This window comes from Mycolicibacter sinensis, from assembly GCF_001667375.1.
GTDB lineage: Bacteria > Actinomycetota > Actinomycetes > Mycobacteriales > Mycobacteriaceae > Mycobacterium > Mycobacterium sinense_A.
On sequence record NZ_LZIN01000038.1, the window covers coordinates 113,901 to 170,699 of the forward strand.

Genomic DNA, 56,799 nt, shown 5'->3' on the forward strand with positions numbered 1-56,799 from the left:
GAGAGGAAAGGCAGGTGGTAGGTCGGCGCAACGCCCTCCTGCTGGAGCGAGAAGAAGTCGTGCGGCAGTCCCGCGTCACCGATGGAGTTGCGAATAAGCATGGTTTCGGCACCGGTGGTGTCGATCCAGTTCCCGTCGTGCGGCGTCGGGCTGAAGGTGATCGTGTAGCTGCCGTCGGCATTCGGTGTTGCCCCGGACAGACTGAGCACCTGGCCGGTCGGCAGGTAGCCCTGCTGAGAGCCGATCGTGCCGGACAGCGTCGTGAACGACACGTCGAGGCTGCCAGGACCGGGATGGACCGTCATCGTGTACGTGCCGTCCGAGCTGATCGGGATGACGCCGTACTGATTGTCGGGGTTTACCAGGATGTAGAACTGTCCCGGGTCGGCTGAGTTGGCGTCCCACGGGAACCCGAGCAGCCACTGGATTCCGGTATTGGGGTTGAACATTTCGCCGTACTGCAACACCAGCTCGGTGGCTGCCAGGCCCTGGATGTACTGCGGCAGCGAGTCAAGATCCGACGGAATGATGAACGGATACTGGCTGTTCGTGTCGTACACCTGCTGCTGTGCATCGAGCAGTTGATCGATGATCGACTGCATGGCAGCCGTCGGCCCCGTCGCGGCGACCGCATGCGGGGTCGCCAACGTCATCGCCAGCGCCCCGGCCACCGCTCCCGGTGCCGTGGCGGCGACGACACGCAGCCGTTGCCGCAGCCGGCGCCGCTGGGCGGCTTTCTCGTTGGCGCGCTCGACGGCAGCGCGTTGGGTGGATCCGATGCGCGACATGTGGTCCTCCGGTGTGTGGTCAAGGTGCGCTGTGACGGCTGTCACCTGATAGCGACCTGATTGTTCGCTGCGCCGGATCTCAGAAGAAAGAGCGATTCGCACCGAGTTAACCTATCGATAGATGCACATTGCACCACCGCGCTACGCTCGGTCGATGGACTGGGAGCGCCCCTCCGAGCGGGTATGCGAGCTGATCCAGCAGACCGCCCAAGTCATGGTCAGCGCTCCCCCGGAGGCCCTCGACGAGCTTCACGAAGCCACCCTGTCGGCCGTGTACACACAGGCCATCGCCTCGGATCCGGTTCTCGCCGAAGGCATCCGCCGCAGCAATCGGTCCAACCTGATGCACTGGGCGGCCGCCAATCTCAGCCACCCCGGCGAGCCGGTAGCGGCCAACCTCTCGACGGAGGCACTGCTCATCGTCCGCGACGGGTTCCGCCGCGGCCTGGATGAATCGGCAGTTCTCGACGCCTACCGGGTGGGCACGAATGTGGCGTGGCGGTCCTGGATGCAGACCGCCTTCTCCCTCACCCGCGACGCCGACGAACTATGCGAACTGCTCGACGTGACCTCCCGGTCCCTCACGTCGTTCATCGATGCCACCATCGCCGGAATCGGCAAACAGATGCAGATGGAACGCGAGGCGCTCACCCGGGGCACCCACGCCGAGCGTCGGGAGACCGTCGCGCTGATCCTGGACGGTGCGGCGATCACCAGGCAGCGCGCCGAGAGCCGGCTGGGCTACCGGCTGGAGCAGAACCACACCGCCGCCGTGATCTGGGGGGACCAGTCCACCACCAACCTGGCCGACCTGGACGCGGCGGCCGAGGCGCTGACCAGCACCGAGGGCGGCCAGCGCGCCTTGTCGGTGCTGGCGAGCGCAGTCACACAATGGGTGTGGATACCCGGTCCCGCAGGCCCGGACCTCCCGGGTGTCGCTGCTGCAGTGGACAACCTTCCCGGGGTGCAGATCGCGGTCGGGACGACAGCTGCCGGCATAGACGGATTCCGGCGCAGCCATCTCGACGCCGTCACCACGCAACGCATGATGATGCGGCTGGGGTCCACCCAGCGCGTCGCGCGCTTCACCGATATCGAGTTGGTGGCCCTGATCAGCGCCGAACCCGAACAGGCGGACCGGTTCATCACGCATACGCTCGGCGACTTCGCGACGGCTGATGCCGAGTTACAGCAAACTGCCCTGACGTTCATCCATCAGCAGTGCAACGCCTCACGCGCAGCAGAACGGATGTTCCTGCACCGAAATACGTTGCTGCGCAGGATCGCTCGCGCCGACGAATTGTTACCGATGCCGTTGGCCGACAACAGCGTTCGGGTGGCGGTGGCATTGGAGGCGCTGCGCTGGCGGGGTGCCTAGCGCCGCAGGTCGCGTGACGACAGCTCAGGCGACCGGTTCACGCCGGGCGGCCTCGTGGATCGGCTGATCGGGGTCCATCGCGATGCCGAGGTTCTGGGCGGTGCCGTTGACGACGTTGATCATGATCGTCGTCAAGTACTCCACGAAGGTGTCGCGGGGCATGCGGCGCGGACTGTCCAGTTCGGGGCCCAGCCACCAGTCGGTGGCCGAGGTCGCCGCACCGAATGCCGCGAACGCCGCCAGCTCCAGCGCCCCGCGGTTGAGGTCCAGCTCCTGGAGTTCGTTGCCGAGCATCTCGGCCATCGCCAGCGTGATCGTCCGGCCCTCGTTGAGGGTGCGCATCGTCGACCGGGACTGCGCGCGCACCCGCCCCTGGAGGAAAAACCGCAGCACATTGGGGTGCTCGTCGACCAGCGTTACGTACTCTTCGACGCTGCGCTGAATGATGTCGCGCAGCGAGTTGGTGGCGACGTCGATGGAGGCGAAGATCGCTGCCCACAGGTCGTCGCGCAGCCGGGTCCCGACCGCCTCGAACAGATCGTCCTTGTCGGTGAAGTGACGGTAGATCTTGGGCTTGGCGGTACCGGCTTCCTCGGCGATCTGGCGCACACTCACATCGGGACCGAACCGGTCGATCGCGCCGAAGGCGGCCTCGACGATCTCGCCGCGGACCTTCTTGCGGTGTTCGCGCCAACGCTCACTGCGCGCATCGACCTTCTGCCCGCCGTTGTCGGCCGGCTTGGGCCTGCTCGTTCCGCGCACGTCAAGCACCTTACCGCCTTGCCGCGGCTGACCTGGGGCAACCGCGCGGTGAACTGGTCCGTTAGCATCGGTAGACAGTTCCCGCGGTGCAAAAACGCGCATATTTGAGACGAGATGTGGTGACCCAACGATTCGACCTGGCCATCGTCGGCGGCGGCCCGGCGGGGTCGGCGGCGGCCTGGCAGGCCCGCCAGGCCGGTGCGAACGTCGTCGTCCTGGACAAGGCCGACTTCCCACGCGACAAGCCGTGCGGTGACGGGCTTACCGCCCGTGCGGTCAGCTATCTGCAGAAGATGGGGCTGGCCGAAGAGGTCGACAAATTCCACCAGGTCAACCGGGTGAAGGTGTTCAGCCCCAGCGAGTGGGAGCTGTCGTTTCCGCGCCGCCCCGGGATGCCCGATCACGGCTACGTCGCGCGCCGGCCCGAGCTGGACACTCTGCTGCTCAAGCACGCCGAGTCGGCCGGGGCGCAGGTCCGCCAGTCTGCCGAGGCCGCCGGACCGGTGCTGGACGACACCGGCCGGGTGGTCGGGGTGTTGCTCAAGAGCGGGGAGAAGGTGCTGGCCGATGCGGTGATCGCCGCCGACGGCGCCTACTCGCCGATCAAGCGGGCGCTGAAACTGGATTCTGCCTACAACGGCTATTCGGCGATCGCGATCCGCGCCGAGATGCCGGCGGTGCGTCCCGACGTCGATTCCCTCGACATCTACCTGAAGCTGATGTTCCAGGGCGACCAGCTGCCCGGCTACGGCTGGGTGTTCCCGCTGGGCGGCGGCCGGGTCAACATCGGCTTGGGCTATGTCAACAGCTACAAGAACTGGCAGGCGATCAACGCCACCCAGTTCCTCGGCGAATTCCTGGAGACCCTGCCGCGGGACTGGGAGCTGCCGTCGATCACCGAGCTGAAAAAGTCCAAGACGGTGCGGGCCTGGCGGCTGCCGATGGGTTTCACCGCGTGGCCGCCGTGGCGGCCGGGCGTGCTGTTCACCGGCGACTCGTTGGGTGCGGGCCGGCCGACCTCGGGCGCCGGGATCTCCAAGGCGCTGGAATCGGGGTTGGCCGCCGGTGAGTGCGCGGTCGCGGCGTTGACCAACGGCGGCCCAGACGACTTCACCAACTACGCCCAGCGGATGCAGGCCGCCTGGGGCCGGGAGTACCGGCGTGGGCGGTTCTTCCACAAGCTGGCCGGTCGGCCGGCGGTGGCCAACGCGGGCCTCAAGCTGCTGGACAACGCGCGCTTCCGCGACGTGCTGTTGGCCCGGCTGTACCGGGGCCAGCAGGGGCCGTCGCACACCTACTGAGCCGCGCGGCGGGCTATCTCAGCGTCGACCGCGCTGGGCCCCACCTGGCTTGCGGGCGACTTTGCCGGCAGCAGCTCGGGCGGCCTGCTTGGCAAGGGTCTTCTCCCGCGCGCTGCGTTTGGGTGCCGGCTGGGACTGCCCCCGCGATGAACCGGGTTTGCGGCCGCGCACAATGCCGACGAACTCTTCAACGAGCACCATCTGCGGGCCTTCGGCGAAAGCGAGCGACACCGGACAGGTGGGCGCATCGCTGATCGGACGGTAGGCCAGGTCCTTGCGGTGATACAGCCGCGCCAACGACTGCGGAACGATCAGTGCGCCCAGCCCGGCTGCGACGAGTTCTATTGCGTCCTGGGTGGTTTCAGGGCGGTGGTCGATCGGCTTGCCGGGCGCGTCCGCCCAGGCAACGACGTCGTCGAGTGGCAGCAGCAGCGGCTCGTCAACGAGATCCGCCGAGGTGATCTCGTCGACGGCATTGAAGACGTGGTCCTTGGACACCACGGCCACCGTCGTCTCCTCGTAGAGCGGAATGACAGCCAGCCCGGCGGTGTCGGACAACGGCCGCAGCAGCGCCACATCGACAGTGCCGGCCCGCACCGCGGCGGCCGCGTCGGCGGCTTCAACGGTGTGCAGCAGCAACGGGACGTCCGGATGCCGCTGTCCCCAGACTCGTGCCCACTTTGCGGGCGTCCCGCCGGGGACGTAGCCGAGCGTGAGAGAAGGCGGATTCACCGCATCAGGCTACCGATAGGCTGGCGCCATGAGCAGGCCGAACGCACAGTCCATGAAACCCGCCACGGCGGCCAAGAAGCTGGACGTGTACCTGCCCGCCACACCCGCAGAGTTCCAGGAGAACCCGATCACCCGCACCGAGCTCGCGGCCCTGCAGGCCGAACCGCCCCAGTGGCTCAAGGACCTGCGCAAGAACGGGCCGCACCCGAAGAACCTGGTGGCAGCCAAGCTGGGCATCTCGATCTCCGGTCTCACTCGTAGCGGCATGGAGAATGCGTTGACCACCGAGCAGATCGTCGCGCTGCTCGAGGACAAGCCGGAGTGGCTGGTCGCCGAACGTGAGAACTACCAGGAAGTCCTGCGCGAGCAGCGGCGCAATAAGGCGTTGCGTGCCGACCAAACTCGCCAGGGCTGAATCAGCACTTCCGCGCAGTCAGCAGCAGATATTCCCGTCGAGTTACGAGACACGTTGCGGCGCCGTGGGTTCCGCGCAAAGGTGAGGAAACCAGTGGTTGGACATCACTGAGACCAGGCACACCGATCCCGCCGGTAGCATCATCGGCGTGAATTTGGCTGTCCTCGGGCCGATCCGCGTCCTGCGGGACGACGCGCCCGTTGACCTGGGGACGCCCCGGCAGCGCGCCGTGATCGCAGCGCTCGCCCTGGCACAGGGCGAGCGGGTCTCGGTCGAGACACTCGCCAATCGGGTGTGGGGCGAGTCACCGCCCGCCTCGGCGACAGCCACCCTGCACAGCTACATCGGCAAGTTGCGCCGCGTCCTGGAGCCTGGGCGCGGTCCTCGCCAGACGGCGACGGTACTTGTTCGGGAGCACGCTGGCTACGCGCTGCGCATCCCGGCGATTGAACGCGACGATGTCGCCCTGCAGCAGACGGTGACCGCGGCGCGCGCCACGTTGACCGAACTCGTCGACTTCGATCGTCCGTCCGCGGCTGGACACGCCGCCGAGCGGATCGCACGGGTTGCGATGGCGCTCGACGACCGACTGTCCTACTGGCGGTGCGAACCCTATCCGGAACTCGGCGACGACCCGGACGCGGTCGCAGAGCGGGTGCGGCTCGCCGACTTACGGGCCGCCGCCCGGGAACTGCGGATCGTCGCCGGCCTGGCGATCGGCGAACACGACGAGGTGGTGGGTGAGCTCGCTGCCCTGTGCGCCGAGAATCCGCTGCACGAACGTTGGTGGTCGCTGTGGGCGGTCGCCCTCTTCCGCTGCGGGCGACTGCCCGACTCGCTCGCCGCGCTGCAGACCCTGCGGGCCGAACTGGCCGACGAGCTGGGACTCGATCCCAGCGAGGCGGTCCGCGCCCTACAGAGCGCGATTCTGCGCCGTGACCCTTCGCTCGGGTGGCCGGCGCCGTCGCCTGGCTCGACGGCTCGCGGGCCGGCTTCCATCACCACAACGCCCAGCGCCGAGCAGACACCGCGCCCGGCCCCCTTCGCACGACCGCGTTGGCCGCTGGTGGGACGCGCACCGGAACGGCGCCGGCTCCGGGCCGAGGCGGAGGCCGCCGCGGCGGGGACGCCCGGCGTCACCGTCGTCGTGGGCGAGCCCGGCGCCGGGAAGACCCGGCTGCTGAACGCGTTCGCGGAGGACGCGGCCACGCTTGGCTTCCGGATCGGGGTGGGGCGCTGCCGGGACACCGACCAACCGGAACTGTGGCCGCTGGCGGAGGCGCTGGCCGGGATTTCGGGCCGCCCGACCACGGTCCTCTACGAGGAGCTGACCTCCGGTTCCGAGTTCACGCTGCGCGACCTGGCCGTGCGGATGACCACGGAATCCGCATCGACGGTGCCGACGGCCCTGGTCATCGAGGACTTGCACTGGGCCGGTCCGGTGGTGATCCGGGCGCTGACGGCGCTGATCGAGCGGCTCACCGATCAACGGCTCCTGGTGATCACAACCACCCGGCCGGACCCCGCAGAAGGCTCTGAACTGCAACGATTCCTGCGTGCGAGCGCCCGCGGGCAGGGCAGCCGGATCGAGTTGGGCCCGCTTCCGGTCGACGCGGTGGAACCGCTGGCGGAAGCGGTAGCCGGATCAGCCATCGGCGATGACCGTGCGCACGCGCTGTGGCACCGGACCGGTGGGAACACGCTGTATCTGGTGGAACTGCTGCAGAGTGCGGGCGCACCCAGCGGCACCCTCGCGGACGTGGTGCTGGAGCGAGTCGGGTCGCTCCCCGCCGAGACGGTCGAGGCGTTACGCGCGGCCAGTGTGCTCGGAACGACGTTTCAGACCGTGGATCTCGCCGGGATGACGGACACGAACCCCGGGCGAACGATCGAACTCCTGGAGCCCGCGCGCCGGGCCGGGATCGTGGCCGACACCGGTGTCGGATTCCGGTTCGGCCACGTGATCGTGCAAGAGGTGATCCATCGGTCGTTGGCCGGGGATGTGCGCGCGGACCTGCACCGGCGCGCCGCCGAGGTCGCCGCGAACGGCGACCTGAATCGGGCTGATGTGCGGGCATCGGTGCAGCACCACCTGCGCGGCGCCGCGCCGGCGGACTCCGGCACCGGTTGGCGCATGCTGGTCGAGACCGCGCAGTACGCGCGGGCCGGTGCCCACTACGACGAAGAGGCGGCGCATCTGGTCCTGGCGTTGGACCTGCAACGGAGCGACCGCACGGCGTCGGCCCGGGAACGCTACGAACTGCTCATGCTGGCCACCGACGCGTACCGGTGGTCAGGTGATTGGCAGGGAGTCTCGGACTGCGTGGATGCCGCGACGCTGCTGGTCGGCCGGCTCGGCGATCCGGACGACCGGAGCGCCACCGCGGAGCTGGCGGCACGAACCCTGTCCGCCAACCTCGATGGTGCGCTGTGGCAGGTCAGGTCCTACGGCGAGGTGCACGCCCCGGTGGTCGACGCGCTCACCGAGGTGCTGCCGCAGCTGCCGTCCCGCCGGACCGCGGTGCGCAGTCGGGCGCTGCTGACGCTGGCCATGGAGCTGTTCTATTCCGGAGACATGAATCGGATCGACGCCCTGGTCGCCGAGGCACTGGACGTGGCGCGCCCGATCGACGATCCGCGGGTCCGGGTGTCGGTGCAGCTGGGCGCGTACGTTGCGCGGTTCCGACCGGATGCGGCGGCGTCCCGGGCCGAGTACCTGCGGCTCGCCCGGGCGGACGTCGAGCTGCTGGGTGATCCGCGCTTGGAGATGATGGTCGCGACGCTGGCCACCGGCTTGGCCAACGAGTTCGGCGACGCCGACACGGTGTGGTCCGGTATCCGAGCGCTCACCAGCCGGCTGCGCTCGGCCGGGCTTGGCACCGCCGAAGTGGTACTGCACACCGTCGCCGCGCCCTGGCACGCGATGGCCGGCGACGACGATGCCGCGGTCGCGTCGGTGCTGCGGCTGCACGAGCTGGCGGTCGAAGTGCGGACCCCCAACGTCTTCGAGGCGGCCCAGGTGGCGGCCGCGCTGGCGTGCCTGCACGCGGACCGCGCAGCCGAGTCGTTGCCGATGCTGGACGGGTTCCTCCAGGACAGCCGGATTCCGGCCGCGTCGACGGTGGCGTTGATGCTGCTGCGCGCCGGCGAGCGGGAACGCGCGGCGGCCTTCGTCGAGACTCATTCGCTGCCCGCAGAACGCCACACCTTCCTCGGATCCGTGTTTGCCGCGATGAGTTGCGAGATCGCGTTGGAACTCGACCGCCCGGATCTCGCTGCGGACGCCTTCGGCTACCTGCGGGACTACTCGGGGCGGATGGCGAGCGCGGGGACCGCGGCGGCTCTCGGCCCGGTAGACCTGTTCCTGGCCTACGGGGCCGCGGTCACCGGGGATGCCACAGCGGCCGCCGCGTATGCGGACGCGGCGGCCGACCAGGCCAGCCGCTGGCGGTTGCCGCGCATCGAGGCACGGATCAGCGAAATGCGGCGCCGGCACCGCTTCTGATCGGTTGGTTCAGCGCACCAAGGTGGTGCCCACGGTCGTGCCCGACGGAACCGCGACGAACGCAGCGTCGTCGAGCCGCTGGAAACGGCGCCGCCCGATCCGCAGCATCGCCCGAAGGGGTAGCGGAGCCTCGGCGAGCAGCTCGGAGGCCACCGGGTCCGGGAGGTCCTTAAAAGCCCAGGGCAGCATCTGCGTGAGCTCGCGGGCGCTCATGCCGCCCCGCAGCTTCGTCCGCTCGAGGTGGTCCCACTCCTCGCCCCCAATCCGCGCCTGCAGCACCGCGTTCGCGTCGCGTTCCTCGTGCGAGAGGTGACCGGTGAGGCAGGCGTAGGCCTCGTCGACGCATGAGGTCAGCGTCTCCCGATCGGGCGTACCGGCGCCGATCGTCATCGCCTCGAGGCCGGCACGCACCCGGAGCAGCAGCGGGTCGATCTGATCGTGTTCGGTGCCCATGGCGTCCAGCACCGTGAGTGCGTGAGCGTCGCCGTCGGACTCGGCGCGTTCGCGCAGCAGCGGCCAGAGCACCACGTCCTCCTTGTGATGGTGATCGTGCAGCACGGTGGACAGTAGGTCCCACCGCGCCAACAGGGCGCGCCAGGTGCGCCCGTCGGAGAACGGTGTGCGGCGCACGGCGACGCAGAAGTGTGTGAGGTCACGCCGGAAACCGTGGTGCATCACGTACATCATCCGCAGGTCAGCGGGCCCTTCGGGGGCGGCGGCCTGGCCGGGCAACAACTCGGTCACAAAGACTCCTCTGCATCAGGGATGCCCATTCGGCGTCCTCGTCGCGAACGATGGCAGAGCGCACTGGTAATCCACTGGTGGATGACTTGCGCGAGGATGCGCTGCCCACCGAGCAGATCGGCCGCAGTCCCCAGGCCGGCCCGAATACCGCCTAGGGCAGGTTGAGCTGCCAGGACACCCCGAATCGGTCGTTGACCCACGCGAAGGCGGTGGAGAAGCCGTACTCGCCGAGCGGCATCAGCGTGGCGCCGCCCTCTCCCAGTTCGGCCACCAGCCGTTCCAGCACCACGCGGTCGGCGACGTCCACGAACAGCGAGGTCGACGGGGTGAAGTCGAAGGCGTCTTTGACGGCACTGTCGCTGACCAGCACGCGCAGCCCGGCCAGGTCGAGTTCGGCCAGCATGATGCCGGTGGCCGGCTCGGGGTGCGGGGTCAAGGACACCACCGAGGCGCCGGGGAACGCAGCAAGGTACTTGTCGATCGCCGCAGCGGCAGTACCGCCCTGGAACATGAGGAACGGTCTGATCCGGGTCACGCCGCCCACCCTATCGACGCCGCCTCCTCATCGAGCGCAAAACGTCCCCAGACAAGGAAGCAGGCCAGGGATCAATCTCCCTGGCCTGCAACTTGGTTTCAACCAGCCGTCACAACATGCAGCTGACGCAACCCTCCACCTCAGTGCCCTCCAGCGCCATCTGCCGCAGCCGGATGTAGTACAGCGTCTTGATTCCCTTGCGCCAGGCGTAGATCTGCGCCCGGTTCACATCGCGGGTGGACGCGGTGTCCTTGAAGAACAGCGTCAGGCTCAACCCCTGGTCCACGTGCTGGGTGGCCGCGGCGTAGGTGTCGATGATCTTTTCGTAGCCGATCTCGTAGGCGTCCTGGTAGTACTCCAGGTTGTCGTTGGTCATGTACGGCGCCGGGTAGTAGACCCGGCCGATCTTGCCTTCCTTGCGGATCTCGATTCGCGACACGATCGGGTGGATCGACGACGTCGAGTGGTTGATGTAGGAGATCGACCCGGTCGGCGGAACCGCCTGCAGGTTCTGGTTGTAGATGCCGTGCGCCTGAACCGATTCCTTGAGTCGCTGCCAATCGCTTTGCTCGGGGATCCGGATACCGGCGTCAGCGAAGAGCTGGCGCACCTTGACCGTCTTGGGTTCCCACACCTGGTTGAGGTATTTGTCGAAGAACTCGCCGGAGGCGTACTTGGACTTCTCGAACCCCACGAACGACTGACCCCGTTCCAGCGCAAGGCGATTCGACGCCCGCAGCGCGTGGTAGAGCACGGTGTAGAAGTAGATGTTGGTGAAGTCGATACCTTCTTCCGACCCGTAGTGGATGCTCTCCCGGGCCAGGTAGCCGTGCAGGTTCATCTGGCCCAGGCCGATGGCGTGCGACTGGTTGTTGCCCTGTTCGATCGACGGCACCGACCAGATGTGGGTCTGATCCGATACCGCGGTCAGCGCCCGGATGGCGACCTCGATGGTTTGGCCGAAGTCGGGCGAGTCCATCGCCTTGGCGATGTTGAGCGAACCCAGGTTGCAGGAGATGTCCTTGCCCACCTTGGCGTACGACAGGTCCTCGTTGAACACCGACGGCGTGGAGACCTGCAGGATCTCCGAGCACAGGTTCGAGTGGGTGATCTTGCCGGCGATCGGGTTAGCCCGGTTCACCGTGTCCTCGAACATGACGTAGGGGTAGCCGGACTCGAACTGCAGCTCGGCCAGGGTCTGGAAGAACTCCCGCGCCTTGATCTTGGTCTTGCGGATCGCCGAGTTATCAACCATCTCGTAGTACTTCTCGCTGACCGAGACGTCGGCGAACGGAACGCCGTAGACCCGCTCGACGTCATAGGGCGAGAACAGGTACATGTCGTCGTTCTTCTTGGCCAGCTCGAAGGTGATGTCGGGGATCACCACCCCCAGGCTCAGCGTCTTGATCCGGATCTTCTCGTCGGCGTTCTCCCGCTTGGTGTCCAGGAACCGGTAGATGTCCGGGTGGTGGGCGTGCAGGTACACCGCACCGGCACCCTGGCGGGCGCCGAGCTGGTTGGCGTAGGAGAACGAGTCCTCCAGCAGCTTCATGATCGGGATGACCCCGGACGACTGGTTCTCGATGTTCTTGATCGGCGCGCCGTGCTCGCGAATGTTGCTCAGCAGCAAGGCCACTCCCCCGCCACGCTTGGACAGCTGCAGCGCGGAGTTGATCGAGCGGCCGATCGACTCCATGTTGTCCTCGATGCGCAACAGGAAGCAGCTCACCGCCTCGCCGCGCTGCTTCTTGCCCGAGTTCAGGAACGTCGGGGTGGCCGGCTGGAAACGGCCGTCGATGATCTCGTCAACCAGTTGCTCGGCCAGCTTGGTGTCACCGGCGGCCAGCGTCAGCGCCACCATGCACACCCGGTCCTCGAACCGTTCCAGATACCGCTTGCCGTCAAAGGTTTTCAGCGTGTAGGAGGTGTAGTACTTGAAGGCGCCCAGAAACGTCGGGAACCGGAACTTCTTGGCGTAGGCCCGATCCAGCAGCGACTTGACGAAGTTGCGCGAGTACTGGTCGAGTACCTCGCGCTCGTAGTAGTCCTTCTGGATCAGGTAGTCGAGCTTCTCGTCCTGATTGTGGAAGAACACCGTGTTCTGGTTGACGTGCTCCAAGAAGTACTGACGGGCGGCCAGCACATCCTTGTCGAACTGGATCTTGCCGTCACTGTCGTACAGATTGAGCATCGCGTTGAGCGCGTGGAAATCCAGCTCGCCCACCGGTGCGCTGCGGGTGGTGGCGGTTACCTGCTCTGCAGTTGCAGCGGTAGGTGGCATGCCTCGTCCTTCCAGAAATCGGCCAAGCCCGCGCGGACGGCGTGTACGTCCTCGTCGGTTCCCATTAATTCGAATCGGTATAGGTACGGCACCCCGCACTTGCGGGCGACCACGTCGCCGGCGTAGCAGAACTCCGCACCGAAGTTGGTGTTGCCGGCGGCGATCACGCCGCGCAGCAGGCCTCGGTTGTGTTCGTTGTTCAAAAAGGCGATGACCTGCTTGGGCACATAGCCGCCCGCAGCGTCGTCAGCGATATTCGGTGTCCCACGGCCGCCGCCGTAGGTCGGCAACACCAGCACGTAGGGGTGGTCCACCTCGATGCGCCCGTGCAGCGGAATCCGGATGGCCGGCAGCTGCAGCTTCTGCACGAAGCGGTGGGTGTTCTCCGACACCGAGGAGAAATACACCAGGCTGCATTCAGAATCCGCAGACACGGCGACCCCCTTCAGCTCTCAGTCAGACTCCACCCGTACCCGACCCGCTGGCCGATTACGCGCTGAGCGCGGTCTGCGCCAGCGCCTTGATGCGGTCGGGCCGGAAGCCCGACCAGTGCTCGTCGCCGGCGACGACGACTGGAGCCTGCAGGTACCCCAGCGCCATCACGTAGTCCCGCGCCTCGGCGTCCAGCGAGATGTCGACGACCTCGTAGTCGACGCCTTGGTTGTCCAGCGCCTTGTAGGTGGCGTTGCACTGCACGCACGCGGGCTTGGTGTACACGGTGATGCTCATGGGCGCCAGACTCCTCAGCGAATCGTCGACAACGAACAGATGACAGATCAGGTACTACTTTCAACGGGCCGCCGACGCCCGGAATTTCCAGCTTCCACCGCAGCTCCGGGCACCGCATCGATGCCGTTCGCCGCAGTCCGGCCAGCCGGGCGATCCGGGGTCTGTCGGTGCTTGAAACACTACACCTAGTGGGTCGGCTTGAGAAGCCATACAAGATGTTCCGAACGACATTCATGAAATTCGCTGGTTGTAAGGCTGTCGCCGCAAGCGCCCCGGCGTGTCGCACGTCACAAAATCCATCCCGGGCCGTCATAGCGACAGGTCTACCACCACCCACCGACAACGACGCCCCGGCGCCCGACACCCGGCTGGGTTCCAGCAAAGACGCGATCGGAGCGGTTCGGCCCGCCTCAGCGGCCCGTTCCACAGACGCGCGCTACCGGTGCAGGGCCTTCTTGGACGGGAGCAGTGCGCGGCTGAACAGCCCGTTGACCTGTCGCATGGCCACGCTGTAGGGCAGCCAGGCCAGCCGCTTGAACGCGTAGAGCGCCCGGATGTCGCCGGAGGTGTAGACCAGGTAGCGGTTGCGGGCCACCCCCGCCAGAATCTTCTCCGCCGCCCGCTCCGGTGTCACCGCGTGGCCGGCGAACCGGCCCACCCAGCGCTCCACCTGCGGATCGTCGCGATCGACGCCGGCGATCTCCACGGTGTTGACCAGTGGGGTCTTCACCGCACCCGGTACCACCACCGACACCCCGATGCGGTGACGCGCCAGGTCAAACCGCAGCACCTCCGAGACGCCACGCAGGCCGTACTTGCTGGCGGAGTAGGCCGCATGCCAGGGCAGCGCGACGATGCCGGCCGCCGACGACACGTTGACCAGGTGCCCGCCGCGGCCGGCGGCGACCATCGGCGGCAGGAACGTCTCGATGACGTGGATCGGGCCCATCAGGTTGATGTCGACCATCTTTCGCCACTGCTGGTGGGTCAACCGGTCGACGGTCCCCCACGCCGACACCCCCGCGATGTTCATCACGACGTCCATCGCCTCATGCCGCGCGTGAATCTCGGCGCCGAACGCGGCGACGTCGTCGTAATCGGCGATGTCGATCACCCGGTGCTCGGGAACCAGCGCACCCAGGGCCCGCGCATCGGCGACGGTCTCGGCCAGCCCCTCGGCGTTGCGGTCGGTCAGATAGAGCTCGGCGCCGACCTCGGCCAGCCGCAACGCGGTTGCCCGACCGATCCCGCTCGCCGCCCCGGTGATGAAGCACCGCTTGCCCCGGTAGTACTCCGCTACACGTGTCATGGCTGCAGACGATACCGGCGGTACCGGACGCAGATGATCCAATCCCCCGCCGCGCTGGCGATCAGCGCGAGCCACCCCACAGCGCGGTGCGCCACAGCGCCTCGAGCACCCGCACGCCACGCGGCACGTCGCCGTCGGCGCCCAGGAAGGCACTGTCACCGGCGAGCATGTAGGCGGTGGTGGCCGCCAAAGTCCGCACCAGGGCGGGGATGTCATCGCTGATCGGGTTGGCGGTGCCGGCGGCGATCTCGTCGTTGACCACGCCGACGATCTGGTTGATCACCGCGTCGATCTGGGCGTCGAGCAGTTCGCGGATCTCGGCGTCGCTGTTGCGCGCCAAACTGCACGCCGTCATCACCGGATCGTTGTGGGCATACACCGCCGCCGCGCTGCCCACCATCCGTTCGGCGAAGGCCGCGGGCGATTCGTCGGCACCGCGCGGCGCGAAGTAGTGGGTGAGTTCTTCGAGCTCTTGAGTCGCCTCGGCGAGGATGTGGGCGAGCACGGCGTATTTGGAGTCGAAGTAGAAATAGAAGCCCGAGCGCGCCACCCCGGCCCGGTCGCTGATGGTGCTGACCGACAGCTCCGCGAACGGCTTCTCCTCCAACAATTCCCGCACGGCGTGCACAATCGCCTGCCGCTGCTTGTCGCCGCGGCGCTGGGGCGCATCGTCGGTGGCCGGGCTGCCCGCGTCGGGCCGGGTACTCATTCTTTGCACCTTGCACCACGCCGCGCCGGATTCAAACTTGACACGCGTCAATTTTAATCTGAGGATGTGGTTGCGTGACAGTCGCCACACCTCGTCGCGCGCCGTGACGCCATGACCGAGAGGTAGTCAGCCGATGACGACCATGTCCACCCCCCAGTATCTTCTCGACCAGGCTCGGCGCCGGTTCACCCCGACGCTGAACACCATCCCCGGCATGGGCGCCATCGAGAAGCGGCTGCTGACCGTGGACTGGAAGCAGAAGATGCTGGCCGAGCCCCCTGTCGGCAGCGGGCTCAAGCCCATCATGGGCGACTCCGGACTGCCCGTTCTCGGCCACATCATCGAGATGTTCCGTCAAGGTCCGGACTTCCCGCTGCACATCTACAAGAAGTACGGCCCGGTGTACTTCGCCGAGTCGCCGATCCTGCCGTCGATCGTCGCGCTGGGACCCGACGCCACCCAGGCCATCTTCACCAACAAGCAGAAGGACTTCTCGACCACGGGCTGGATCCCGGTGATCGGGCCGTTCTTCGACCGCGGCCTGATGCTGCTGGACTTCGACGAACATCTGCATCACAAGCGGATCATGCAGGGGGCGTTCACCCGTCCGCGGCTGGCCAGCTACGTCGAGGACATGGACCGGGTGATCACCCGGATCGTGGCCGACTGGCCGATCGACAATACGCGGTTCCTGTTTCACCCCGCGGCCAAGGAACTCACCCTCGATGTGGCGGCGGTGGTTTTCATGGGCCACGAACCCGGCGAAGACCACGAGCTGGTGACCGCGGTCAACCACGCGTTCGAGCAGACCACCCGGGCGGGCGGAGCGATCATCCGCACCTCGATACCGCCGTTCAAATGGTGGCAGGGCCTGCAGGGCCGCAAGGTGCTCGAGGACTACTTCGCCAAGCGGGTGACCGAACGCCGGCGCGTCGAGGGCGCCGACATGCTGTCGGTGCTGTGCCATACCGCCGACGACGACGGCAACACGTTCAGCGACCAGGACATCGTCAACCACATGATCTTCCTGATGATGGCCGCGCATGACACCACCACGTCGACGGTGACGACGATGGCCTATCACCTGGCCGCACACCCGGAGTGGCAGGAGCGTGCCCGCGACGAGTCCACCCGACTGGGCGACGGACCGCTGGACATCGAGTCGCTGGAGAAGCTGGAGACCCTCGACCTGGTGATGGACGAGTCGCTGCGGTTGGTCACTCCGCTGCCGTTCAACATGCGCCAGGCCGTGCGCGACACCGAGCTGCTCGGGCATTACGTTCCGGCCGGCACCAACATCGTCACCTGGCCCGGTATGAACCACTGGCTGCCCGAGCTTTACACCAACCCGCGTCAATTCGACCCGGAGCGGTTCCTGGAGCCGCGTGCCGAGCACAAGCAACACCGCTACGCCTGGGCACCGTTCGGCGGCGGCGCGCACAAGTGCATTGGGATGAACTACGGGCGGCTGGAGGTCAAGACCATCCTGCACCGGATGCTGCGCCGCTACCGGCTGGAGCTGACCCGGCCCGGTTACCAGCCGCGCTGGGACTACGGCGGCATGCCGATCCCGATGGACGGTATGCCGATCGTGTTGCGCCGGTTGTAGATCGGCAGCCCCCCACTCCCGCGAGCGTCACTGCACCGTCAACAACCGGTTGGCACAGCTGATGACCGCCTCCAGCGCGGCGTGCCCGGCATCGGGCGCAAAGCCCACCGCCCACGCCGCGGCGCGCCCGTTCGAGCCATGGATGAACGTGGCGGTCTCGGCGCCACACCGAAGCTGGTGAAAACCCAGGATTTCCAGGGTGATTCCGCGGTCATGAAGCATCGTGGTGAGCGCGGCCAGCGGCCCGTGCGCCGCGGCGGTGCAGGTACCGTTCACGCCGCGGACGGCGATGGTCGCTTGGTAGGTCCGCCCCTGCGGGCCCAGTCTGGCGGCCGGGCGCTCCGCGTCCAGGCAACACCATCGGCTCAGGCTCAGCGGGCCGGCGGCGCGGCCGTAGGCGGAGACGAAGCCGTCCCACGACAGCCGCGCGGCCTGGTCGCGCAGTTCACGTGGCAGCGGACCCCGGAATTGGTCGGCGAACGATGTTGTGGTCATATCTCGGTCTTTTCTGCTCGAGGAGAGTGACCGACGGGTAGTAGCCTCCGACCCACAGCGGAGGGTCGGCCTGAATCAGACCCCGCTGCGGGTGCTGGCTACTACAAGCAGATGACGCATGATCCGGCCAGGTTAGTCCCGCTGTAGTCGGCGTGCAACCCGATTCGAATCAATCCAGGATGCGCCGGGCCACGTTGGTGCTCACCAGATCGAGCAGTTCGTCGGCGCGACCGGCGAGAATGGTCCGGATCGCGTACAACGAGAAGCCCTTGGCCTGCTCGGCGGTGATCGCCGGCGGGATCGACAGTTCCTGGCGGGCCGTGACGACGTCGACCACGGCCGGTCCGTCATAGTCGAACGCCTCGGCCAGCGCGGCTTCCAAATCGCCGGGCTGCTCCACCCGCCGTCCGAACATGCCCAACGCGCGGGCAACGGCGCCGAAGTCCGGATTCTGCAACTCAGTGCCGAAGTTGACGATGCCGGCAGCCTTCATCTCCAGCTCGACGAAGTTCAGCGACGAGTTATTGAACACGATCACCTTGACCGGCAACCCATTCTGCGTCAGCGTCAGCAGCTCGCCGAACAACATCGCCAGCCCGCCATCGCCGGCCAACGCGACCACCTGCCGCTCGCGGTCGGCGGTCTGCGCGCCGATCGCATGCGGCAACGCGCACGCCATGGTCCCGTGGTTGAACGACCCGATCATCCGTCGGCGCCCGTTCATGGTGACATAGCGTGCCGCCCACACCACCGGGGATCCGACGTCGACGGTGAACACCGCGTCGTCGTCGGCCAACCGGTTCGCCACGGCGGCAACGTATTCGGGACGAATAGGAGTGCGGTCGCGGTCATTGGACGCCAGCGAGTCCAACCGCCGCCGGGTCTTGTCGTAGTGCCGCAACGACTTTTCCAGATGAGTGCGGCCGTCTTTGATCGCCAGCAACGGGCGCAGCGCGGCGAGCGTGTCGGTGACCGTACCCACCAGCCCGAGGTCGATCGGAGCGCGCCGGCCCAGGTTTCGGCCGCGGATGTCGACCTGGATGATCTGCGCACGCTCGGGATAGAACTGCTGATAGGGGAAGTCGGTGCCGAGCATCAGCAGCACATCGGCTTCCCTGATCGCCTTGTACCCGGAGGCGAAGCCCAGCAGCCCCGTCATGCCGACGTCGTAGGGGTTGTCGTACTCGATGTACTCCTTACCGCGTAAGGCATGCACGATCGGGGCCGCCAAGGTGTGCGCCAGTTCGATGACCTGGTCGTGGGCACCGGCCACCCCGGCACCGGCCAGGATGGTGACGCTGGTGGCGGCGTTGAGCATGCCCGCCGCCGCCGCCAACCCACGCTCGTCGGGATGGCATACCAACCGGGCGGGCAGCACCGGACGCGATCCCCAGGCAGTGTCGTCGTCGACGCGGTGGGAGAAGATCTCGCCCGGCACGACCACGACCGCGACCCCGTCCTCCTCGACCGCGGTGCGCATCGCCATCTCCAGGATGCGCGGCGCCTGCTCGGGGGCGCTGACCAGTTCGCAGTAGACGCTGCACTCGCGAAACAGGTTCTGCGGGTGGGTTTCCTGGAAGTAGTCCGAGCCGATCTCGGCAAGCGGGATGTGGGCAGCGATCGCCAGGACCGGCACCCGGCTGCGCTGCGCGTCGAACAGCCCGTTGATCAGGTGCAGGTTTCCGGGCCCGCAACTGCCGGCGCACACCGCCAACCCACCGCAGAGCGCGGCGTCGGCGGCAGCAGCGAACGCCGCGGTCTCCTCGTGCCGCACCTGTTCCCAGGTGAAGTCACCGGCCCGCCGGATCGCGTCGGTGAAGCCGTTGAGGCTGTCGCCCGGGATCCCGTAGACGCGGTGCACCCCGCTGCGTTTGAGGGCGGCGATGAGATGATCGGCGACGGTTGCCATTTCACGTCCCTCCGTTCCCCTGCGTGAGCGTGCGCAGAAACGGCCTTCACCTCGGCGTGTCGGCCGGGAACACGCTCCCCCGCAAGCGGGAGGTGCCCCCAGCTCGCGCCAGAAAAGTGTGCTCCGCGTAGGAGGAACGCTACTTGATCAGCGGGTCGCGGGGCATCCCCAGAATCCGCTCGGCGATCTGGTTGCGGGTGACCTCCGACGTGCCGCCGGCGATCGCTATGCCGCGCGCTCCCATCACCATCCGGCCTGCCATCGCGCCCGGACCGTCGTCGAGGGCGACGTCGGGCCCCAGCAGCGCCGCTCCGATCGCCGCACCGTCGCCCATGTGCTCGGCGAGCTTGAGTTTGGTGACGTTGCCCTCCGGACCGGGGCCGGCGCCGGCGATGCTGCGCGCCACGCGGCGCAGGTTCAGCAGCCGCAAGGCGTGCTCGTCGGCGACGAACCGGCCGACCCGCACGTCGGCGTCGGCCACCGCCTGCCGGTGCTGCTGGGCCAGCGCGATCAGCCGCTGGTCGACACCGGCGGTGTAGGACCCGCCCCCGCCGATGCTGACCCGCTCGTTGCCCAGGGTGGCCCGGGCCACCTTCCAGCCCTCGTTGACCTCGCCGACGACGTCCTCATCGGGCACGAACACGTCGTTGAAGAACACCTCGTTGAACTCCGAGCCACCGGTGATCTGCCGCAGCGGCCGCACCTGCACACCGGGGGCCTCCATGTCGATGATCACCATGGTGATGCCGGCGTGCTTGGGGACGTCGGGATCGGTCCGCACCGTCGCCAGCCCACGCCGGCACAGGTGTGCGCCCGAGGTCCACACCTTCTGACCGTTGATCTTCCAGCCGCCGTCGACCCGGGTGGCCTTGGTCTTGACCGCCGCGGCATCCGAGCCGGCGTCCGGCTCGGAGAACAGCTGGCACCAGATCTCGTCCTGGCGCAGCGCCTTCTCCACGAACCGCTCGATCTGCGAGGCGGTGCCCTGCTGGATCAGTGTCAGGATTACCCAGCCGGTGATCGAATAGTCCGGCCGCTGGATCCCGGCGGCACTGAACTCCTGCTCGATCACCAGCTGCTCGACCGCGTCGGCGCCCCGTCCCCACGGCTTGGGCCAGTGCGGCATCACGTAACCGGTTTCGATCAGCCGGTCCAGCTGGGCCTCGGCAGCCAATCCGGCGATCTCGGCGGCGTCGGCGTGGATCTGAGTGCGCAGTTCCTCGGCCTCCGGCGGCAGGTCCAGACTGTTAGCCCGGGTGATGCCGGCGGCGGCGCTTTCGAATACCGCCAAAGCCGGGGCGTCACCGCCGAATAGCGCCTGGACCGTCAGGGCTCGACGCAGCTGTAGGTGCGCGTCGTGCTCCCAGGTGTAGCCGATGCCGCCGTGCACCTGGATGTTCAGCTCGGCGTTGCGCACGTAGGCCGGGAAGGCCAGGGTGGCGGCGACCGCGGCGACCAGCCGGAAGGCGAACTCGTCTTCCCCGTCGGCGCGGGCGGCATCCCACACTGCTGCGGTGGCCGCCTCGGCGGCGACCAGCATGTTGGCGCAGTGGTGCTTGATCGCCTGGAACGTGGCGATGGTGCGGCCGAACTGTTCGCGCACCTTGGCGTAGGCCACCGCCGAGTCGGTGCAGTCGGCGGCGCCCCCGACCGCCTCGGCCGCCAGCAGCACCCGGGCGCCGGCCAGCGCCGACTCGCGCGCGCCGACCAGGGTGTCGTCGGCGCTCACCCCGACACCGGTCAGCGTGACTCGACCGGAGCGGCGGGTCGGGTCGAGATTGCCGGGCACATCGACGTTGACGCCGGCCCGGTCGCGCTCCAGCACCAGCACGTCGTCGCCGGCGGCCAGCAGCAGCACGTCGGCCAGTCCGGCTCCCAGCACGATCCCGGCGTCGCCGGAGGCCACCCCGCCGTCGAGAGCGACGTCGCCGGCCAGGCCCACCCCGGCGGTGACCGACCCGTCGATCAACCCGGGCAGCAACCGGGCCTGCTGGTCAGCGGTACCGTTGGCGGCGATCACCGCCGAGGCGATGACCGTCGGCACGAACGGGCCCGGTGCCACCGCCCGGCCCAACTCCTCGATCACCACCACCAGTTCGGGCAGCCCGAAGCCCGAGCCGCCGTGCGCCTCGTCGATATGCAGGCCCAGCCAGCCCAGGGCCGCCAGCTCCTCCCAGAACGGTGGCCGGCCTTCGTCGGAGGCGTCCAGCAGCGCACGCGCCGCTGCGCGAGCCTTCTGGGCGGTCAAGAATCCGCGGGCCACCTCGGCCAGTTCGCGATGGTCGTCGATTACTGCGATGCCCATTGAAGGTCTCCTGGTCTGTGGCTACTTGGGTGCGAACCGCTGCCCGGCGTCCAGGCGCAGGCACTGCCCGTTGAGCATCGGGTTGTCGACGACGGCGGCGACCAGCTTGGCGTACTCCTCCGGCCGGCCCAGCCGCTTGGGGAAGGCCGCGTCCTTGGTCAGTGCGCTGGCGAACTCGTCGGGGATGCCCTTGGTCAGCCCGGTGGCAAACAGACTGGGCGCAATCGCCAGCACCCGGATGCCCACCGAGCCGAGGTCCCGGGCCATGGTCAGGCACATGCCGGCGACGCCGGCTTTGGCGGCGGTGTAAGCGACCTGGCCGATCTGGCCCTCGAACGCCGCGATCGACGCGGTGTTGATGATGACGCCGCGCTCCTCGTCTTCGGGCTCATTGACGCTCATGTGCGCCGCGGCCAGCCGGCTGATGTTGAACGTGCCGACGAGGTTGAGGTCGACGACCGACTGGAACGACTCCAGATCGTGCGGCCCGGACTTGGACAGCGTGCGCTTGGCGATCCCGCCGCCGGCGGTGGTCACGATGACGTGCAGGCCGCCCAGGGCCTGCACAGCGGTGTTGAGCACCTCTTCGGTGCCGGCGAAATCGGTGACGTCGACCGGGTAGAACTCGCCGCCGAACCCGGCCGCGACCTCTTTGCCCTCCGAACCCTCGCGGTCCAGCACCGCGACGCTGGCGCCGCGGGCCGCCAACAGCTCGGCGGTGGCCCGGCCCATCCCCGAGGCACCACCGACGACGACGACCTTCTTGCCACTGATCTCCATGCGGACTCCTTTAAGCAAGTACTTGAGTTTCAAGAACAAGTTATCGTTCCGCTCGGAAACCGCTGCCACTCGGGCATCCAGCAGGCCTGAAAAGGAGGTATCCGTGGCCGCACCGACCGCCCCGGAGGTGATCGAGCGACGCGACGGCCCGGTGACTTACCTGCGGACCGACCCCGATCTGCCGCCGGTCGCCGTGGTCGATCACTCGCCGATCTCCGCGCGCCACAAACTGGCGTTCGGTGCGCTCGCCGTCGTCGGCGCGGTGGCGTGGGCGCTGATCGCCTTCGTGCGCGGCGAGTCGGTGAACGCGGTGTGGTTCGTCGTCGCCGCGGTGTGCACCTACATGATCGGATTCCGCTGCTACGCAAGGCTTATCGAACGCAAAATCGTGCAGCCCCGCGACGAGCACGCCACTCCCGCGGAAATCTTCGAAGATGGCACCGACTATCTGCCGACCGACCGGCGAGTGCTGTTCGGCCACCACTTCGCCGCGATCGCCGGTGCCGGTCCGCTGGTGGGCCCGGTGCTGGCCACCCAGATGGGCTATCTGCCTGGCACGATCTGGATCGTGATCGGCGCGGTGGTGGCCGGCTGCGTGCAGGACTACCTGGTGCTGTGGTGCTCGGTGCGCCGGCGGGGCCGCTCGCTGGGGCAGATGGCCCGCGAGGAGCTCGGCGCCGTCGGCGGTGCCGCCGCGATCATCGGGGTGCTGGTGATCATGGTGATCCTGATCGCGGTGCTGGCGCTGATCGTGGTGCGCGCGCTGGCGGTCAGCCCGTGGGGCGTGTTCTCCATCGCGATGACGATTCCGATCGCGCTGTTCATGGGGATCTACCTGCGGTTCCTGCGGCCCGGGCGGGTCTCCGAGGTGTCGCTGATCGGCATCGTCGCGTTGCTGGGCGCCGTGGCGTCCGGCCGCTGGGTTGCCCAGACGTCCTGGGGTGCCGCGTGGTTCACGTTGTCGCCGGTCACGCTGTCGTGGTGCATCATCGGCTACGGCTTCGCCGCCTCGGTGCTGCCGGTGTGGTTGCTGTTGGCCCCGCGCGATTACCTGTCGACGTTCATGAAGGTCGGCACCATCATGCTGCTGGCCGTCGGGATCCTGATCGCCCAGCCGATGATGGCCGCTCCGGCCGTCTCGACGTTCGCCTACACCGGCGACGGGCCGGTGTTCGCCGGATCGCTGTTCCCGTTCCTGTTCATCACGATCGCGTGCGGGGCGCTGTCGGGGTTCCATTCGCTGATCGCTTCGGGCACCACCCCCAAGCTGCTGGAAAAAGAGAGCCAGATGCGGCTGATCGGCTACGGCGGCATGCTCACCGAATCCTTCGTGGCGGTGATGGCCCTGATCACCGCGTCGATTCTGGACCAGCACCTGTTCTTCACCCTTAATGCTCCGGTCGCGGCGACCGGCGGGACCGCCGCCAGTGCCGCCGACTACGTCAACGGGCTCGGTCTCGGCGGGACCCCGGTGACCGCCGATCAGATCAGCGAGGCCGCTGCCGCCGTCGGCGAGTCCTCGATCGTGTCGCGCACCGGCGGGGCGCCGACCCTGGCGCTGGGCATGGCCGACGTGCTGGGGCGGGTCTTCGGCGGGCCGGGCCTGAAAGCGTTCTGGTATCACTTCGCGATCATGTTCGAGGCGCTGTTCATCCTCACCACCGTCGACGCCGGGACCCGAGTGGCCCGCTTCATGTTGGCCGACGCCCTAAGCAACCTGGGCGGACCGCTGCGCAAACTGGCCAACCCGGGGTGGCGGATAGGGGCCTGGGGGTGCAGCGTGGCGGTGGTCGCCGGCTGGGGTTCGATCCTGTTGATGGGGGTGACCGACCCGCTCGGCGGAATCAACACCCTCTACCCGCTGTTCGGTATCGCCAATCAATTGCTGGCCGCGATCGCGCTGACCGTGGTGACCGTGATCGTGGTCAAGCGGGGCCGAGGCACCTCGAACCTCAAATGGGCACTGGTGCCGGGCATTCCGCTGTTGTGGGATCTCTCGGTCACCATGACGGCGTCGTGGCAGAAGATCTTCTCGCCCGATCCGCGGGTGGGCTACTGGACGCAGCACTTCGCTTACCGGGACGCCGAGCGGGCCGGTAAGACCTCGTTCGGGTCGGCCGCCGACCCCGCGCAGCTGCATGACGTCGTGCGCAACACCTTCATCCAGGGCAGCCTGTCGATCGTATTCGCCGCCCTGGTCGCGGTGGTGTTCGTGACCGGAGTCCTGGTCTGCATCAAGGCGATTCGCGGCAGCGCGCGGACGACCGAAGCAGCGCCGGCGCTGTCGCGGCGGTTCGCCCCCGCCGGGCTGATTGCCTCGGCGGCCGAGCGAAAGGTACAGGCGCAGTGGGACGCTCACACCGGCTAGGGCGGGCGGCTCGCCAGGTCGGCTGGTACTGGGCGACCCTGCTGGGCGACAACCACTACCGCCGTTACCTGGAGTACCGCCGCCGGGCCCATCCCGGGGAACCGGTGCTCTCCGAGCGGGACTACTGGCGTCGGCGTTATGACGCCGATCCCGGCGGACGGTGCTGCTGACCGGGCTCCTCAGGCATGATCGAGAGGTGGCGCGAGTATCGGCCGCGCGACCCGGTCGGCTGTGGCCAAACCTTGCTGTGGCCAAACCTTAATGAAGACTTGACCGAGTCGTGGGCATGTGCGGCGGGGCCAGCGGTGCGAATCTCCTTACCATCAACGGCAATAACGTTTGGTCGGGAAGGTAAGCGGAGATGTGGAAATCGGTGCGCTCTGCCATTGTCGTTGTCGGGGTCGCCGTCACCACGGTGGTGGCCCCGCCAGGAAATAGTGCGGCTGCTGCCAGCCGTCCACCGGGCGGCGGTATCGCCTCGATCCAGCCGGCATCGGGTGCGGTTGTCGGCGTGGCGCATCCGGTGGTGGTGCGCTTCGCGACGCCGGTGACAGACCGCAGGGCCGCCGAGCGCACCGTCGCAGTGCGGTCGACGCCGGCCATGGCCGGCACCTTTGAGTGGGTCGACGACACCGAGGTCCAGTGGGTTCCGGACCGCTACTGGCCGGCGCACAGCACCGTGAAGCTGTCGGTGGGCAAGCTCTCCGCTGACTTCAGCACCGGCGCGAAGGTGGTGGGCGTTGCCAGTATCTCCTCGCACACCTTCACCGTGACCGTCGACGATGAGGAGGCCGGCCCGCTGCCGGCACCGCACCACCGCCCGTACTGGGGCGAGGAGGGGGTGATGCCCGCCACCATGGGCAAATCCGCGTTTCCCACGCCCACAGGCAACTACACCGTGCTGGCCAAGGACCGAAAGGTCCTGATGGACTCCAGCAGCGTCGGCATCCCGGTCGATGACCCCGAGGGTTACCGCTTCGACGTCGAGCAAGCGGTGCGCATCTCGCGGCGCGGCCTCTATGTCCACGCCGCACCGTGGGCGCTGGGGTCCCTGGGCCTGGAGAACGTCAGCCACGGCTGCGTCGGCCTGAGCCCCACCGACGCCGAATGGTACTTCGAGCGGGTCAATATCGGCGACCCGGTGATCATCAAGGAATAGCTTCGCCTTCTGAGGCGCTACTCCCGAAATCCACTTTCAGGGAATCGATCCCGTTGATCCAGGGCAGCACGGAGCGTTTCCCGTCGTCGAGTCGGCGAATGTCGGGGATGATGTCGGCCAGGGCGCCGAACACCAGGTTGATCTGGAGGCGGGCGAGGTTCGCGCCGATGCAGTAGTGCGCGCCCGGAGCCCCGAAACCCAGGTGCGGGTTGGGGCTTCGCAGGATGTCGAACCGGAACGGGTTGTCGAACACCTCCTCGTCATAGTTGGCCGAGCCGTAGAACATTCCGACCCGCTGGCCCTTGCGGATGTGCACCCCGCCGAGGTCGACATCGCGCAGCGCCGTGCGCTGGAAGGAGATCACCGGAGTCGCCCAGCGAACCACCTCGTCCACCATGGTCGGTGGGCGTTCGGCCACAAACAACCGCCATTGGTCGGGATAGGCGAAAAACGCCAGCATCCCCTGCGAGGTGGCGTTGCGGGTGGTCTCGTTGCCGGCGACCATCAGCATCATCACGTAGTAGCCGAATTCCAGTGGGGTCAGCGCCTCTCCGTCGATGGTGGCGGTGACCAGGGCCGTCGCGATGTCATCGCGGGGGCGGCTCTTGCGGTCTTCGGCCAATTGGTAGGCGTAGCCCAGCAGTTCAGCAGAGGCCTGCATCCCGTCGGCTGCGGCCTGCGGGTCGCCGTTGCCGCCGCCCACCAGTCGGTTACTCCAGTCGAAGACCTGCTGGCGCTCGTCGGCCGGAACACCGATCAGCTCACAGATGGTCGCCAACGGCAGCTGGGAGGCCACCTCGGCGACGAAATCACCGGTCTTGTGCTCGGCGGCGGTCGCGACGATCTCGCGGGCCTGGCGGTCGAGTGAATCCCGCATGCCGGCGACGACACGGGGGGTGAATCCGCGGGATACGATCCGGCGCAGCTTGGCGTGTTTGGGTCCGTCGAGAAACAGCATGATGTTGTCGCGGCTGGCGTCGTGGAGGTCTTGATTGCTGGTGGTGTTCGTCCGGATCAGCGAGGTGTTCTCGTGCGAGGAGAACACCTCGTCTTGCAGCGAAACCGCTCGGACATCGGCATGTTTCGTGACGACCCAGTAGCCCTCGTCGGGGTAGCCGGACGCGCCGAACGGCTGGTCGTTCCACCAGATCGGTTCGGTGTTGCGCAGCAGCGCGAACTCCTCGTGCGGGATGCGTTCGGCGATCAGCGCCGGGTCGGTGAAGTCGAACCCTTCGGGCAGCAGGCGAGGTGTCTGGGTCATCGTGTTGCCTCTCGATCGGCCAGCGGTTGCCATGCGTTTTCGGTGCCGTCGATGAACCCGCCCGACGGGGCGGCGAAATGCGATCCGAGCAGCAGCGCCCGCTCGTCGGCGATACGGCGCAGCAGCTGCCGCCGGCTGGCCCGGGCGGCGACGGGGTCCGCGTCGGGCAGGGCGGCGATGTCGGGGTCGGCGATCTGAATCGGGTGATGAACCACGTCGCCGCTGATGTACGCGACGGCGCCAGTCGACTCGATGCGCACCGAGACGTGACCGGGCGTGTGACCGGCGGTCGGTACCAGCTGGACATCGTCGCTCACCCGGTGATCGGGGCCGATGAGCCGCAGCTTGCCATGGTGTTCCAGCGGCGCAATGCATTCCGAGGGCGCGCGGTCCTCACCGGCGAACCCGCACCAGTGCTCGTGCTCGGCCGCGGTCACCAGGTAGTCGGCGTTGGGAAACGCCGGCACCCACCGCCCGTCGCACTCGGTGGTGTTGCGTCCGGCGTGATCGCGGTGCAGATGCGTGCAGATCACCGCCGTGATGTCAGCGGCGGTAAATCCCGTGGCGGCCAACGACTCCTCGAAGCGGTCCGGAATGCCCCGCTCCCGCAGAAAGCTCTCCGCAAAGCAGGTGTCGACGAGCACCCGCGCCGCTGCGGACTCGATCAGGTAGGACTGGATCGCCATCAAGATGTTGCCGGAGGCGTCGATATAGTTTGGCGACGAATTCTCCGGCAATCGGTCCGGCAGGTTCGCGAACAGCCGCCCCGGCGGGATCGGAATGACCGCCTGCAGGACCGCGTGGATCCGAACTTCGCCGACAGTCCAGTGCTGCACGCCCGTGATCCCCTTCTCGCACGGCGATCGTATGACACAAATCCCTTGCTTCCATATGCTTTGGTCATGATGGAGCCGGTGCGCCCCGGTGGCTCGGCGGTCTGGTCGCCCTCGGTGGTGCCACCGATCGGAGTCGAGTTGAGCGACTCGCAGGCGCTGGCCGTGGCGTTTCGCCACCTCGCCGACATCGGCTTCGCCGAGAACATGGCCGGTCACATCACCTGGCAACCCGAAGGCCAGAGCGAGATGCTGGTCAACCCGTGGGGGCTGTGGTGGGCCGAACTCACCGCCTCCGACATCTGCACCGTCGACGAGGAGGCCCGGGTGGTCGCCGGCCGCTGGGATGTCACCCCGGCCATTCATATCCATACCGAGTTGCACCGCGCCCGCCCCGACGCCCGGGTGGTCATCCACAACCATCCCTACTACGTCAGCCTGCTGGCATCCCTGCACGCCCCGCCCGAACTGGTCCACCAGACCGGCTCGTTGTTCCTCGACGACCTGTGCTTCGTCGAGCGCTACGACGGCGAAATCGACAGCGCCGCCCGCGCTCAGGAGCTTGTCGGGCGCATCGGCGGTGCGAACCTGGCGATCCTGGCATCGCACGGGGTGATCGTCACCGGACGCACGCTGGCCGAGGCGGTCTATCGGTCAGCGACCATCGAACGGGTCTGCAAGCTGGCCTACCACGTCATGCTGACGGGTCGGACCCCCGCGCCGATGAAGCGGTCCGACATGGCCGGCATGCAGACGTCGTTGATCGAACGCGCCGCCGACGTGTACTGGGCCGGCGCGGTGCGCATGACCATCAAGGCCGACCGCGACGTGCTGGATTGAACAGAATCGAGGCTTGTGGGTGAAATCGATCGATGAACTCAGCTCCGACCCGAGCTTCACCACCGCCAAAGTCGGCGCCGAGCGCACCGTGACCTTCCTGCCCGAACCGCCACGCGCGCACCGTCGCTACACCGTCATCTCGGTCGACGATCACATCGTCGAACCCCCCGACACCTTCGCCGGCCGCGTCGCGCGCAGCTTGGCCGACCGGGCGCCGCGGGTGGTCGAGACTGACAACGGCGGCCAGACCTGGATTTACGACGGCGCATCGCTGCCGAACGTCGGGTTCAACGCCGTCGTCGGCCGGCCGGTTTCGGAGTACGGTTTCGAACCCGCGCGGTTCGATGAGATGCGACGCGGCGCCTGGGACATCCACGAACGCATCAAAGACATGGACCTCAACGGTGTCTACGCCTCACTGAACTTCCCGTCGTTCCTGCCGGGCTTCGCCGGGCAGCGCCTCCAGTTGACGACGAAAGACCGCGACCTGGCGCTGGCGTCGGTTCGCGCCTGGAACGACTGGCACCACGAGGTGTGGGCCGGTTCCTACCCGCAGCGCATCATCGGTTGCCAACTGCCGTGGCTGTTGGATCCGAAGCTGGCCGCCACGATGATCTACCAGAACGCGGAGCGTGGTTTTCGCGCCGTCACGTTCAGCGAGAATCCGGCGATGCTGGGCCTGCCGACCATTCACTCCGGCCACTGGGATCCGTTCATCGCCGCCTGCGCCGAAACCGGCACCGTGGTCAACCTGCACATCGGCTCGTCCGGCTCGGCGCCGTCGACCACCGACGACGCGCCGCCGGACGTGCAAGGCGTGCTGTTCTTCGCCTACGCCATCTCCGCGGCGGTGGACTGGCTGTACTCCGGACTGCCCAGCCGGTTCCCCGAGCTCAAGATCTGCCTGTCCGAGGGCGGAATCGGCTGGGTCGCAGGGCTATTGGACCGGCTCGACCACATGCTCAGCTATCACGAGATGTACGGAACCTGGAGGGCGCTCGGCGAAACCCTGTCGCCGGCCGAAGTGCTGCAGCGCAACTTCTGGTTCTGCGCGGTCGAAGACCAGTCGTCGTTCTGCCAGCACGAGCGCATCGGCACCGACCACATCATGCTCGAGGCCGACTACCCGCACTGCGACTCGACCTGGCCGAACACCCAGCGTGTCATCCACGAGCAGATCGGCGGCCTGCCGCCGGAGGTGATCCGGAAGCTGACCTGGGAGAACGCCTCTCGGCTGTATCAGCATCCGGTGCCTGAGGCGGTTCAACGCGACCCGGACGCGTTCTGAGATGGACCCGTACTCCCCGTTGCGGGTCGCGGTGCTCGACGACTATCAGGGCATCGCCGAAACCGTGGACTGGTCACCCATCCCGCGGCCCGTCGACCTGCTGGCCCTGCGCGACCACATCGCACCCGGCGACGAACTCGTCGCCCGGCTGGCCGATCGCGAAGTCGTGGTGGCGATGCGGGAGCGCACCCCGATCGACGGCGACCTGCTGGGCCGGTTGCCGGCGCTCAAGCTGCTGGTCACCACCGGGCCGTTCAACGCCGCCATCGACACCGCGGCCGCCCGCCGGCTCGGGATCACCGTGTGCGGCACCGGCGGCATCATCACCCCGACGGTCGAACTCACCTGGGCGTTGATCCACGCCCTGCAGCGCCACCTGATCGTCGAGGACCGCGCGCTGCGCGCCGGCCGCTGGCAACAGACCGTCGGCACCGACCTGGCCGGGGCGACGCTGGGACTGGTCGGACTGGGGCGGATCGGTCGACGGGTCGCGACCGTGGGCCACGCCTTCGGCATGCGGGTCACGGCGTGGAGCCCAAACCTGACCGCCGAGCGTGCCGCCGAAGCCCAGGCGGAGCTGCTGGATCGCCGCACCCTGTTCGCGACCGCCGACGTCGTGTCGCTTCACCTGGTGCTTTCCGAGACGACCCGCGGCGTCGTCGGCCGCGACGAACTGGCCGCGATGAAACCCAGCGCGATTCTGATCAACACCGCCCGCGGCGGCCTGATCGACGAGGCGGCGCTGATCGAGGTGCTGCGCGCGAACCGGATCAAAGGTGCGGGGCTCGACGTCTACGAGACGGAGCCACTACCGGCCGGCCACCCCCTGACGCAGCTGCCCAATACGGTCCTCACTCCGCACCTGGGCTATGTCACCGAAGAATGCATGGGCCGCTTCTACCGGGATATCGTCGACGATATTGCCGGCTATTGCGCGGGCACACCGCGACGCATTGTGGCCGGGTGACCCATAGCAGCGTTTTCTTACGACTAAAGCGCATTACGGTGTCGGACGTATAACAATTCTGCAGAGAATACCGGGCGTCTATAGCCGACAATTCTGACGGCATAGAAAAGGGCCCGCAAGCAAATGCTTGCGGGCCCTTTACGGGGGGCTATTTGGTGCCGCCGGCCAGCCCGATCGGGGCGCCGATGGCGTCGGTCAACACACCGGCCACCGGGCTCGCCGCCGCGGCGCCCGCCGGTCCCGGCGCCACCAGAGGTATCGGCGGAGGCGCTCCGGGGATCGGTGGAATCGGGGCGATCGGCACCGGGGGCACCGGGCCGGGAGGAAGCCCGACCGGCACCACGGGACCGGCCAGGGTGGTCAGGTCGGCGACGGCCGGTCCGCAGGCCGCCGCCGCTCCAGCGGCGACCGCTCCAGCGGGGACCGCTCCTGCCGCCACACCCTCGCCGGCCGTCTGCGTCACCACGCCACCGCACACCGGCCCACCCGCCGGAAATGGCGCCACCGAAAATGGCACAGCCGCCGCACTGGCGCTGAAAATCAATGCACTCGCATATAAGCCAATACCGGCAAATATCGCGATACCGGGTCTCCCGAGGCTCTTCACTGCACACTCCGATTGTTAGTATCCAGCCCCCCGGACACGCAGTTTTTCGACTGCGAATGAACCGTATCACAGCGGTGTAAGTAACTCGGATTGCAATGCAATTCGTTACCGCACTGATGCGGATCAGCGACCACGCGCATGCATTCCAGAACTCAACAAAATGAGTGGAGCTAAGGGGACTCGAACCCCTGACCCCCACACTGCCAGTGTGGTGCGCTACCAGCTGCGCCATAGCCCCGCGGTGTCGTGCTCATCGAAGCTACACCACCGCCATACCCAGGCTCAAAACACCTGGTCACTCAGCCCGAGATTCAGGCCGGGTGCTGGGTCTGATGCATCCCGTAGGGCACCGCGTCGAGCAGGGTGACCGTCACGTTGGCGCCGCTGGGCACCTGATAGCTGCGCTGCTCGCCGGGACGGGCCCCGGTGATCGCCTTGCCCAGCGGTGACTGCGGCGAGTAGACCTCCAACCCGCTCTGGTCGTCGTCGCGCACCCCCAGCAGGAAGGTCTCGGTGTCCCCGTCGTCGTAGCGGACGGTGAGCACCATGCCGGGTTCGGCCACACCGTCATCCGGCGGGTCCTCCCCGACGACCGCCACCGACAGCAGGTCGTGGATCTGGTGGATCCGGGCCTGGCGGGCCTGCTGCTCGGTGATATCGGCGGTGCCCGAGCCGATGTGCGGCTCGGACAGCTCGGCCAGTTCGGCCAGTAGCCGGTCCTTGGTCTGCTGTGTCATCCAGACACTTTGCGAATCAGTCATCGACGATCTCCTTTACGAACAAAATTGCTTGGGTATCAACTAGATTCAGCGCAGTGGATCGAGTTCACGCAATACCGCGGACTGCTTGCCGGTAGTGATCTGCTCGGCCAGCAGCCGGCCGGTCACCGGGCCGTGCGTCAGGCCCCACATCCCGTGGCCGCCGGCGACGTAAACGGTACCCGGGCACACCTCGCCCACCAAGGGCCGCCCATCGGGGCTGACCGGGCGCGGGCCCACCCACACGTCGGTGCGCTCCTCCCAGCGGACCCCGTCGAGCAGCGGCCGGGTCGCCGCCACGATGGCTTCGACGCGGGCGGGAACGATCGGGGCGTCGGGGTCGCCGAACTCCATGGTGCCGGCGACCCGCAGTTTGGCGTTCAACGGTGTGCAGGCCACCCGGGCGTCAGGCAGGTAGATCGGGCCGGTGACCGGACCGTCGACCGGAACCGTGAAGGAATAGCCGCGTCCGGCCCGCACCGGCACCCGAGTCCAGCGGGCCGCCAGCTGCGACAGCCAGGCGCCGTTGGCGATCACCGCCGCTGCCGCCGTCAACGTCGTACCGTCACGGCCCGTCACCGCCACGCCGTCCCCGGACGGCGCCACGTCCACGACGTCCACGGTGTGCAGCGCGGCCCCGCGCTCGACTACCGCGCGTCCCAGCGCGGTCACGAACCGGCCCGGGTCGAGGAAACGTTGACCGTCGATCTGCACGGCGGCCGCGACCGCCGCCGACGCCAGCGGCACCCGTTCGCGCAGTGCCGCCCCGGTCAGTTCGGTGCAGAACACCGGCCGGCCGGCCTCGGAGAACCGCCGCAGCTCGTCGAGCAGACGCTCGGCGTCGGCCGAGGTGCGGAAGATCGCGGTGATCGGGGCGTCGGTGACCGGGGCATCCACCCCGTTGGACACCAGCACGTCGTAGGCCTCGATGCAGTCGGCGCTCAGCGGTGCGTTGGCCCGCACCGCACGGCGCCACGCCGACGGGCGGCTGTTCGCAGCGAAGCGCGCTAAAAAACTCCACAGCGCCGGGCCCGCGTTGAGCGGCACCTGCAGCGGCGCGCCCCGGCTCAGCAGCGACCGCAGCCCGAAGCGCAGGTTGGCGGGCTCGTTGAGTGGGATGGCCAGTGCCGGGGAGACCCAGCCGGCATTGCCCCACGACGAACCGGCCGCGACCCCGAGCCGGTCGACGACGGTGACCTCCACGCCGCGGTCTTGCAGGAACCAGGCGGTCGACAATCCGACGATGCCGGCACCCACCACGATCACCGACCGTGGCGCGCCGTCGATCCGATTGCCCGCACCCATTACTCCATGATGCGACGATCGCCCGAAACGGGTTTGACCTAATCACACAACGAGGATGTCAGGCTTTGTCGAAAACCGACATGTCACCGGCCGCCAGCTCGATCATCGCCGCGAACCGGGTGCGCGCGTCGTCGAGGCCCAGCGGCGTCACCTCCGCCATTTTGCGCAACCGGTAGCGCATCGTGTTCTCGTGCACGCCCAGTCGCTCGGCCGCCCGCGCCAGATCGCCGTGGGCATCGAGCCAAGCCCGCAGCGTCGCCACGTACGGCGTCCCGTGCACCGCATCGTGGCGGCGCAGCTCCGCAACCGGCCCGCGGGCCGGCACCCGCCCGGCGCGCGCGGCGGTGTACAACCGTCGCAGCACGATCTCGTCCCAGGCCTCGTCGTAGGCCGGCGGCACACCGTCGGGTGGACCGGCTTCGTGCAACGCCAGACACTCCTCTGCCTCGCGGCGCGCCGCGGCCAGCTCGGCCACCTCGGCGACCGCACTGATCCCGGCCAGCACGCTGGCTTGTGGCGGCAGCGCCGAACGCAGTGCGCTCACCCATTGCCGGGCCTGCGCCGCATCGTGAGCGGGCAGCACCGTATAAACGGTGTTGGCAGCCAGGGCGCTGCGGCCCGGACGTGACCAGCCGAACCCGGTGGTGACGGCCTCGAAGGTGAGCAACAGCCCGGCATGCGGTTGGGTGGCGATCCGGGTGTGCACGGCGATCACCCGCAGCGGCACCTGCGGCAGGCCCAACCTGGCGAGCAGGGCGGCGGCGTCGGCCCGGTCGGTTTGGCCGTCCAGCAGCCGGCGGACCCAATCGGATTCGACCTGACGTTCCAGGTCCGCACTGGCCCGTGACCGCAGTAGGTGCAGTGCCACCGTGCGGGCGCCGTCGGCCAGTGCCGTCAGCCGGTGGCCGTTCAGCGGGGCCGGGCAGGCCACCCACACCGCTCCCAGCAGTTCTCGGCCGGCCCGTACCGCCACCACCATGCGGCCGGTCAGCCCGTGCTCGGAGTCGGCGGCGACGAACAGCGGCTCATCGTGGCGATCCAGATGCGCCAGCACGCCGCGTTTTTCGAACAGCTCCCGCAGCGGGCCGGCCTCCTGCCGGTTCAGGATCGTCTCCGAACGCGCCGGATCGGCGTGCCGCTGGCCCCTCGAGTAGGCCAGCACCCGGCCCAGCTGGTCTTCGACGGTGACCGCCCCACCGACGGCATCGGCCAGACTGTCGGCCACCGCGAACAGATCCGTTGGGCCGCGGCCAGAGTCGGTCTCCCTGCCCTCGAGCACCAGCCCGTAGACCACAGCGGCCAGTTCGCTCCAGGACACCGCGGGATCCACCACCAGCACCGCCAGTGACTCGCCCTCACCGGCGAATGCGGTCTTGTCCTCGCCGTCGCGCACCAGCACGGCGATGGCCTTGGCGGCCACCGCCCAGCGCACCGCCTCCTTTACCGAGCGGGCGCCGACGGCCAGCAGAACGTCGCCGATGACGGCGCGCTCACCGGTCACCTCGTGCATCACGACACTGCTCAGCGGCGTCGTCCGAGGGACGGAACAGAACCGCAGGCGAACCCCGTAGCTGCCCACCACGTTGACCAGCCGGTCCAGCGTCACCATCAACCGAGCCTAACCACGTCTCTCCGGTGATCCCGCCGATCGGGCTGCGCGCCCGGGTCTCCGGTGCCAGCACCCAGGCCACCGCCGCCACCAGCAGCACCGCGCCGCTGATCACGAACCCCCACTCGAACGAGAGCCGCTGGGCGATCTGCCCGACCACCAGCGATCCGATGATCGACCCGAGGTCGGCCATCATCTGATAGGTGGCCACCGCGGTTCCGGCGCGCGCCTGGTTGCCGACCAGATCGGCGATGACGGCCTGCTGCGGCGCCCCGTACATGCCCGAGGCCAGCCCGGCCAGGTATGCCGCGACCAGGAACACCGTCAGTGAGCCGCTCGCACCGAGCAGGATCGTGGCGACCCCGGCCACCGCGAGCCCGAGGATGAGCGGGCCCCGCCGGCCGATCCGGTCGGACATGTGGCCGCTGGGCAGCACCGCGCACACGTTGCCGATCCCGATCGTGGCCAGCGCCAGGCCGGCGACGGCGGGCCCGCGGTCCAGGACTTCGGTGACGAACAGCGGCACCAACGCCACCCGTAGGCCGAACACCGACCAACCGGTGGCGAAGTTCGACAACAGCGCCGACCGGTAGGCGCGATGGCCCAGCGCCGCCCGCACCGACACCGTCGGCCCGGTCGAGTCGGCCGGCTCGGCCAGGTGCGAATTGCGCAGGCTGACGAACACGCCGGTGGCTGCCACCAGCAGCACCGAACCGTAGAACAGGAACGGCGCACTCAGACCGAAACCCGCTGTCAGGCTGCCCAATACCGGACCGCCGACGGTCCCCAGCAGGAACGCGGTGGCGAACATCCCGGCAACCCGGCCGCGCGCATCCGGCGGGCTGATCCGGATCATCAGGCCCACCGCGGCGATGAAGAACATGGTCGACCCGACGCCTCCGAGCGCACGGAAAATGAGCAGCTGCCAGTAGGTCTGGACGAAAGCGCAGGCGGTGGTCGACACCGAGACGATCAACAGGCCGGTCACATAGACCCGGCGCTCCCCCAGCCGCTGCACCATCAGACCGCTCACCGGCGCGAAGCACAACCGCATCAGCGCAAACGCGGTGATGAGGAACGTCGTCGCGGAGATGCTCACCCCGAAATGGCGGGCATAGACCGGCAGGACCGGCGATACCACCCCGTACCCGAGCGCGATCAAAAAGTTGGCGCCGAGTAGGACGAAGACTTCCCGCGGCAGCCGCATGCGGGCGGCCGGGGAGTTGGAAGTCACCCACCGATTTTAGGCAACGGTTCGGTGGGGCCTGGAGGCCGCGGTAGGGATCGCTGTGAGCCGGGTCATCGGTCCGCCCCCGGTAATCTCAGGCCCGAGCAGACTTGATCATGAGAACTACTGCGGCGCAGAAGGAGCCCAGCGATGAATGACGACCCGGCCCAGCGGCCGGCGGTGTTGGCGCTGTGGGATCAGCGGGCCGCATTCAAGCCGTTTGCCGTGGCCGGCGCGGTCGCGATCGTGGCGGGCGGTGGGCTGGCCGCCGCCATCGCTGCGCCGTCGCCGACCCGCCATGGTGTCTGGGCGGTCGCCTACCTGGTGCTCGTGCTCGGGGTCGGCCAGCTGGTGCTGGGTGCGGGTCAAGCGTTGCTGGCGGCCGAGCCACTGACATCGGGCGCGGCTCGGGTCACCGCCGCGGCGTTCAACGTCTCGGGCGCGGCGATCGTGCTCGGTGTCGTCACCGACCACATCGCGGTCTTCAACATCGGTGCGGCGCTGCTTTTCCTGGTACTGGCGTGGTTGCTCTACGGGGTCCGGCGCACCGCGCGACGTGGCTGGGCGCTGGTCACCTACCGGGGGTTCATCGCGGCGCTGATCGTGAGCATTCCGATCGGCATGCTGATCACCACCGCCGGCCGCGGCTAGGCCGCGCCGTCACTGCTGGCCAGCAGCTTGGCCAGCACCGCAGCCTGGCTGCCGTCGACGTCATGGGTCGCGGTCACCAGGGTGACGGTCTTTTTGCCCCGGATAAGCGCGCGCAGGGCATTGAGCGCTGTGGCACCCTGCGGGGTGCGCAGTTCCGCTTCGTAGCGGGTGACGAACTCATCGAACCGCTCGGGCTGGTGGTTGTACCAACCGCGCAGTTCCCGAGACGGCGCCGCATCCTTGAACCACTGCCCCACCCGCGGGTCGTCTCTGCGGAATCCGCGCGGCCATACGCGGTCGACGAGGATGCGCTCACCGTCGGCTTCGCTCGGCTCGTCGTAAACCCGGGCCACGCGGAACGTGGTTTTGGGACTCATACCCCAGGGTATCGCCGGCAGGCCGGCCTCGGCTTCATGGCCGGCGGACCGAAAAAGAAAGCCGGCCAGAGCTTGTGCTCTGGCCAGCTTCTCGATGTGGAGCTGCCGGGAATCGAACCCGGGTCCTACGGCATTCCCTCAAGACTTCTCCGTGCGCAGTTCGCTATGCCTCTACTCGGATCTCCCGGTCACGCGAACAAGCCGAGATGACGATCCCAGTCGCTGTTGGTGTCCCGATAAATCCCGCGACCGGACGTATCGGTGGATCCCTCTAGTCGATGCCAGGGTCCGGGCCGAGGGAGGTCCCGGTCTGACAGGCCCGCTATCGCTTAAGCAGCGAGAGCGAAGTCGCTCTGGAGAGCGACCTTAGCCGGAGTAAGTGCAACCTTGGCGCTTACTTGGTTACAGCGACGCTTAACGGTGGTCTCCTGCCTGCACCGGCACGCTTCCCTTGATTCGACACACGCAGTCGAAACCTTTCAGCCCCCTGTCCTTGTTCTCTCTACGCCCGCCGATTCGGCGAGTTAACCCATGGTACCGGTCTGCAACGACAGGATGCGGCATCTTTATTCCGGGGTCACGCCGGTCAGCCGCGTCAGATGACGAAGTTCAGGTGCTCGACGATGCGGGCCGCGACGTCCCGGTCGCCCTCGAGTTCGACCGCCCCGGGAGCCGCGCGCCCACCGGCGGCCCGGGTAAACGCCACCCCGTCCATCCGGATCACCGCGGTCGGCGCCTGGCCGCCGAAGTCGTCGACAACCCGGGCCCGGCCGTCGACCGCCACCCGGATGGTCCGCTCCAGGGGCCCGGTCAGCTCGATGGCCACCCGGGAGCCCTGCGGCGCCCCGCCGAGCTTGCCCACCACCCGTCCCATCGCGGCGGCCATCTCATCAAGGGCCAGCCGAGCCGCCGGGCCGGCCAGCTCGGCATCGGTGGCCGGCAGTCCCAGCCCGTCACGGATGTCGAGTTCGTGCATCCAGCAGTCGAAGACCCTCACCCGGATAAACCGGCCGTAGCTGTCGGGCCCCACCGGCGTCATAGTCGGCGCGTTCCAGTCGTCGTCGGACAGTGCTGCCAGCACCGCGCGCCGCTGCTCTGTCACCGTCCGAAACCGCCCCAGCATCTCCGCCGGAGATTCGCCACGCAGGTGACGGACCCAGCACTCGTTGTTCGCGCCGATCTCGTTGCGAACATGTTCGAGGGCTGAGACGTCGAGATCGCTTTGCGGAGTGGGCGTTCCGACCAGCATCGATTCGGTTCCGACAATGTGCGCCACGACGTCGTGCACCGACCAGCCCGGCAGCGGCACCGGCCGCGTCCACTGCTGCTCGGTCAAAGCGCCCAGCAACTTATCGAGGCCATCCCAGCAGGCGACCAGACCTGCCAGCACCTCGGACTTGTCGAGTCGGGTCGGGGCGGGGCCGGTCATGGGATCCGATGCTAAACCCGCCGCTACCCGGCGGTGATCATCGCCACCGAAACGACCGCCGCCACCATGCCGATCACCTGCCCGCGATGCACCCGTTCCCGCAACACCACGATGGCCAACACCACTGTCACGGCCGGGAACAGCGAGATCAGCATGCCGCCCAACGACAGGGGTGAATGCCGCAGCGCCACCAGCATGGCGACGTTCGCACCGGTATCCATCAGCCCGGCGGTCAGCGACAGCTTCATCGGCGTTCCTGACGGCAGCCGCAGATCACGGGTGGCGGCCGCAATGATGATGACCACCACCAGCGCCGCCAACCTCGCGAACATCAGCGGCCACAACACGGACTCGACCGGCGCCTTCTCGATGAACACGAAGTTCAGCCCGAATCCCACTCCGGCACCGACGGTCAGCCACGCCACCTTCGGGGTGAACCGGTGCGGCCGGATGTCCTCGTCGGTGACTTCCCGGCTTACCAGGACCACCGCGATCAGCGCCAGCACGATGCCGGCGCCGGGGACCAAGCCGGGCCGCTCGCCTCGGAGCAGGCCGGCCGCGACCGGCACCGCGGCCGTCACGACGGCGGACAGCGGCGAAACCACCGAGATCGGGCCGGACCTCAGAGCCGCATAAAACCACCAGCTGGCCAGCCCCAGCGCCACGCCGCAGGCCACCCCCCAGCCGACAGCACCCGGACGGATCGGGCCGCCGGTCGCAACCGCCACCGCCGTGAGCCCCACCAGCGCCAGCGGGGTGGACACCAGCAACACCTGCAGCGGCGACACCCGCCGCGATGCCAGGCCGCCGACGAAGTCGCTGAACCCGAAGCCGGCCGCTGACACCAGTGCCAGCGCGGCGCCGATCACATGCCCTTGGCGCGGCGTCCCAGCGCGCGGGTGACTTCGCGCTGGGCGTCACGGCGGGCCAGATCCTGCCGCTTGTCATGGGCCTGCTTGCCGCGGGCAAGCGCCAATTCGACTTTCACCTTGCCTTCGGTGAAGTACACCGCCAGCGGCACCAGGGTCAGGTTGCCGTCGCGGATCTTGCCGATCAGCATGTCGATCTGACGCCGGTGCAACAGCAACTTGCGGGTGCGTCGCGGGTCGTGGTTGGTCCAACTGCCGTGCCGGTACTCGGGAATGTGCATGTTGCGCAGCCACACCTCCCCGTCGTCGACGGTGGCGAACGCATCGACCAGCGAGGCCTGACCGGCTCGCAAACTCTTCACCTCGGTGCCCAGCAGCGCTACCCCGGCCTCGTACACGTCGAGAATCGAATAGTTGTGGCGTGCCTTGCGATTCGAGGCAACGATCTGCTTGCCGTCCTGCTTCGCGCTGCGCTTGCCCGGCGTCTTCTTGGCCACCGCTACCGCCGGACGTACAGGCGAAGCGTCACATACGACGTCGCCGCGGCCATCGCTGCGCCCAGTAACAGCAGGATCGGTGAGATGTAGAGGATGTCGGCATAGTCGATACGCGCGATCAGATGTGCTTGATAGAACTGGCTGAGCGCATTGTCGAGGAACAGTGCCCGCACCACGATCAAACCGATGATCGCGATGATGACACCGACGGTCGCAGCCAGCACCGCCTCCACCAGGAACGGCAACTGCGTGTACCAGCGACTGGCCCCCACCAGCCGCATGATCGACACCTCGGTGCGGCGGGTGTAGGCGGCGACCTGAACCATGTTGGCGATCAACAACACCGCCCCGATCGCCTGCACCAGGGCGACGGCGAAGGCGGCGCTGCTCAGCCCGTCGAGCACTGCGAACAGCCGATCGATCAGCTTCTTCTGGTTGAGCACGCTGAGCACACCGGGCTGGTCGGCCATCGCGGCGTCGAAATCGGTACTCTGCTCGGGGTTTTCCAGCTTGACGATGAATGACGCTGGGAAGGAGTCCTTGCTCGCCACGTCCTTGAACTCCGGGAACTTGCGGATCGCGTCGGCGTAGGCGTCGTCGGAGTTGAGATAGCGCAACGACTTCACGTCATCGCGGGCCTCGATGCGCTCGCGCAGCGCCTTGCACGCCTGCGCTTCACAGTTCGGGTCCTCGGCCGCGACGTCGGGGTTCAAGAACACCTGCGATTCGACCCGGTCGAGGTAGATGTCCCGGGACTGGTCGGCAAGGCGCACCACCAGCAGACCACCACCGAACAGACCGATCGAGATCGCCGTGGTCAGGATCATCGCCACCGTCATGGTGACGTTGCGGCGCAGCCCGGTCAGGACTTCATTGAAGAGGAATCCGAAGCGCATGTCAGCGGTCCATCCCGTAGACACCGCGCTGTTCGTCGCGCACCAGCCGTCCCAGCGACAGCTCGACGACCCGTTGGCGCATCGAGTCGACGATGTGGTGGTCGTGGGTCGCCATCAGCACGGTGGTTCCGGTGCGGTTGATCCGCTCCAACAGATCCATGATGTCCGCGCTGGTGTCCGGGTCGAGGTTGCCGGTCGGCTCGTCGGCCAGCAGCACCAGCGGCCGGTTGACGAAGGCCCGCGCGATCGCCACCCGCTGCTGCTCACCGCCGGACAACTCGCCGGGCAGTCGGTTGGCCTTGCCGGACAACCCGACCATCTCCAGCACCTCGGGGACCACCCGGTTGATCATCTCCGGCTTCTTGCCGATGACCTCCAGGGCGAACGCGACGTTTTCGAACACCGTCTTCTGCTGCAGCAGCCGGAAATCCTGGAACACGCATCCGAGCACCTGGCGCAGGCTCGGGACGTGGCGGCCGGGCAGCTTGTTGACGTGAAACTTCGACACCTGGATATCGCCCCTGGTCGGGATCTCTTCGGCCAGCAGCAGGCGCATGAACGTCGACTTGCCCGAACCGGACGGCCCGATCAGGAACACGAACTCGCCCTTGTCGATCTTGACGTTGATGTCGTCCAGTGCCGGACGGGCCGACGATTTGTACTGCTTGGTGACATGGTCGAGCGTGATCATCACGGCACGCAGTTTAGCCGTGCGACATGCCGCCGCCGGTCAGGCCACGTCTAGGGTGCTGCGGGATGCGCAGTCGTCGGCGCCGGTCCTGCCGGGGCGGGCTGGCCGGGAAGCAGCGGGGCGGGCTGGCCGGGAAGCTGCGGAGCGGGCGGGGCGGGAAGCTGCGGAGCGCCGGGAACCGCCGGGGGGTGCGACGGTTCGGGCGCGACCCCGGGAGCCAGCTCGGGCGGCATCGGCGGCGGGCAGAACGGTGGGCAGAATGGGAACCCGGGCACCGGCGACGGGGCCGGCGGCTCGGTCGGCTCGGTCGTGGTCGGCGTCGGGGTGGGTGTCTCGGTGGAGGTCTCCGGCGGTTGCTGCACCCTGGTCCGCGGCACCCAGGTGTAGGCCGGGTCGGGGACGTAGCCGGGCGGCACCACCTGCGGCGCGGCCGGCGGTGTCGGCTCCACCCGGTAGGTCGCGTACACCCACCACAGCGCGATGAACGCGATGACCAACAGCACCGTGGAGGTGCGGACCCGGCCGTTGAACAGATGCGTCGGCCAGCGCGGCCCGGCGCCCCCCGACCGGGCAGCCGCCGGCTTGTCCCGTTTGTTCATCACGGCGCCTCCACCTGCTCCACGTCACCGGCGGTGACCACCCCGGCCGACGCCAGCGCACGCACCACCTGGATCCGCAGCCGGCGTCCCACCTCGAACTGTTTGCCGGGCAGGGTACGAGCCACCATCCGCAGATTGACCACACCCAATTCGATGCTCTCGACCCCCATGATCGACGGCTCGTCCAGCAGCAGTTCGCGCAGCGGGGCGTCGGCCTCCATCGCGTTCTCGCACACCTGGTGCAGCACCTCGTTGACCCGGTTCAGGTCGGCATTGGTGGGCACCGGGATGTCGACGACCGCACGCGCCCAGTCCTTGGACAGGTTCAGCGATCGGACGATGTTGCCGTTCGGGACGGTATACACCTCACCGTCGGCGTTGCGCAGTTTGGTGACCCGTAGCGTCACGTCTTCGACCGTTCCCAGCGCCTCCTCCGGCGCACCGATCATGCTCAGCTGCACCAGATCGCCGAAGCCGTACTGCTTTTCGGTGATGATGAAGAAGCCGCTGAGCAGGTCTTGCACCAGCTTCTGGGCACCGAAGCCGATCGCCCCGCCGATCACCGCGGCCGGTCCCACCAGCGACCCGACCGGGATGTCGAGGATGCCGGTGATCTGCACGGCCACCACCACACCGAGCATCGCCACCGTGACCCAGGAGATCACCGAGGCGACGGCCTGGCGGTGTTTGGAGACCTCCGAACGCACCAGTGCGTCGCTGGCCTCAAAGCCCAGTTCCAGCCGGCGGGTGACCCGGCGCGCCGACCAGGTGATGAACCGCGCCGCCAGCACCGCCCCGATCACCAGCAGGACGATCCGCAATCCCTTGGTAATGACCCACTGACCGATCTCACCGCTCCACACGTTGTGCCAGCGCTGGCCCGGCGAGAACGCCAATACCATCAGGTCAGTCCTCCGCCGGCCGGTTGCGCCAACGGATTCCGGCTTCGAGAAAGCCGTCGATGTCACCGTCGAGCACCGCCGCCGGGTTGCCGACCTCATATTCGGTGCGCAGGTCCTTGACCATTTGATACGGGTGCAGCACATAGGAGCGCATCTGGTTGCCCCACGAACTGCCGCCGTCACCCTTGAGCGCGTCGAGTTCGGCGCGCTCCTCAGAACGCTTGCGCTCCAACAATTTCGCCTGCAGCACCCGCATCGCCGACACCTTGTTCTGCAACTGGGACTTCTCGTTCTGGCAGGTCACGACGATCCCGGTCGGCACGTGGGTGAGGCGCACCGCCGAGTCGGTGGTGTTCACCGACTGCCCGCCGGGCCCGCTGGAGCGGTAGACGTCGACGCGGACGTCGCCCTCGGGAATGTCGATGTGGTCGGTGGTCTCCACCACCGGCAGCACCTCGACCTCGGCGAACGACGTCTGCCGGCGGCTCTGGTTGTCGAACGGGCTGATCCGCACCAGCCGGTGAGTGCCCTGCTCCACCGACAGCGTGCCGTAGGCGAACGGGGCGTGCACCGCGAACGTCGCGCTCTTGATACCGGCCTCTTCGGCGTAGGAGGTGTCGAACACCTCGACGCCGTACTTGTGCTTTTCGGCCCAGCGGATGTACATCCGCATCAGCATCTCGGCCCAGTCGGCGGCGTCCACGCCGCCCGCTCCGGAGCGGATGGTGACCAGCGCCTCACGCTCGTCGTACTCGCCGGACAGCAGCGTGCGGACCTCCATGGCGTCGATGTCCTCGCGCAGCTTGGCCAGTTCGGCGTCGGCCTCGGCGACCTCCTCGGCCCCACCCTCCTCGGCCGCCAGCTCGTAGAGCACCGGCAGGTCGTCGACGCGCTGGCGCAGGTCCTCCACCCGGCGCAACTCGGCCTGGGCGTGCGACAGCTCGCTGGTCACCCGCTGGGCGCGGGCTTGGTCGTCCCACAGGTTCGGGTCGGACGCCTCGTGCTCGAGCTTGTCGATGCGGCTGCGCAGGCCGTCGACGTCTAGCACCCGCTCCACCGTGGTCAAGGTGGTGTCGAGGGCGGCGATGTCGGGCTGGCGGTCGGGTTCCACGTTTACCGAGGTTACCGGCGGCCGTCGTGGGTCGACCTCTAGCATCGGGGATAGCCGGTGCAGGCACGACTTCCCCACAGGAAAGAAGGTTCGAGGATGCGGCCCTACCATGTCGCGATCGTCGGCTCCGGTCCGTCCGGGTATTTTGCCGCGGCTTCGCTGCTCAAGCTGGCCGCGGGCGACGAGGTCGACGTGCGCGTCGACATGCTGGAGATGCTGCCCACGCCGTGGGGTCTGGTGCGCTCCGGCGTGGCACCCGATCACCCCAAGATCAAGTCGATCAGCGCACAGTTCGAGAAGACCGCCGCCGATCCCCGCTTCCGGTTCTTCGGCAACATCGCCGTCGGCGAACACGTCCAGCCCGCGGAACTGGCTGAACGCTATGACGCGGTGATCTACGCCGTGGGCGCCCAGTCCGACCGGCACCTGGGCATCCCGGGCGAAAACCTGCCCGGCAGCGTCGCGGCCGTCGACTTCGTCGGCTGGTACAACTGCCACCCGCACTACACCGACATGACCCTGGACCTGACCGGTAAGCGCGCGGTGGTGATCGGCAACGGCAACGTGGCCCTGGACGTGGCCCGAATCCTGGTCAGCGACCCCGAAGAACTGCGCAGCACCGACATCGCCGACCACGCGCTGGAACTGCTCGACCCGCGCGGTATCGAAGAGGTGGTGATCATCGGCCGGCGCGGGCTTCTGCAGGCCACCTTCACCAGCCCCGAACTACGGGAACTGGGTGAGATGAAGAGCCTCGAGGGCGTCGACGTGGTGATCACGCCCGAGGAGTTGGCCGGAATCACCGAGGCCGACGTCGAAGCCGCCGGCAAACACGCCAAGGCGAACTTCAAGGTGCTCAGCGGTTACGTCGGCCGCGAACAGCATGCGGGCAACCGCCGGATCGTGTTCCGGTTCCGCACCTCCCCGATCGAGATCCGCGGCGAGGGCCGGGTCCAGGAGATCGTGCTGGGCCGCAATGAGCTGGTCACCGACGAAGACGGCAGGGTCAGCGCCCGCGACACCGGGGAGCGCGAGGTGCTGCCGGTCGATCTGGTGGTGCGCGCGGTCGGCTACCGCGGGGTGCCGACGCCGGGTCTGCCGTTCGATGAGCGCACCTGCACCATTCCGCACACCGACGGCCGTATCGAAGGCACCCGCAATCAGTACGTGGTCGGGTGGATCAAGCGCGGGCCCTCTGGGGTGATCGGTTCCAACAAGAGCGACTCGCAGGCCACCGTCGACAGGCTCGCCGCCGACCTGGCCGCCCGGGCAGCAGCAGCCGAGCTGCCCGATGTCGACGTCGATCATGACGTGCAGCTGCTCAAGTGGCTGATGTCCCGCCAGCCCGAGCTGGTGACAAGTGAGCGCTGGCAGCTGATCGACGCCCACGAGCGGTCCACCGGGGAGCCGCATGGCCGGCCCCGCGTCAAGCTGGTCACTGTCGCCGAGATGCTGCGGGTCGGGCGCGGCTGAGCCCGGTCACTGCCCGGTCAGATTCCAGTTGTCGGGGTTGCGGGGCGAATACACCACCGGCAGCAGGTCACCGATGCTCGGCCAGTTGGCCACGTCGACCGCGAGCCGTTGGTAGACCTCATGCTCATCGACCGTGGGCCCCTTGATGACGCCGGTGATCGTGACGTACTGCGCCCCTTCGGCGTCGGGGCGGGGGCTGACGCCGGTGACCAGCAGGGTGCCCTCCTGCGCTTTGCCGCCCGGTCCCGGCCGGAAGAACCGGGGCGCCACGAACAGCGCCAGAATCGCCAGCAGCAACAACAGCGCCCACATCTCCCACATCAGGCCATGGTAGGACTGCAGCCATGGCGCAGAGCAACAACAATCCCGACTCCGATCTCCACCAAGACCTGACCCTGGCGCTGACGCTGGCCGACCGGGCGGACGCGATCACCTTGGCCCGATTCGGTGCACTCGACCTGCGGGTGGACACCAAGCCGGACCTCACCCCGGTCACCGACGCCGACCAGGCGGTCGAGACCGCACTGCGCGAGGTGCTCGCGGCCGAGCGGGCCGCCGATGAGATCCTCGGTGAGGAGTTCGGCGGCACAGCGTCTTTCAGCGGCCGCCAGTGGATCATCGATCCGATTGACGGCACCAAGAACTTCGTCCGCGGCGTCCCGGTTTGGGCCACCCTGATCGCGTTGCTGATCGACGGGGTGCCCCGCGTCGGGGTCATCAGTGCCCCCGCATTGGGCAGGCGGTGGTGGGCCGCGGATGGCCAGGGCGCGTTCAGCGCTTTCGGCGACGGGCCGCCGCGACGACTGTCGGTGTCCGCGGTGGGCGACCTGGACTCGGCCAGCCTGTCGTTCGCCGGCCTGACGACGTGGGCGCTGCGCGGCCTGCGCGAGCAATTCCTCGACCTGACCGAGGCGGTGTGGCGGGTGCGTGCCTACGGCGACTTCTGGGCGTACTGCCTGCTGGCCGAGGGCGCGGTCGACGTCGTCGTCGAACCGGCGGTGTCGGTCTGGGACCTGGCCCCCCTCGACGTGCTGGTGCGCGAGGCGGGCGGAACGTTCACCGATCTGGACGGCAACGCCGGGCCGCACGGCGGCAGCGCAGTGGCCGCCAACGCCCTGCTGCACCAGCCGGTCTTGGGTCGCCTGACCGCAGGCTAGGGGCGCCGCGGCGGGCGCCGCTGACGACTTCGTCACACCTTACTGTCGAGTCATCTTACTTCGGAGTAAGGTGGTCTCACCGATACTTCCTTTTCAGTGAGGCTCTGACATGACTGACACGGCATCCGTCGCCCCCGGCTCCAAGGACAAGCGGTCGACCCGATCGAGTGCCATCGGGCTGGAGAAGCCCAAGCGCACCCCGATCGCCACCGCACTGGCACTCGTCACTCCCCTGGTCAGCCGGGAGTTCCTGGACCGGCACAATCTGCGCAACCCGCTCAACCGCACGCTCAATTACGGCGTGAAGACCGTCTTCTCGGTGGCCGGGGCGGCCGGCCGCGAGTTCAAGCGCGTCCAGACTCTGGGCAAGGCCCCCACCCGGCTCAAGGCGAGCGGCAAGGACTACTTCGACCTGACCCCCGACGACGAGCAGCAGATGATCGTCGAGACGGTCGAGGAGTTCGCCGCCGAGATCCTGCGCCCGGCCGCCCCCGGCGCCGACGAGGCCGCCGACCACCCGCACGAATTGATCGCCAAGGCCGCCGAGCTGGGCATCACCGCGATCAACATCCCCGAGGACTTCGACGGGATCGCCGCGCACCGCTCCGCGATCACCAACGTCCTGGTCGCCGAGGCACTGGCCTACGGCGATATGGGCCTGGCCCTGCCGATCCTGGCGCCGGGCGGGGTGGCCGCCGCGCTGACCCACTGGGGCAGCGCCGACCAGCAGGCCACCTACCTGCCGGAGTTCGCCGGTGAGAACGTCCCCCAGGCGTGCGTGGCCATCACCGAGCCGCAGCCGCTGTTCGACCCCACCAACCTGAAGACCACCGCGGTGCGCACCCCCAGCGGCTACCGGCTGGACGGCGTCAAGTCCCTGGTGCCGGCGGCGGCGAACGCCGAGCTGTTCATCGTGGCCGCGCAACTCAACGGCAAGCCGGCGCTGTTCATCGTGGAGTCCTCAGCCCAGGGCCTGACGGTCAAGGCCGACCCGAGCATGGGTATCCGCGCCGCGGCGCTGGGCCAGATCGAGCTGAACAAGGTGTCGGTGCCGCTGACCGCCCGCCTCGGCGAGGACGCTGCGGCCGATTCCGACTATTCCGAGGCGATCGCGCTGTCGCGCCTGGGCTGGGCCGGGCTGGCGGTCGGTACCAGCCACGCGGTGCTCGACTACGTGATGCCCTACATCAAGGAGCGCCACGCCTTCGGCGAGCCGATCGCCCACCGGCAGTCGGTGGCGTTCATGTGCGCCAACATCGCCATCGAGCTCGACGGCCTGCGGCTGATGGCCTGGCGCGGGGCGGCGCGTGCCGAGCAGGGCCTGCCGTTCATCCGAGAGGCCGCGCTGGCCAAGCGGATCGCCACCGACAAGGGCATGCAGATCGGCTTGGACGGCGTGCAGCTGCTCGGCGGCCACGGCTACGTCAAGGAGCACCCGGTCGAGCGCTGGTACCGCGACCTGCGGGCCATCGGCGTCGCCGAGGGCATCGTAGTGATCTAGCGGTCATTCAACCTTTCTTTCCGATACCGACCTGAAAGACCTGACATGGCAATCAATCTGGAACTCCCCAAGAAGCTGCAACATGTCGTCGAGATGACGCACGCCGGCGCCGCCGAGATGCTGCGCCCGATCTCGCGCAAGTACGACCAGCGCGAGCACGCTTATCCGGTCGAACTCGACACGCTCGAGACCCTGTTCGAGGGGGTGTCGAAGGCCGGCGGGAATGCGTTGGCCGGGGCCGAGGCGTTCCGAGAAACCGAGGGCAAAGAGGGCAACCGCAACGGCGCCAACATGGCCGCGCTGCTGCAGGTTCTCGAAATGAGCTGGGGCGACGTCGCTTTGATGCTATCGGTGCCCTACCAGGGGCTGGGCAACGCGGCAATCTCCGGCGTGGCCACCGACGAGCAGCTCGAGCGGCTCGGCAAGGTGTGGGCGGCGATGGCGATCACCGAGCCGAGCTTCGGTTCCGACTCGGCCGCGGTGACCACCACGGCCACCCTGGACGGCGACGAGTACGTGATCAACGGCGAGAAGATCTTCGTCACCGCCGGATCACGCTGCACCCACATCGTGGTGTGGGCGACGCTGGACAAGTCGCTGGGTCGGGCGGCGATCAAGTCGTTCATCGTGCCGCGCGAGCACCCCGGCGTCATCGTCGAACGCCTCGAGCACAAGCTGGGCATCAAGGCCTCCGACACCGCGGTGATCCGGTTCGACAACGCCCGCATCCCCAAGGACAACCTGCTGGGCAGCCCGGAGATCAACACCGAGAAAAGCTTCTCCGGGGTCATGGAGACCTTCGACAACACCCGGCCGATCGTCGCGGCGATGGCGATCGGGGTGGCGCGGGCGGCCCTGGAAGAGCTGCGCAAGATCCTCACCGACGCCGGCGTGGAGATCTCCTACGACAAGCCGGCCCACGCCCAAAGCGCCCCGGCCGCAGAATTTTTGCGGATGGAGGCCGACTGGGAGTCGGCCTACCTGCTGACGCTGCGCTCGGCGTGGCAGGCCGACAACAACATCCCCAACTCCAAAGAGGCCTCGATGGGCAAGGCCAAGGCCGGCCGGATGGCCACCGACGTCACGCTCAAGACCGTTGAGCTGGCCGGCACCACCGGCTACTCCGAGCAGACGCTATTGGAGAAGTGGGGCCGCGACTCGAAGATCCTCGACATCTTCGAAGGCACCCAGCAGATTCAACAGCTGGTGGTGGCCCGCCGGCTGCTGGGCTTGAGTTCGGCCGAGCTCAAGTAGCGCCTCCCTGCGCCGAGCAGACACCTAAGCCCCCAATTCCAGGCGGAATTGGGGGCTTACGTGTCTGCTCGCGGCATCGGCTGACCAACTCCTTCTCACCTACCAGCCGCGATGGCGGCCATGGTCGCGGCCGCTTCGTGGCGGCATTTCAACGCCAACCCAACCGGGCCCCGGCTGGCGAGATCGTCTACCCGACGCCTGAGTTCACCGGAGGCGATATGGACTTGCAGGTTCGCGCCCGGGCAGGTCGTGGCTGGCGCCACCTCCCGATGACTGGCCAAGGTATCGGTGCTGATTTGGAAGGTTTGCGCCGCCCACGCCAACACCAGTGCGGCACTTTCAAGTTGAGCCTCCGGGACATCTTGCTGGTCGAAGTCGCCTTCGCACAGTACGAGGAAGTGTCCGGTCGGATCGTAATCCGTTGCGGTGTCGCCGATCAGACCGGTGTCACGCAGCGCGAAAACGTTGCCGCCGCGGTCGATTCCTACGTGGTAGGCGATGTCGATCCAGCCATGCTCGTCCTGGTGGTATCGCTGATGCTGGCGCAGCCGCTCGGCGATGGTGCGATTGTCACTGAACACCACACCGGAATGGTGGATCGTCATCCGGGTGATCCGGAGCGGCCGCCCGCCGGGCAGCGCCGGGCGTGCACCCCAGGCGTCGCGGCACAGCAGCACACCCGAGGGCGACATCGGCTCGGCGACGGGCGGGTTCGGGCTAGGTGGCGCCGTCTCGGAGGGAAGGTCGGGGCCGGTCAACGGCATTGAGCTCAAGGCGGTTTCGGACTCGCTGCCAGACCGCTCCTTCGTCCGGTGCGAGCATGCGCCCACCCCAACAGCCAGTCCCAACCCGCCGCACAGCTGCAGCAACCGTCGCCGGCTTGCGTCCATGCTCGCCACGATACGGACGCATTCGGACGATATCCGGCGAACTCCCCAGGAAAGTCGGCTGGGGTCCATACTCCCGGTTCCATGTCCGACGGTCCCGCTACCATTCCTCCCATGCCACTGACCAATGGTGAAGTGTTCGCCGGATACTCCATCCTGCGGCCACTCGGTACCGGCGGAATGGGCGAGGTCTACCTCGTGCAACACCCTCGGCTGCCACGCCAGGAAGCACTGAAGGTGTTGCCCGCCGACGTCAGTGCCGATCCGGCATATCGGCAACGGTTCGCTCGCGAGGCCGACCTTGCCGCTTCGCTGTGGCATCCCCACATCGTGGAAATCCACGACCGCGGTGAGTACAACAACCAGTTGTGGATCACCATGGACTATGTGGCCGGCACCGATGCCGCGCGCCTAGTGCGGGACCACCACCGCTACGGAATGCCGGTCGACGATGCGCTCAAGATCGTCACCGCGATCGCTGAGGCGCTCGATTATGCCCACCGGCAGAAGCTGCTGCACCGAGACGTCAAGCCCGCGAACATCCTCATCGCCGAGCCGGGCCCTGCCGACCGACGTATCGTCTTGGCCGACTTCGGGATCGCCCGCGATACCCGCGAAGTCAGCGGATTGACCCCCACCAACGTCACCATCGGAACCATCGACTACGCCGCGCCCGAACAACTCATGGGGCGTCCCCTTGACGGCCGCGCCGACCAGTACGCCTTGGCCTGCACCGCTTTCCATCTCCTGACTGGTAGGCCGCCGTTTGCCGACGTCAATCCGGCCCCGGTGCTTGCCGCCCATCTGTCAGCGCCACCGCCGAGGGCGGGAAATTTGCGCGTCGGCCTTGCGCCGATGGATGGCGTGCTTGCCAGGGCGATGGCCAAAGAACCCTCCGAACGGTTCGGCAGTTGCCGCGAATTCGCCGCGATGCTGACGCAGTACGCGGCAGGCGGCGCTGGCGCGAGCGATGAGACCCGAGCCGCCGCGGGCAACGAGTTCGCGGCGCAGCCTACTGTTGCGCAGGCGGCTGAGGCGCCGGCCGATTCCCTGGCCATCCCCCGCAAGACGGCGCTGATCGGCGGGAGCATCGCCGCACTGGCAGCGGTCGGCATGGTCGCCTTCGTCGGTGCCCGGCTGGCACAGCCGAATTCCACTCCAGACACCGAAGCGCTGCCGACCGCACCATCAACAGCGGTCACCTACCAAGAGCCGGTCGCGACCGTCACCCGCTCCGCCGCACCGCCGGTCACTGTCACCCGGCCTGCGCCGCCCCCGATAACGGTTACCCGGCAGGCGGCGCCGCCGGTGGTCACCACATCACCTCCTAACGCGACCAAGGCGGGCGCTCGTCCAGGTGACCTGGGCTTGGGGACGCCGATCAGCTTCCCAAGCTGCAACGGCCAGGGAGTTGTGATCTTCGGGTCGGTCACCACCCCGGGGTTATATGCGGCCGGGGTGCAACGCCTCCTCGACGCGCACCCGGGGGCGTTCTACCTGCGTACGGACACAAGTTGCCCATCGCTGCGGCAAGCCACCGACGCCGGTAACCCCATCTACGCGGCGTTCACCCCGGCCGGCACAACTCAGATGCAGGTGTGCAGCGCCGTGCGCACTGCGGGCGGGAACGCTTATGGCAAGTGGCTGGACGCAACCACCGACCCCGGCTACGTCATCCCCTGTTGATCGCTCACCGGCGGCTGAATCAACGGCCCGAAGCTGGCATTGACGGCGTCGAGCGTCCGGGTGTCGCGCGCGGACAGCGCGATGACGAACGCGCCCTGGATGAGTGCCAGCACGGCGTGCGAAAGCTCCTCGGCGGAGCGGTCATCGCGCACGTCGCCCCGCATCTGGCCGGCCTGCATCAGCTCGCTCAGCGCGCTGTGCCAGCCGGACAGTGCGACGGTGAGGCGATCGCGAAACGGTGCGGAGTCTGCCGCCAGTTCGGTGGAGAACTTGCCGGCCAGACAGGCCCGCTGGAAGCCGGACCGGACAAACCGGGCGGTGAGTTCAGCGAAGTAACCGGTGAGTTTATCGGTGGTGCTGAGGGTTTCGTCTTCGGCCCACTTGGCCAGTGCGTCCAACTGGAGTTGCATATAACGGTCCAGCACGGCCATGCCGAACGCATCCTTAGACCCGAAGTGATGGTAGAAGGAGCCCTTGGGCACCCCGGACGCCGCCAAGATGGCGTCGACAGTCGTGCCGTGAAACCCGGTCGCATAAAACGACCTCATCCCCTGGCGGAGCAGTCGCTCTTTGTGGGGCAGAGCATTCGCCGCGGCTACCATCGCTTCCCTCTACTCTTGACGCTCTGGTCTAGACCATTTAGTCTAGCCGATACCGAGCAGGAGGACGCGTGTTCCCAGAACTGTTTTCCGTGGCCGGCAAGACGGCCCTAGTCACCGGCGGCACCAGCGGAATCGGCTACATGATCGCCGAGGGTTACCTCCGCGCCGGCGTGCGGGTCTATATCTCGTCGCGCAAACCCGAGGCCTGCCGACAAGCCGAGCAGGATCTCTCGCGGTTCGGTGAGGTGCACGCGATCCCCGCCGATGCCAGCCGGGAAGACCAGTGCCGCAACTTGATCGATGCCATCGCGGCACGCGAAGACCAGCTGCACATCCTGGTCAATAATGCCGGAGCGACTTGGGGCGCGGCCTTCGACGACTTCCCGCCGGCCGCCTTCGACAAGGTACTGACCCTCAACGTCAAGGCGCCGTTCGTGCTGACCCAGCTGGCCCGTCCGATGCTGGAGGCCGCCTCGGTGCCCGATGACCCCGCCCGGGTGATCAACATCGGCTCGATCGACGGCCTGGCGGTGCCCCGGGTGCCCAACTTCTCCTATTCGGCATCCAAGGCGGCGATCCACCAGCTGACTCGGCACCTGGCGGCGGAGCTGGCACCGAGCATCCTGGTCAACGCGATCGCTCCCGGCCCGTTCCCGTCGAAGATGATGGCAGCGACCCTCGACGCCGTCGGCGAACAACTCGAGGCCGCCAGCCCGGTCAAACGCATCGGCCGCACCGAGGACATCGCCGCCGCCGCGGTGTATCTGGCCGCACCGGCCACCAATTTCATGACCGGAGCGGTCATCCCGCTCGACGGCGGATTGAGCACCACCGCCGGCATCCGGCTCTAAAGGAGGGCATTGTCGTGAGTTATGAGACGTTGACAATCCGCCGCGACGGCCACGTGTTCATCATCGGCCTGGACCGACCCGAGAAGCGCAACGCGTTCGACGCCGTCATGCTGCGCGAACTATCCGCCGCCTACGGGGAATTCGACGCCGATGACAGCCTGCGGGCCGCCGTGCTCTACGGCGAGGGACCGATGTTCACGGCCGGCCTGGACCTGGCCAATGTGGCCGGCGACATCGCCAACAACGTCTCCTACGTTCCCGACGGTGGCATCAATCCCTGGCAGGTCGACGGCCGGCAGCTGTCCAAGCCGCTCGTCACCGCCGTGCACGGCAAGGTGCTCACGCTCGGCATCGAGCTCATGCTCGCCGGCGACATCGCCATCGCGGCCGAGTCGGCCACCTTCGCGCAACTGGAAATCGCCCGCGGCATATACCCGTTCGGCGGGGCCACCATCCGATTCCCGCGAGCAGCCGGATGGGGCAACGCCATGCGGTGGATCCTGACTGCCGACACCTTCGACGCCCGCGAAGCCCATCGCATCGGAATCGTCCAGGAGGTGGTACCCGACGGCGAGCAGGTGACCCGGGCCATCGAGATCGCCCAGACCATCGCCCGACAGGCGCCGCTGGGCGTGCAAGCCACCCTGCGCAGCGCCCGCCAGGCGGTGCGCGACGGCGACGCCGCGGCCGAGGCCGACTTGGTGCCGGGAGTCCAGAAGCTGTTTGCCAGCGAGGACGCCGCCATCGGGGTGCAGGCGTTTCTGTCCCGCAGCACCGCGGAGTTCGTCGGCCGCTGAGTCCCGAGAGCGCTTTCTCCGCGCCGCCGTGACGCCCTTGCCCCGGGCCGGAACAAAAAGTAATGTTGCTTTTACTTTCTGTACGACTATCCGGGGGCCACCGATGGAATCCTTCGTTCACCTGCGCAAAGGCACCACGCCCCGGCGCCTGCACGCCGATCTGAACGGCCTCAAAGACGACGAACTGGGCCGCGGCGGGTTCACCGGCCGCACCGCCAACATGTACCGGCGCCACGACCCGACCGCCTACCGCGCCGAAGGCCCGCTACGGCCCGTCGACGTGCTGGCCAGCCAGCTCGAACCGACGGACGCCACCGATCCCGCCGGCGGGCCGCTGCGGCTGTTCGACAATGCCGACTGCTGCATCTCGCTGTCCCGGCGCTCGGCGGAGATGCCGTTTCACGTCCGCTACGTCGACGGCGACCTGCTGTGCTTCGTCCACACCGGTTCCGGGCGACTGGAGACCGAGTTCGGTCCGCTGGACTACCGCGAAGGCGACTGGGTCTACCTGCCCAAGGCGACCACCTGGCGACAAGTGCCCGCCGCCGAAACGATGCTGCTGCTGATTCAGGCCACCGACGAATTCCGGGTCCCGCCGCCGGGACCGCTGGGCCGGCACTTTCCATTCGACCCGTCGCAGGCAGTCATCCCCGAACCGACACCCCTCGAGGACGACGGACGCGACAGCTACGAGGTCCGGTTGATCCATGAGGGCGGCCCGACGACGCTTCACTACCAACACAATCCGATCGATGTGGAGGGCTGGCGCGGCGACAACTTCGCGTTCACCTTCAACATCGCCGACTACCACGTGATCACCTCCGACAGCGTGCACCTGCCCCCGACGGTGCACCTGTTCATGCAGGCCACCGGGGTGTACGTGATGAACTTCCTGCCCAAGCCCGCCGAAGGAGTGCCGGGAACCGAGCGCACCCCCTGGTATCACCGCAACGTCGACTACGACGAGATCGCGTTCTTCCACGGCGGATCGCTCTACGGGATTCCGATGCCGCCGGGCCTGATCAGCCATGCACCGCAAGGCGTGCATCACGGCGCGCCGGAGAAGGCCCGCGAACGCGCCCGCCGCAAGTTCGACGACTACCAGCGCGTCGACTGGCAGGTGATCGCCATCGACACCCGCCGTCGGCTCACCCCGTCACCGGAAGTTCTCGCCCACGACCTAGGACAGCACGCATGAGCACCAAGCACGACTACGAACGCATCCCGTATCTGATTGCCTACCAGAACAATTCCGGTGTCCGAGACGTCTACGGCGGCGTCGCCGAGCTGGTGGTGCTGGAAAGCTACCTGCTGCGGCCGAAAAACAACCCGAGCGACACCGTGCTGGTGTTCATGCACCCGATCGGCGGCGGCGCCTACCTGCCGATGGTCAACGCGCTCGCCCGCGCCGGCCACCATGTCATCTACTGCAATAGCCGATTCCGCGGCACGGACTCCGCACTGCTGATGGAGAAGGTGGTCGAAGACCTCGGGGAATGCCTCAAAGACGCCAAGAATCGGCTCGGCTATTCCAAGGTGGTGTTGGCAGGCTGGAGCGGCGGCGGCTCGCTGTCGCTGTTCTACCAGCAGCAGGCGCAGCATCCGACGGTGACGGCCAGCCCGTCCGGCGATGGCCCCGACCTGACCAAGCTCGGGTTGATCCCCGCCGACGGCGTCATGCTGTTGGCCGCGCACATCAGTCGGCACGGCACCATGACCGAATGGCTGGACGCCTCGATCCTCGACGAATCCGATCCGACCAGGCGGGACCCGGAGCTGGATCTCTACAACCCCGATAACCCCAACCAACCCCCGTACACCGAAGAATTCCTGGACCGCTACCGCCAGGCCCAGATCGAGCGGAACCGCCGGATCACCGCCTGGGTCAAGGCGAAGCTGGCCGAACTTCAAAGCAGCGGCCGCCCCGATGACGAGTTCGCGTTCGTGGTGCACGGCACCATGGCCGACCCGCGCTGGCTGGATCCGGCGGTGGACCCCAACGACCGCACCCCCGGCAGCTGCTATCTGGGCGATCCGCAGGTGGTGAACATGAGCCCGGT

General features: G+C 67.8%; 54 protein-coding genes, 1 tRNA gene, 1 other RNA gene and 1 pseudogene (2 of these 57 running past the window's edge). 21 read left to right on the plus strand and 36 right to left on the minus strand.

The window, feature by feature from the left end:
- A protein-coding gene (locus A5771_RS08190) for a hypothetical protein (RefSeq protein ID WP_064854708.1) crosses the window boundary here: on the minus strand, positions 1-788 show its start. Its footprint begins 1,168 nt before the window's first position; only the first 788 of its 1,956 coding nucleotides appear in the window; the start codon lies at positions 786-788; its stop codon lies off the left edge, out of view.
- A gap of 154 nt (positions 789-942) precedes the next feature.
- Here A5771_RS08190 and A5771_RS08195 point away from each other — a divergent pair, with 154 nt between their 5' ends.
- Positions 943-2,166, plus strand: coding sequence for a PucR family transcriptional regulator (locus A5771_RS08195; RefSeq protein ID WP_064854709.1), 1,224 nt, complete (start codon positions 943-945; stop codon positions 2,164-2,166).
- A gap of 24 nt (positions 2,167-2,190) precedes the next feature.
- Here the strand turns inward: A5771_RS08195 and A5771_RS08200 are convergent, their stop codons facing one another.
- Complete coding sequence (locus tag A5771_RS08200; protein WP_064854816.1) at positions 2,191-2,928, minus strand: TetR/AcrR family transcriptional regulator; 738 nt, start codon at positions 2,926-2,928, stop codon at positions 2,191-2,193.
- Between the two features lie 119 nt (positions 2,929-3,047).
- Between A5771_RS08200 and A5771_RS08205 the strand changes: the two genes are divergently transcribed.
- Positions 3,048-4,229 (plus strand): NAD(P)/FAD-dependent oxidoreductase, encoded by a 1,182-nt coding sequence (locus A5771_RS08205; RefSeq protein ID WP_064854817.1) that lies wholly within the window; start codon positions 3,048-3,050, stop codon positions 4,227-4,229.
- Between the two features lie 18 nt (positions 4,230-4,247).
- Here the strand turns inward: A5771_RS08205 and A5771_RS08210 are convergent, their stop codons facing one another.
- Positions 4,248-4,961 (minus strand): LysR family substrate-binding domain-containing protein, encoded by a 714-nt coding sequence (locus A5771_RS08210; RefSeq protein ID WP_064854710.1) that lies wholly within the window; start codon positions 4,959-4,961, stop codon positions 4,248-4,250.
- A 28-nt stretch (positions 4,962-4,989) separates the two neighbouring features.
- Between A5771_RS08210 and A5771_RS08215 the strand changes: the two genes are divergently transcribed.
- Together A5771_RS08215 and A5771_RS08220 are read left to right on the plus strand one after the other, a co-directional pair.
- On the plus strand, positions 4,990-5,376 hold the full coding sequence (locus tag A5771_RS08215; protein WP_064854711.1) for a DUF5997 family protein: 387 nt from the start codon (positions 4,990-4,992) through the stop codon (positions 5,374-5,376).
- A 148-nt stretch (positions 5,377-5,524) separates the two neighbouring features.
- A complete protein-coding gene (locus tag A5771_RS08220) occupies positions 5,525-8,881 on the plus strand; it encodes a BTAD domain-containing putative transcriptional regulator (RefSeq protein ID WP_165606176.1) in 3,357 nt (1,118 codons plus the stop codon).
- Between the two features lie 9 nt (positions 8,882-8,890).
- Here the strand turns inward: A5771_RS08220 and A5771_RS08225 are convergent, their stop codons facing one another.
- From A5771_RS08225 to A5771_RS08255, 7 genes are all read right to left on the minus strand, one after another.
- Complete coding sequence (locus A5771_RS08225) at positions 8,891-9,625, minus strand: hemerythrin domain-containing protein (protein WP_064854713.1); 735 nt, start codon at positions 9,623-9,625, stop codon at positions 8,891-8,893.
- Between the two features lie 151 nt (positions 9,626-9,776).
- Positions 9,777-10,160: a VOC family protein gene (locus A5771_RS08230; protein ID WP_109401069.1), complete on the minus strand. Its 384-nt coding sequence runs from the start codon at positions 10,158-10,160 to the stop codon at positions 9,777-9,779.
- Positions 10,161-10,269: 109 nt separating this feature from the next.
- Positions 10,270-12,441 carry a class 1b ribonucleoside-diphosphate reductase subunit alpha gene (nrdE, locus tag A5771_RS08235; RefSeq protein ID WP_064854714.1) on the minus strand — a complete coding sequence of 724 codons (2,172 nt, stop codon included), beginning with the start codon at positions 12,439-12,441 and terminating at the stop codon, positions 10,270-10,272.
- Positions 12,408-12,875 carry a class Ib ribonucleoside-diphosphate reductase assembly flavoprotein NrdI gene (gene nrdI / locus A5771_RS08240; RefSeq protein WP_064854715.1) on the minus strand — a complete coding sequence of 156 codons (468 nt, stop codon included), beginning with the start codon at positions 12,873-12,875 and terminating at the stop codon, positions 12,408-12,410. The genes nrdE and nrdI overlap by 34 nt, the downstream gene beginning before the upstream one ends.
- A gap of 55 nt (positions 12,876-12,930) precedes the next feature.
- The gene (locus A5771_RS08245) at positions 12,931-13,170 is read right to left on the minus strand and encodes a redoxin NrdH (protein ID WP_064854716.1); all 240 of its coding nucleotides are present in this window, start codon (positions 13,168-13,170) and stop codon (positions 12,931-12,933) included.
- 436 nt (positions 13,171-13,606) lie between these two features.
- Positions 13,607-14,479, minus strand: a complete 873-nt coding sequence (locus A5771_RS08250) for an SDR family oxidoreductase (RefSeq protein WP_064854717.1) — start codon at positions 14,477-14,479, stop codon at positions 13,607-13,609.
- A 61-nt stretch (positions 14,480-14,540) separates the two neighbouring features.
- Complete coding sequence (locus A5771_RS08255) at positions 14,541-15,188, minus strand: TetR/AcrR family transcriptional regulator (RefSeq protein ID WP_064854718.1); 648 nt, start codon at positions 15,186-15,188, stop codon at positions 14,541-14,543.
- 133 nt (positions 15,189-15,321) lie between these two features.
- Between A5771_RS08255 and A5771_RS08260 the strand changes: the two genes are divergently transcribed.
- Entirely contained in the window at positions 15,322-16,797 is a 1,476-nt protein-coding gene (locus tag A5771_RS08260; protein ID WP_064854719.1) for a cytochrome P450, read from the plus strand.
- Positions 16,798-16,824: 27 nt separating this feature from the next.
- Here the strand turns inward: A5771_RS08260 and A5771_RS08265 are convergent, their stop codons facing one another.
- The 4 genes from A5771_RS08265 to A5771_RS08280 form a co-directional block, all read right to left on the minus strand.
- Positions 16,825-17,292 (minus strand): hypothetical protein, encoded by a 468-nt coding sequence (locus A5771_RS08265; RefSeq protein WP_064854720.1) that lies wholly within the window; start codon positions 17,290-17,292, stop codon positions 16,825-16,827.
- Between the two features lie 169 nt (positions 17,293-17,461).
- The gene (poxB, locus tag A5771_RS08270) at positions 17,462-19,201 is read right to left on the minus strand and encodes a ubiquinone-dependent pyruvate dehydrogenase (protein ID WP_064854721.1); all 1,740 of its coding nucleotides are present in this window, start codon (positions 19,199-19,201) and stop codon (positions 17,462-17,464) included.
- A 139-nt stretch (positions 19,202-19,340) separates the two neighbouring features.
- Complete coding sequence (locus tag A5771_RS08275; protein ID WP_064854722.1) at positions 19,341-21,506, minus strand: acyl-CoA dehydrogenase; 2,166 nt, start codon at positions 21,504-21,506, stop codon at positions 19,341-19,343.
- A gap of 21 nt (positions 21,507-21,527) precedes the next feature.
- Positions 21,528-22,286: an SDR family NAD(P)-dependent oxidoreductase gene (locus A5771_RS08280; RefSeq protein WP_064854723.1), complete on the minus strand. Its 759-nt coding sequence runs from the start codon at positions 22,284-22,286 to the stop codon at positions 21,528-21,530.
- 103 nt (positions 22,287-22,389) lie between these two features.
- On the opposite strand from A5771_RS08280, the gene A5771_RS08285 reads away from it, so the two are divergent.
- The 3 genes from A5771_RS08285 (at position 22,390) to A5771_RS08290 (ending at position 25,813) form a co-directional block, all read left to right on the plus strand.
- Positions 22,390-24,654, plus strand: a complete 2,265-nt coding sequence (locus A5771_RS08285; protein WP_064854724.1) for a carbon starvation CstA family protein — start codon at positions 22,390-22,392, stop codon at positions 24,652-24,654.
- The gene (locus A5771_RS21850) at positions 24,633-24,824 is read left to right on the plus strand and encodes a YbdD/YjiX family protein (RefSeq protein WP_082947123.1); all 192 of its coding nucleotides are present in this window, start codon (positions 24,633-24,635) and stop codon (positions 24,822-24,824) included. The genes A5771_RS08285 and A5771_RS21850 overlap by 22 nt, the downstream gene beginning before the upstream one ends.
- Before the next feature lie 191 nt (positions 24,825-25,015).
- Positions 25,016-25,813 carry a L,D-transpeptidase gene (locus A5771_RS08290; RefSeq protein ID WP_064854725.1) on the plus strand — a complete coding sequence of 266 codons (798 nt, stop codon included), beginning with the start codon at positions 25,016-25,018 and terminating at the stop codon, positions 25,811-25,813.
- Here the strand turns inward: A5771_RS08290 and A5771_RS08295 are convergent.
- Together A5771_RS08295 and A5771_RS08300 are read right to left on the minus strand one after the other, a co-directional pair.
- Positions 25,803-27,074, minus strand: a complete 1,272-nt coding sequence (locus A5771_RS08295; protein ID WP_064854726.1) for a cytochrome P450 — start codon at positions 27,072-27,074, stop codon at positions 25,803-25,805. The genes A5771_RS08290 and A5771_RS08295 overlap by 11 nt on opposite strands.
- A complete protein-coding gene (locus tag A5771_RS08300; RefSeq protein WP_064854727.1) occupies positions 27,071-27,910 on the minus strand; it encodes an MBL fold metallo-hydrolase in 840 nt (279 codons plus the stop codon). Before A5771_RS08300 ends, A5771_RS08295 begins: the two co-directional genes overlap by 4 nt.
- Before the next feature lie 66 nt (positions 27,911-27,976).
- On the opposite strand from A5771_RS08300, the gene A5771_RS08305 reads away from it, so the two are divergent.
- The 3 genes from A5771_RS08305 to A5771_RS08315 are packed head-to-tail and all read left to right on the plus strand — an operon-like array spanning position 27,977 to position 31,002.
- The gene (locus A5771_RS08305; RefSeq protein WP_064854728.1) at positions 27,977-28,747 is read left to right on the plus strand and encodes a class II aldolase/adducin family protein; all 771 of its coding nucleotides are present in this window, start codon (positions 27,977-27,979) and stop codon (positions 28,745-28,747) included.
- Positions 28,748-28,766: 19 nt separating this feature from the next.
- Positions 28,767-30,035, plus strand: a complete 1,269-nt coding sequence (locus A5771_RS08310; RefSeq protein WP_064854729.1) for an amidohydrolase family protein — start codon at positions 28,767-28,769, stop codon at positions 30,033-30,035.
- A gap of 1 nt (position 30,036) precedes the next feature.
- Positions 30,037-31,002 carry a D-2-hydroxyacid dehydrogenase family protein gene (locus tag A5771_RS08315; protein WP_207545407.1) on the plus strand — a complete coding sequence of 322 codons (966 nt, stop codon included), beginning with the start codon at positions 30,037-30,039 and terminating at the stop codon, positions 31,000-31,002.
- Positions 31,003-31,150: 148 nt separating this feature from the next.
- Here the strand turns inward: A5771_RS08315 and A5771_RS23320 are convergent, their stop codons facing one another.
- The 6 genes from A5771_RS23320 to A5771_RS08345 all read right to left on the minus strand — a co-directional run bounded on the left by A5771_RS23320 (position 31,151) and on the right by A5771_RS08345 (position 36,488).
- Positions 31,151-31,465 carry a hypothetical protein gene (locus tag A5771_RS23320; RefSeq protein ID WP_165606174.1) on the minus strand — a complete coding sequence of 105 codons (315 nt, stop codon included), beginning with the start codon at positions 31,463-31,465 and terminating at the stop codon, positions 31,151-31,153.
- A gap of 309 nt (positions 31,466-31,774) precedes the next feature.
- Positions 31,775-31,847: transfer RNA gene (locus A5771_RS08325), tRNA-Ala, on the minus strand.
- A 73-nt stretch (positions 31,848-31,920) separates the two neighbouring features.
- Entirely contained in the window at positions 31,921-32,370 is a 450-nt protein-coding gene (locus A5771_RS08330; protein ID WP_064854731.1) for a GreA/GreB family elongation factor, read from the minus strand.
- A gap of 45 nt (positions 32,371-32,415) precedes the next feature.
- Positions 32,416-33,672 (minus strand): NAD(P)/FAD-dependent oxidoreductase, encoded by a 1,257-nt coding sequence (locus tag A5771_RS08335; RefSeq protein ID WP_064854732.1) that lies wholly within the window; start codon positions 33,670-33,672, stop codon positions 32,416-32,418.
- 58 nt (positions 33,673-33,730) lie between these two features.
- Complete coding sequence (locus A5771_RS08340) at positions 33,731-35,281, minus strand: PucR family transcriptional regulator (RefSeq protein ID WP_064854733.1); 1,551 nt, start codon at positions 35,279-35,281, stop codon at positions 33,731-33,733.
- Positions 35,163-36,488 carry an MFS transporter gene (locus tag A5771_RS08345; protein WP_082947125.1) on the minus strand — a complete coding sequence of 442 codons (1,326 nt, stop codon included), beginning with the start codon at positions 36,486-36,488 and terminating at the stop codon, positions 35,163-35,165. Before A5771_RS08345 ends, A5771_RS08340 begins: the two co-directional genes overlap by 119 nt.
- A 171-nt stretch (positions 36,489-36,659) precedes the next feature.
- On the opposite strand from A5771_RS08345, the gene A5771_RS08350 reads away from it, so the two are divergent.
- Positions 36,660-37,160, plus strand: a complete 501-nt coding sequence (locus A5771_RS08350) for a hypothetical protein (protein WP_082947126.1) — start codon at positions 36,660-36,662, stop codon at positions 37,158-37,160.
- Here A5771_RS08350 and A5771_RS08355 read toward each other — a convergent pair.
- The 10 genes from A5771_RS08355 to prfB all read right to left on the minus strand — a co-directional run bounded on the left by A5771_RS08355 (position 37,157) and on the right by prfB (position 44,531).
- Positions 37,157-37,537 (minus strand): DUF488 domain-containing protein, encoded by a 381-nt coding sequence (locus A5771_RS08355; protein WP_064854734.1) that lies wholly within the window; start codon positions 37,535-37,537, stop codon positions 37,157-37,159. The genes A5771_RS08350 and A5771_RS08355 overlap by 4 nt on opposite strands.
- 94 nt (positions 37,538-37,631) lie before the next feature.
- Positions 37,632-38,024: a transfer-messenger RNA gene (gene ssrA, locus A5771_RS08360) on the minus strand.
- 108 nt (positions 38,025-38,132) lie between these two features.
- Complete coding sequence (locus A5771_RS08365; protein ID WP_064854735.1) at positions 38,133-38,966, minus strand: maleylpyruvate isomerase family mycothiol-dependent enzyme; 834 nt, start codon at positions 38,964-38,966, stop codon at positions 38,133-38,135.
- A 23-nt stretch (positions 38,967-38,989) separates the two neighbouring features.
- Complete coding sequence (locus A5771_RS08370; protein ID WP_082947127.1) at positions 38,990-39,835, minus strand: DMT family transporter; 846 nt, start codon at positions 39,833-39,835, stop codon at positions 38,990-38,992.
- The gene (gene smpB / locus A5771_RS08375) at positions 39,832-40,332 is read right to left on the minus strand and encodes an SsrA-binding protein SmpB (RefSeq protein WP_064854736.1); all 501 of its coding nucleotides are present in this window, start codon (positions 40,330-40,332) and stop codon (positions 39,832-39,834) included. The genes A5771_RS08370 and smpB overlap by 4 nt, the downstream gene beginning before the upstream one ends.
- A 2-nt stretch (positions 40,333-40,334) precedes the next feature.
- Positions 40,335-41,228, minus strand: coding sequence for a permease-like cell division protein FtsX (ftsX, locus tag A5771_RS08380; protein WP_064854737.1), 894 nt, complete (start codon positions 41,226-41,228; stop codon positions 40,335-40,337).
- A 1-nt stretch (position 41,229) separates the two neighbouring features.
- Positions 41,230-41,919 (minus strand): cell division ATP-binding protein FtsE, encoded by a 690-nt coding sequence (ftsE, locus tag A5771_RS08385; protein WP_064854738.1) that lies wholly within the window; start codon positions 41,917-41,919, stop codon positions 41,230-41,232.
- A 50-nt stretch (positions 41,920-41,969) separates the two neighbouring features.
- On the minus strand, positions 41,970-42,518 hold the full coding sequence (locus A5771_RS08390; RefSeq protein ID WP_064854739.1) for a hypothetical protein: 549 nt from the start codon (positions 42,516-42,518) through the stop codon (positions 41,970-41,972).
- On the minus strand, positions 42,518-43,420 hold the full coding sequence (locus tag A5771_RS08395; RefSeq protein ID WP_064854740.1) for a mechanosensitive ion channel family protein: 903 nt from the start codon (positions 43,418-43,420) through the stop codon (positions 42,518-42,520). Before A5771_RS08395 ends, A5771_RS08390 begins: the two co-directional genes overlap by 1 nt.
- Positions 43,421-43,424: 4 nt before the next feature.
- Positions 43,425-44,531, minus strand: coding sequence for a peptide chain release factor 2 (gene prfB / locus A5771_RS08400; RefSeq protein WP_064854741.1), 1,107 nt, complete (start codon positions 44,529-44,531; stop codon positions 43,425-43,427).
- Positions 44,532-44,627: 96 nt separating this feature from the next.
- Here prfB and A5771_RS08405 point away from each other — a divergent pair, with 96 nt between their 5' ends.
- Entirely contained in the window at positions 44,628-46,004 is a 1,377-nt protein-coding gene (locus tag A5771_RS08405) for an FAD-dependent oxidoreductase (protein WP_064854742.1), read from the plus strand.
- 6 nt (positions 46,005-46,010) lie between these two features.
- On the opposite strand, the gene A5771_RS08410 is transcribed toward A5771_RS08405, so the two are convergent.
- The gene (locus A5771_RS08410; RefSeq protein WP_064854743.1) at positions 46,011-46,325 is read right to left on the minus strand and encodes a hypothetical protein; all 315 of its coding nucleotides are present in this window, start codon (positions 46,323-46,325) and stop codon (positions 46,011-46,013) included.
- Between the two features lie 23 nt (positions 46,326-46,348).
- Between A5771_RS08410 and hisN the strand changes: the two genes are divergently transcribed.
- From hisN to A5771_RS08425, 3 genes are all read left to right on the plus strand, one after another.
- The gene (gene hisN, locus A5771_RS08415) at positions 46,349-47,161 is read left to right on the plus strand and encodes a histidinol-phosphatase (protein WP_064854744.1); all 813 of its coding nucleotides are present in this window, start codon (positions 46,349-46,351) and stop codon (positions 47,159-47,161) included.
- A 109-nt stretch (positions 47,162-47,270) separates the two neighbouring features.
- Positions 47,271-48,662 (plus strand): acyl-CoA dehydrogenase family protein, encoded by a 1,392-nt coding sequence (locus A5771_RS08420; RefSeq protein ID WP_064854745.1) that lies wholly within the window; start codon positions 47,271-47,273, stop codon positions 48,660-48,662.
- A gap of 45 nt (positions 48,663-48,707) precedes the next feature.
- On the plus strand, positions 48,708-49,916 hold the full coding sequence (locus A5771_RS08425) for an acyl-CoA dehydrogenase family protein (RefSeq protein ID WP_019738684.1): 1,209 nt from the start codon (positions 48,708-48,710) through the stop codon (positions 49,914-49,916).
- Between the two features lie 95 nt (positions 49,917-50,011).
- On the opposite strand, the gene A5771_RS08430 is transcribed toward A5771_RS08425, so the two are convergent.
- Positions 50,012-50,680 carry a peptidoglycan recognition protein family protein gene (locus A5771_RS08430; RefSeq protein WP_428844395.1) on the minus strand — a complete coding sequence of 223 codons (669 nt, stop codon included), beginning with the start codon at positions 50,678-50,680 and terminating at the stop codon, positions 50,012-50,014.
- Positions 50,681-50,917: 237 nt separating this feature from the next.
- Between A5771_RS08430 and A5771_RS08435 the strand changes: the two genes are divergently transcribed.
- On the plus strand, positions 50,918-52,489 hold the full coding sequence (locus A5771_RS08435; protein WP_064854746.1) for a serine/threonine-protein kinase: 1,572 nt from the start codon (positions 50,918-50,920) through the stop codon (positions 52,487-52,489).
- Here A5771_RS08435 and A5771_RS08440 read toward each other — a convergent pair.
- Together A5771_RS08440 and A5771_RS24295 are read right to left on the minus strand one after the other, a co-directional pair.
- The gene (locus tag A5771_RS08440) at positions 52,471-52,920 is read right to left on the minus strand and encodes a TetR family transcriptional regulator C-terminal domain-containing protein (RefSeq protein WP_234783002.1); all 450 of its coding nucleotides are present in this window, start codon (positions 52,918-52,920) and stop codon (positions 52,471-52,473) included. The two genes, A5771_RS08435 and A5771_RS08440, sit on opposite strands and share 19 nt — an antisense overlap.
- Positions 52,921-52,938: 18 nt before the next feature.
- Positions 52,939-53,091 (minus strand): annotated as a pseudogene (locus tag A5771_RS24295) (TetR/AcrR family transcriptional regulator); the annotation flags it as partial.
- A 68-nt stretch (positions 53,092-53,159) separates the two neighbouring features.
- Here A5771_RS24295 and A5771_RS08445 point away from each other — a divergent pair.
- The 4 genes from A5771_RS08445 to A5771_RS08460 form a co-directional block, all read left to right on the plus strand.
- Positions 53,160-53,942, plus strand: coding sequence for an SDR family oxidoreductase (locus A5771_RS08445; RefSeq protein WP_064854748.1), 783 nt, complete (start codon positions 53,160-53,162; stop codon positions 53,940-53,942).
- A gap of 14 nt (positions 53,943-53,956) precedes the next feature.
- Entirely contained in the window at positions 53,957-54,739 is a 783-nt protein-coding gene (locus A5771_RS08450) for a crotonase/enoyl-CoA hydratase family protein (protein WP_064854749.1), read from the plus strand.
- A gap of 103 nt (positions 54,740-54,842) precedes the next feature.
- On the plus strand, positions 54,843-55,937 hold the full coding sequence (locus A5771_RS08455) for a homogentisate 1,2-dioxygenase (RefSeq protein ID WP_064854750.1): 1,095 nt from the start codon (positions 54,843-54,845) through the stop codon (positions 55,935-55,937).
- Positions 55,934-56,799 carry the 5' portion of an alpha/beta hydrolase family protein gene (locus A5771_RS08460; protein WP_064854751.1) on the plus strand. The gene runs 319 nt beyond the window's last position, so the window shows 866 of its 1,185 coding nt (coding positions 1-866); its start codon is at positions 55,934-55,936; its stop codon lies off the right edge, out of view. Before A5771_RS08455 ends, A5771_RS08460 begins: the two co-directional genes overlap by 4 nt.

What these genes read in the sequence shown, in the direction of transcription:
- A5771_RS08405 (WP_064854742.1), top strand. Translation starts at nt 44,628, where the DNA reads ATGCGGCCCTACCATGTCGCGATCGTCGGCTCCGGTCCGTCCGGGTAT.
- A5771_RS08265 (WP_064854720.1), bottom strand. Translation starts at nt 17,292, where the DNA reads ATGACCACAACATCGTTCGCCGACCAATTCCGGGGTCCGCTGCCACGT.
- A5771_RS08195 (WP_064854709.1), top strand. Translation starts at nt 943, where the DNA reads ATGGACTGGGAGCGCCCCTCCGAGCGGGTATGCGAGCTGATCCAGCAG.
- A5771_RS08365 (WP_064854735.1), bottom strand. Translation starts at nt 38,966, where the DNA reads ATGACCGGCCCCGCCCCGACCCGACTCGACAAGTCCGAGGTGCTGGCA.
- A5771_RS08305 (WP_064854728.1), top strand. Translation starts at nt 27,977, where the DNA reads ATGATGGAGCCGGTGCGCCCCGGTGGCTCGGCGGTCTGGTCGCCCTCG.
- A5771_RS08410 (WP_064854743.1), bottom strand. Translation starts at nt 46,325, where the DNA reads ATGTGGGAGATGTGGGCGCTGTTGTTGCTGCTGGCGATTCTGGCGCTG.
- A5771_RS08420 (WP_064854745.1), top strand. Translation starts at nt 47,271, where the DNA reads ATGACTGACACGGCATCCGTCGCCCCCGGCTCCAAGGACAAGCGGTCG.
- ftsX (WP_064854737.1), bottom strand. Translation starts at nt 41,228, where the DNA reads ATGCGCTTCGGATTCCTCTTCAATGAAGTCCTGACCGGGCTGCGCCGC.
- A5771_RS08335 (WP_064854732.1), bottom strand. Translation starts at nt 33,672, where the DNA reads ATGGGTGCGGGCAATCGGATCGACGGCGCGCCACGGTCGGTGATCGTG.
- A5771_RS08340 (WP_064854733.1), bottom strand. Translation starts at nt 35,281, where the DNA reads ATGGTGACGCTGGACCGGCTGGTCAACGTGGTGGGCAGCTACGGGGTT.
- A5771_RS08330 (WP_064854731.1), bottom strand. Translation starts at nt 32,370, where the DNA reads ATGACTGATTCGCAAAGTGTCTGGATGACACAGCAGACCAAGGACCGG.
- A5771_RS08295 (WP_064854726.1), bottom strand. Translation starts at nt 27,074, where the DNA reads ATGACCCAGACACCTCGCCTGCTGCCCGAAGGGTTCGACTTCACCGAC.
- hisN (WP_064854744.1), top strand. Translation starts at nt 46,349, where the DNA reads ATGGCGCAGAGCAACAACAATCCCGACTCCGATCTCCACCAAGACCTG.
- A5771_RS08280 (WP_064854723.1), bottom strand. Translation starts at nt 22,286, where the DNA reads ATGGAGATCAGTGGCAAGAAGGTCGTCGTCGTCGGTGGTGCCTCGGGG.
- A5771_RS08440 (WP_234783002.1), bottom strand. Translation starts at nt 52,920, where the DNA reads ATGGCCGTGCTGGACCGTTATATGCAACTCCAGTTGGACGCACTGGCC.
- A5771_RS08245 (WP_064854716.1), bottom strand. Translation starts at nt 13,170, where the DNA reads ATGAGCATCACCGTGTACACCAAGCCCGCGTGCGTGCAGTGCAACGCC.
- A5771_RS08345 (WP_082947125.1), bottom strand. Translation starts at nt 36,488, where the DNA reads ATGCGGCTGCCGCGGGAAGTCTTCGTCCTACTCGGCGCCAACTTTTTG.
- A5771_RS08275 (WP_064854722.1), bottom strand. Translation starts at nt 21,506, where the DNA reads ATGGGCATCGCAGTAATCGACGACCATCGCGAACTGGCCGAGGTGGCC.
- A5771_RS08425 (WP_019738684.1), top strand. Translation starts at nt 48,708, where the DNA reads ATGGCAATCAATCTGGAACTCCCCAAGAAGCTGCAACATGTCGTCGAG.
- A5771_RS08390 (WP_064854739.1), bottom strand. Translation starts at nt 42,518, where the DNA reads ATGAACAAACGGGACAAGCCGGCGGCTGCCCGGTCGGGGGGCGCCGGG.
- A5771_RS08350 (WP_082947126.1), top strand. Translation starts at nt 36,660, where the DNA reads ATGAATGACGACCCGGCCCAGCGGCCGGCGGTGTTGGCGCTGTGGGAT.
- A5771_RS08255 (WP_064854718.1), bottom strand. Translation starts at nt 15,188, where the DNA reads ATGAGTACCCGGCCCGACGCGGGCAGCCCGGCCACCGACGATGCGCCC.
- A5771_RS08290 (WP_064854725.1), top strand. Translation starts at nt 25,016, where the DNA reads ATGTGGAAATCGGTGCGCTCTGCCATTGTCGTTGTCGGGGTCGCCGTC.
- A5771_RS08395 (WP_064854740.1), bottom strand. Translation starts at nt 43,420, where the DNA reads ATGGTATTGGCGTTCTCGCCGGGCCAGCGCTGGCACAACGTGTGGAGC.
- A5771_RS08430 (WP_428844395.1), bottom strand. Translation starts at nt 50,680, where the DNA reads ATGCCGTTGACCGGCCCCGACCTTCCCTCCGAGACGGCGCCACCTAGC.
- poxB (WP_064854721.1), bottom strand. Translation starts at nt 19,201, where the DNA reads ATGGCAACCGTCGCCGATCATCTCATCGCCGCCCTCAAACGCAGCGGG.
- nrdE (WP_064854714.1), bottom strand. Translation starts at nt 12,441, where the DNA reads ATGCCACCTACCGCTGCAACTGCAGAGCAGGTAACCGCCACCACCCGC.
- A5771_RS08355 (WP_064854734.1), bottom strand. Translation starts at nt 37,537, where the DNA reads ATGAGTCCCAAAACCACGTTCCGCGTGGCCCGGGTTTACGACGAGCCG.
- A5771_RS08435 (WP_064854746.1), top strand. Translation starts at nt 50,918, where the DNA reads ATGCCACTGACCAATGGTGAAGTGTTCGCCGGATACTCCATCCTGCGG.
- A5771_RS08315 (WP_207545407.1), top strand. Translation starts at nt 30,037, where the DNA reads ATGGACCCGTACTCCCCGTTGCGGGTCGCGGTGCTCGACGACTATCAG.
- A5771_RS08260 (WP_064854719.1), top strand. Translation starts at nt 15,322, where the DNA reads ATGACGACCATGTCCACCCCCCAGTATCTTCTCGACCAGGCTCGGCGC.
- ftsE (WP_064854738.1), bottom strand. Translation starts at nt 41,919, where the DNA reads ATGATCACGCTCGACCATGTCACCAAGCAGTACAAATCGTCGGCCCGT.
- A5771_RS08215 (WP_064854711.1), top strand. Translation starts at nt 4,990, where the DNA reads ATGAGCAGGCCGAACGCACAGTCCATGAAACCCGCCACGGCGGCCAAG.
- A5771_RS08250 (WP_064854717.1), bottom strand. Translation starts at nt 14,479, where the DNA reads ATGACACGTGTAGCGGAGTACTACCGGGGCAAGCGGTGCTTCATCACC.
- A5771_RS08455 (WP_064854750.1), top strand. Translation starts at nt 54,843, where the DNA reads ATGGAATCCTTCGTTCACCTGCGCAAAGGCACCACGCCCCGGCGCCTG.